The 57,671-nt window shown below is 43.9% G+C and carries 45 protein-coding genes, 1 tRNA gene and 1 rRNA gene (2 of these 47 running past the window's edge); 18 read left to right on the forward strand and 29 right to left on the reverse strand.

Annotated features, from left to right (window positions below; translation table 11 throughout):
* From FKX85_RS21100 to FKX85_RS21120, 5 genes are all read right to left on the reverse strand, one after another.
* A 16S ribosomal RNA gene (locus FKX85_RS21100) occupies nt 1-426 on the reverse strand; it reaches 1,097 nt to the left of the window's first position.
* A gap of 638 nt (nt 427-1,064) precedes the next feature.
* The gene (locus FKX85_RS21105; RefSeq protein WP_141616606.1) at nt 1,065-2,336 is read right to left on the reverse strand and encodes an adenylosuccinate synthase; all 1,272 of its coding nucleotides are present in this window, start codon (nt 2,334-2,336) and stop codon (nt 1,065-1,067) included.
* Between the two features lie 126 nt (nt 2,337-2,462).
* Nucleotides 2,463-2,807: an STAS domain-containing protein gene (locus tag FKX85_RS21110; RefSeq protein WP_141616607.1), complete on the reverse strand. Its 345-nt coding sequence runs from the start codon at nt 2,805-2,807 to the stop codon at nt 2,463-2,465.
* A gap of 117 nt (nt 2,808-2,924) precedes the next feature.
* A complete protein-coding gene (locus FKX85_RS21115; RefSeq protein WP_141616608.1) occupies nt 2,925-3,392 on the reverse strand; it encodes a Fur family transcriptional regulator in 468 nt (155 codons plus the stop codon).
* A 71-nt stretch (nt 3,393-3,463) separates the two neighbouring features.
* Nucleotides 3,464-5,686 (reverse strand): RelA/SpoT family protein, encoded by a 2,223-nt coding sequence (locus tag FKX85_RS21120; protein ID WP_141616609.1) that lies wholly within the window; start codon nt 5,684-5,686, stop codon nt 3,464-3,466.
* 286 nt (nt 5,687-5,972) lie between these two features.
* Here FKX85_RS21120 and FKX85_RS21125 point away from each other — a divergent pair.
* From FKX85_RS21125 to clpX, 4 genes are all read left to right on the forward strand, one after another.
* Nucleotides 5,973-6,054: transfer RNA gene (locus FKX85_RS21125), tRNA-Leu, on the forward strand.
* 129 nt (nt 6,055-6,183) lie between these two features.
* Nucleotides 6,184-7,512: a trigger factor gene (gene tig, locus FKX85_RS21130; RefSeq protein WP_141616610.1), complete on the forward strand. Its 1,329-nt coding sequence runs from the start codon at nt 6,184-6,186 to the stop codon at nt 7,510-7,512.
* A gap of 79 nt (nt 7,513-7,591) precedes the next feature.
* Complete coding sequence (locus tag FKX85_RS21135; RefSeq protein ID WP_141616611.1) at nt 7,592-8,260, forward strand: ATP-dependent Clp protease proteolytic subunit; 669 nt, start codon at nt 7,592-7,594, stop codon at nt 8,258-8,260.
* Between the two features lie 5 nt (nt 8,261-8,265).
* Nucleotides 8,266-9,489 (forward strand): ATP-dependent Clp protease ATP-binding subunit ClpX, encoded by a 1,224-nt coding sequence (clpX, locus tag FKX85_RS21140; protein WP_141616612.1) that lies wholly within the window; start codon nt 8,266-8,268, stop codon nt 9,487-9,489.
* A 55-nt stretch (nt 9,490-9,544) separates the two neighbouring features.
* On the opposite strand, the gene lpxB is transcribed toward clpX, so the two are convergent.
* The 8 genes from lpxB to lepA form a co-directional block, all read right to left on the reverse strand.
* Complete coding sequence (gene lpxB / locus FKX85_RS21145) at nt 9,545-10,660, reverse strand: lipid-A-disaccharide synthase (RefSeq protein ID WP_141616613.1); 1,116 nt, start codon at nt 10,658-10,660, stop codon at nt 9,545-9,547.
* Nucleotides 10,661-10,780: 120 nt separating this feature from the next.
* Nucleotides 10,781-11,200, reverse strand: a complete 420-nt coding sequence (locus FKX85_RS21150) for a 6-pyruvoyl trahydropterin synthase family protein (RefSeq protein WP_141616614.1) — start codon at nt 11,198-11,200, stop codon at nt 10,781-10,783.
* A gap of 151 nt (nt 11,201-11,351) precedes the next feature.
* Nucleotides 11,352-12,791 (reverse strand): RagB/SusD family nutrient uptake outer membrane protein, encoded by a 1,440-nt coding sequence (locus FKX85_RS21155; RefSeq protein WP_141616615.1) that lies wholly within the window; start codon nt 12,789-12,791, stop codon nt 11,352-11,354.
* Nucleotides 12,792-12,803: 12 nt separating this feature from the next.
* Nucleotides 12,804-15,791, reverse strand: coding sequence for a SusC/RagA family TonB-linked outer membrane protein (locus tag FKX85_RS21160; protein WP_141616616.1), 2,988 nt, complete (start codon nt 15,789-15,791; stop codon nt 12,804-12,806).
* A 590-nt stretch (nt 15,792-16,381) separates the two neighbouring features.
* Entirely contained in the window at nt 16,382-18,292 is a 1,911-nt protein-coding gene (locus FKX85_RS21165) for an OmpA family protein (RefSeq protein ID WP_141616617.1), read from the reverse strand.
* Nucleotides 18,293-18,297: 5 nt separating this feature from the next.
* Nucleotides 18,298-18,924, reverse strand: coding sequence for a 7-carboxy-7-deazaguanine synthase QueE (locus FKX85_RS21170; RefSeq protein WP_141616618.1), 627 nt, complete (start codon nt 18,922-18,924; stop codon nt 18,298-18,300).
* Between the two features lie 169 nt (nt 18,925-19,093).
* Complete coding sequence (locus FKX85_RS21175) at nt 19,094-19,978, reverse strand: bifunctional 5,10-methylenetetrahydrofolate dehydrogenase/5,10-methenyltetrahydrofolate cyclohydrolase (RefSeq protein ID WP_141616619.1); 885 nt, start codon at nt 19,976-19,978, stop codon at nt 19,094-19,096.
* 492 nt (nt 19,979-20,470) lie between these two features.
* A complete protein-coding gene (lepA, locus tag FKX85_RS21180; RefSeq protein WP_141616873.1) occupies nt 20,471-22,264 on the reverse strand; it encodes a translation elongation factor 4 in 1,794 nt (597 codons plus the stop codon).
* A 238-nt stretch (nt 22,265-22,502) separates the two neighbouring features.
* Between lepA and FKX85_RS21185 the strand changes: the two genes are divergently transcribed.
* The gene (locus tag FKX85_RS21185; RefSeq protein WP_141616620.1) at nt 22,503-23,030 is read left to right on the forward strand and encodes a DUF4924 family protein; all 528 of its coding nucleotides are present in this window, start codon (nt 22,503-22,505) and stop codon (nt 23,028-23,030) included.
* A 28-nt stretch (nt 23,031-23,058) separates the two neighbouring features.
* Here the strand turns inward: FKX85_RS21185 and FKX85_RS21190 are convergent, their stop codons facing one another.
* Nucleotides 23,059-24,990: an AAA domain-containing protein gene (locus FKX85_RS21190; RefSeq protein WP_141616621.1), complete on the reverse strand. Its 1,932-nt coding sequence runs from the start codon at nt 24,988-24,990 to the stop codon at nt 23,059-23,061.
* A gap of 72 nt (nt 24,991-25,062) precedes the next feature.
* Here FKX85_RS21190 and FKX85_RS21195 point away from each other — a divergent pair, with 72 nt between their 5' ends.
* Together FKX85_RS21195 and FKX85_RS21200 are read left to right on the forward strand one after the other, a co-directional pair.
* Nucleotides 25,063-25,668, forward strand: a complete 606-nt coding sequence (locus FKX85_RS21195) for an acyl carrier protein phosphodiesterase (protein ID WP_141616622.1) — start codon at nt 25,063-25,065, stop codon at nt 25,666-25,668.
* Nucleotides 25,655-26,104, forward strand: a complete 450-nt coding sequence (locus tag FKX85_RS21200) for a hypothetical protein (protein ID WP_141616623.1) — start codon at nt 25,655-25,657, stop codon at nt 26,102-26,104. Before FKX85_RS21195 ends, FKX85_RS21200 begins: the two co-directional genes overlap by 14 nt.
* Before the next feature lie 150 nt (nt 26,105-26,254).
* Here the strand turns inward: FKX85_RS21200 and FKX85_RS21205 are convergent, their stop codons facing one another.
* From FKX85_RS21205 to murI, 3 genes are all read right to left on the reverse strand, one after another.
* Nucleotides 26,255-27,307: a M42 family metallopeptidase gene (locus FKX85_RS21205; protein ID WP_141616624.1), complete on the reverse strand. Its 1,053-nt coding sequence runs from the start codon at nt 27,305-27,307 to the stop codon at nt 26,255-26,257.
* Between the two features lie 113 nt (nt 27,308-27,420).
* A complete protein-coding gene (locus tag FKX85_RS21210) occupies nt 27,421-29,304 on the reverse strand; it encodes an amidophosphoribosyltransferase (RefSeq protein ID WP_141616625.1) in 1,884 nt (627 codons plus the stop codon).
* Nucleotides 29,305-29,566: 262 nt separating this feature from the next.
* Nucleotides 29,567-30,373, reverse strand: a complete 807-nt coding sequence (gene murI / locus FKX85_RS21215) for a glutamate racemase (RefSeq protein WP_141616626.1) — start codon at nt 30,371-30,373, stop codon at nt 29,567-29,569.
* 350 nt (nt 30,374-30,723) lie between these two features.
* Here murI and FKX85_RS21220 point away from each other — a divergent pair, with 350 nt between their 5' ends.
* Together FKX85_RS21220 and FKX85_RS21225 are read left to right on the forward strand one after the other, a co-directional pair.
* On the forward strand, nt 30,724-31,107 hold the full coding sequence (locus FKX85_RS21220; RefSeq protein ID WP_141616627.1) for a hypothetical protein: 384 nt from the start codon (nt 30,724-30,726) through the stop codon (nt 31,105-31,107).
* Nucleotides 31,108-31,471: 364 nt separating this feature from the next.
* A complete protein-coding gene (locus tag FKX85_RS21225; RefSeq protein WP_141616628.1) occupies nt 31,472-32,854 on the forward strand; it encodes a sigma-54-dependent transcriptional regulator in 1,383 nt (460 codons plus the stop codon).
* A gap of 18 nt (nt 32,855-32,872) precedes the next feature.
* Here FKX85_RS21225 and FKX85_RS21230 read toward each other — a convergent pair whose 3' ends face one another.
* From FKX85_RS21230 to FKX85_RS21255, 6 genes are all read right to left on the reverse strand, one after another.
* Nucleotides 32,873-35,419, reverse strand: coding sequence for a hybrid sensor histidine kinase/response regulator (locus tag FKX85_RS21230; protein ID WP_141616629.1), 2,547 nt, complete (start codon nt 35,417-35,419; stop codon nt 32,873-32,875).
* A gap of 44 nt (nt 35,420-35,463) precedes the next feature.
* Nucleotides 35,464-36,105, reverse strand: coding sequence for a hypothetical protein (locus FKX85_RS21235; RefSeq protein ID WP_141616630.1), 642 nt, complete (start codon nt 36,103-36,105; stop codon nt 35,464-35,466).
* Nucleotides 36,106-36,235: 130 nt separating this feature from the next.
* Nucleotides 36,236-37,606, reverse strand: a complete 1,371-nt coding sequence (locus FKX85_RS21240; protein ID WP_141616631.1) for a cystathionine beta-synthase — start codon at nt 37,604-37,606, stop codon at nt 36,236-36,238.
* Nucleotides 37,607-37,874: 268 nt separating this feature from the next.
* Nucleotides 37,875-38,798: an aspartate carbamoyltransferase catalytic subunit gene (locus FKX85_RS21245; RefSeq protein WP_141616632.1), complete on the reverse strand. Its 924-nt coding sequence runs from the start codon at nt 38,796-38,798 to the stop codon at nt 37,875-37,877.
* A 2-nt stretch (nt 38,799-38,800) separates the two neighbouring features.
* Nucleotides 38,801-39,352, reverse strand: a complete 552-nt coding sequence (gene pyrR, locus FKX85_RS21250) for a bifunctional pyr operon transcriptional regulator/uracil phosphoribosyltransferase PyrR (protein WP_141616633.1) — start codon at nt 39,350-39,352, stop codon at nt 38,801-38,803.
* A gap of 126 nt (nt 39,353-39,478) precedes the next feature.
* On the reverse strand, nt 39,479-41,089 hold the full coding sequence (locus FKX85_RS21255; RefSeq protein ID WP_229239721.1) for a transcriptional regulator: 1,611 nt from the start codon (nt 41,087-41,089) through the stop codon (nt 39,479-39,481).
* A 113-nt stretch (nt 41,090-41,202) separates the two neighbouring features.
* On the opposite strand from FKX85_RS21255, the gene FKX85_RS21260 reads away from it, so the two are divergent.
* On the forward strand, nt 41,203-42,909 hold the full coding sequence (locus FKX85_RS21260; protein WP_141616635.1) for a DNA polymerase/3'-5' exonuclease PolX: 1,707 nt from the start codon (nt 41,203-41,205) through the stop codon (nt 42,907-42,909).
* An 8-nt stretch (nt 42,910-42,917) separates the two neighbouring features.
* The gene (locus FKX85_RS21265) at nt 42,918-43,205 is read left to right on the forward strand and encodes a hypothetical protein (RefSeq protein ID WP_141616636.1); all 288 of its coding nucleotides are present in this window, start codon (nt 42,918-42,920) and stop codon (nt 43,203-43,205) included.
* A 70-nt stretch (nt 43,206-43,275) separates the two neighbouring features.
* Here the strand turns inward: FKX85_RS21265 and FKX85_RS21270 are convergent, their stop codons facing one another.
* Nucleotides 43,276-43,467, reverse strand: coding sequence for a cold-shock protein (locus tag FKX85_RS21270; protein WP_141616637.1), 192 nt, complete (start codon nt 43,465-43,467; stop codon nt 43,276-43,278).
* An 85-nt stretch (nt 43,468-43,552) separates the two neighbouring features.
* Between FKX85_RS21270 and FKX85_RS21275 the strand changes: the two genes are divergently transcribed.
* A complete protein-coding gene (locus tag FKX85_RS21275; protein WP_141616638.1) occupies nt 43,553-44,038 on the forward strand; it encodes a SixA phosphatase family protein in 486 nt (161 codons plus the stop codon).
* A gap of 51 nt (nt 44,039-44,089) precedes the next feature.
* On the opposite strand, the gene FKX85_RS21280 is transcribed toward FKX85_RS21275, so the two are convergent.
* The 5 genes from FKX85_RS21280 to FKX85_RS21300 all read right to left on the reverse strand — a co-directional run bounded on the left by FKX85_RS21280 (nt 44,090) and on the right by FKX85_RS21300 (nt 51,803).
* Nucleotides 44,090-44,815, reverse strand: coding sequence for an SDR family NAD(P)-dependent oxidoreductase (locus FKX85_RS21280; protein WP_141616639.1), 726 nt, complete (start codon nt 44,813-44,815; stop codon nt 44,090-44,092).
* Between the two features lie 187 nt (nt 44,816-45,002).
* Nucleotides 45,003-46,409 carry an ATP-dependent protease ATPase subunit HslU gene (gene hslU, locus FKX85_RS21285; protein ID WP_141616640.1) on the reverse strand — a complete coding sequence of 469 codons (1,407 nt, stop codon included), beginning with the start codon at nt 46,407-46,409 and terminating at the stop codon, nt 45,003-45,005.
* Between the two features lie 190 nt (nt 46,410-46,599).
* Complete coding sequence (gene lon / locus FKX85_RS21290) at nt 46,600-49,083, reverse strand: endopeptidase La (protein ID WP_141616641.1); 2,484 nt, start codon at nt 49,081-49,083, stop codon at nt 46,600-46,602.
* Between the two features lie 230 nt (nt 49,084-49,313).
* Nucleotides 49,314-50,633: an RIP metalloprotease RseP gene (gene rseP / locus FKX85_RS21295; protein WP_141616642.1), complete on the reverse strand. Its 1,320-nt coding sequence runs from the start codon at nt 50,631-50,633 to the stop codon at nt 49,314-49,316.
* Nucleotides 50,634-50,636: 3 nt separating this feature from the next.
* On the reverse strand, nt 50,637-51,803 hold the full coding sequence (locus FKX85_RS21300) for a 1-deoxy-D-xylulose-5-phosphate reductoisomerase (protein ID WP_141616643.1): 1,167 nt from the start codon (nt 51,801-51,803) through the stop codon (nt 50,637-50,639).
* Nucleotides 51,804-52,114: 311 nt separating this feature from the next.
* On the opposite strand from FKX85_RS21300, the gene FKX85_RS21305 reads away from it, so the two are divergent.
* The 6 genes from FKX85_RS21305 to FKX85_RS21330 form a co-directional block, all read left to right on the forward strand.
* Complete coding sequence (locus FKX85_RS21305; protein WP_141616644.1) at nt 52,115-53,575, forward strand: S1C family serine protease; 1,461 nt, start codon at nt 52,115-52,117, stop codon at nt 53,573-53,575.
* A 94-nt stretch (nt 53,576-53,669) separates the two neighbouring features.
* Complete coding sequence (locus tag FKX85_RS21310) at nt 53,670-54,086, forward strand: nucleotidyltransferase substrate binding protein (RefSeq protein WP_141616645.1); 417 nt, start codon at nt 53,670-53,672, stop codon at nt 54,084-54,086.
* A 102-nt stretch (nt 54,087-54,188) separates the two neighbouring features.
* Nucleotides 54,189-55,442 (forward strand): LVIVD repeat-containing protein, encoded by a 1,254-nt coding sequence (locus FKX85_RS21315; protein ID WP_141616646.1) that lies wholly within the window; start codon nt 54,189-54,191, stop codon nt 55,440-55,442.
* A 27-nt stretch (nt 55,443-55,469) separates the two neighbouring features.
* Nucleotides 55,470-56,072 carry a hypothetical protein gene (locus FKX85_RS21320; protein WP_141616647.1) on the forward strand — a complete coding sequence of 201 codons (603 nt, stop codon included), beginning with the start codon at nt 55,470-55,472 and terminating at the stop codon, nt 56,070-56,072.
* Nucleotides 56,073-56,183: 111 nt separating this feature from the next.
* On the forward strand, nt 56,184-57,323 hold the full coding sequence (locus FKX85_RS21325; RefSeq protein WP_141616648.1) for an ABC transporter substrate-binding protein: 1,140 nt from the start codon (nt 56,184-56,186) through the stop codon (nt 57,321-57,323).
* 9 nt (nt 57,324-57,332) lie between these two features.
* A protein-coding gene (locus FKX85_RS21330) for an iron chelate uptake ABC transporter family permease subunit (protein ID WP_394344993.1) crosses the window boundary here: on the forward strand, nt 57,333-57,671 show its beginning. 714 nt of this gene lie beyond the right edge of the window; only the first 339 of its 1,053 coding nucleotides appear in the window; the start codon lies at nt 57,333-57,335; its stop codon lies beyond the right edge, outside the window.

Below are 57,671 nucleotides of genomic sequence, written 5' to 3' on the forward strand. Positions count from 1 at the left end.
CAACCCGTAAGGCCGTCTTCCTGCACGCGGCATGGCTGGTTCAGGCTCCCGCCCATTGACCAATATTCCCTACTGCTGCCTCCCGTAGGAGTCTGGCCCGTATCTCAGTGCCAGTGTGGGGGACCTTCCTCTCAGAACCCCTAAGGATCATCGCCTTGGTGCGCCGTTACCGCGCCAACTAGCTAATCCTACGCATGCCCATCTTCCACCGATGAATCTTTAATATAAATACCATGCGGTATACATATGCCATGGGGTATTAATCCGGGTTTCCCCGGGCTATCCCCCTGTGGAAGGTAGGTTGCATACGCGTTACGCACCCGTGCGCCACTCTCTGCCGTCCCGAAGGACAACATACCGTTCGACTTGCATGTATTAGGCCTGCCGCTAGCGTTCATCCTGAGCCAGGATCAAACTCTCCATTGTAAAGTATTTGTTGACGAAGTTGCCTGCATTACAATGCAGGCACTTCCCTTGTTCCTTACCGGATTACCCTTCTTTTTTTGTCGTTTCGTCTTACACTACTTCAATGAACTTCTCCCGCTGCCTTCAGCAACGGTCTGATGCATATACCATATGCCCGCTCTATGTTTACTCCCTTTCGCCCTGCAAAGGTAACGAAAAGAATTTCCTTTCGGAAAATGTTTACAGCGTTTTATTTTTAAAAGTTTTTCCAGCTATTGAACAACTTTTATTCTGTCTGCCGCCGCGCCTTTCGCACATCGGGAGGACAAAGGTAAAAGCTTTTTTCCTTTTGGCCAAAAACTATCTTCTCTTTTTTTTCAATCCGTCCAGGGATCCCTCTTTATCATCCGCCACAACCTATCACAACCCTTGAACTTTATCCCCCTGTCCGTCCAACAGGATCACAAAGGTACGAATTGGTTTCTCATTAGCAAGAAACAAGAAAAGATAAGTTACTAAAAATAAGTAAAACCATTGTAAATCAACGATATATTTTTTTTAAAGTATTTCAACCAGCCTTGTGTAAACAAAAAAATCCTGCTAAAACTAAAACGCTTCAGCAGGATCATAAACTTTCTTTCTTACAACAAATAAGTTATTTACTTCATGATGGTTTGTTTCCTGTCCGGACCTACAGAAACCATCTTGATCGGTACATTCAACGATTCCTCCAAGAACGAAACGTAACCTTTCAATTCTTCGGGAAACTCATCATAAGAACTCACATCACTAAGATCTTTGTTCCAGCCTTTACACTCCTTATAAACAGGCTCCAGCTTCACATCATTAATTTCGAACGGCAACTGGTCGATGACAGTACCATCAGCTAATTTATAATGGGTACACACCTTAATGATTTCAAAGATATTTAAAACATCTGCCTTCATCATGTATAGCTGGGTCACCCCATTTATCATGATCGAATAGCGTAAGGCCGGTAAATCTATCCAGCCGCACCTTCGTGGCCTACCGGTAGTGGAACCAAACTCATTGCCTTCTTTACGCATCCGCTCGCCATCCTGGTCAAACAGCTCGGTAGGGAATGGTCCGCTGCCCACCCTGGTACAGTATGCCTTGAAGATACCGAATACCTCTCCGATACAATAAGGTGCCACACCAAGTCCTGTACAGGCCCCTGCCGTCATAGTGCTACTACTGGTAACAAATGGATAGCTACCAAAATCAATATCCAATAATGAACCTTGGGCTCCTTCCGCCAGCACTTTATCTCCCGCTGCTATCGCCTCATTTACATCGTATTCACTATTGATAAGGTTGAGGGTTTTGAAAAAATCCACCGCTTCAAAAAAAGATTCCTCCAATTTAGAAAGCTCAGATATATCAAAATCATAAAATGCCAAAACAGCTTTATGCTTTTCCACCAAGGCGCCATACTTCTCACGAAAATCCGGGCTGAGAATATCCCCTACCCTTAGGGCTACCCGACCTATCTTATCTTGGTAAGTTGGCCCGATGCCTTTTAGTGTAGAGCCTATTTTTTTGTCTCCTTTGGATTTTTCGTAAGCAGCATCCAGTAGCTTGTGCGTCGGGATGATGATGGTGGCTTTTTTTGAAATGAATAAATTTTGCTGGTAGGCAATATTAAACTTCTTCAGCCCTTCGATTTCCTTTTTCAATACCACAGGATCCAGCACGACACCATTCCCAATGATATTCTTGAGGTTTTCCCTGAATATGCCACTTGGGATTTGATGAAGCACATGTTTGATCCCATCAAATTCCAGTGTATGACCTGCATTAGGACCTCCTTGAAACCTGGCAACCATATTATATTTAGGCGCGAGGAAATCAACTACTTTGCCTTTGCCTTCATCCCCCCATTGTAGGCCTAAAAGAACGTCCATTTTCATTGTATAGTAAGTATATGTCTATTTTAGATTTGTCAAATTCCGCGTGAAGTTTGCAATAACAAAAAAAAATAGCAACTCAATGCTACTTTTTTTATGCAAGTCCATCCAAAACGGCCCATTTGACACTTATTTTATTGCTGACCTGGCTGCTTCCAAAGAATCAAAAACGGTGAAAATATTATTGAGTTTGGTAATGACCAATAATTTCTTCACGTGTTCTGATGGCGAAGCTAAATACACCTCTCCTCCTACATTTCTCATTTTGGTAAGCATGGTGATCAGCACACCGATGCCACTACTGCTAATGTACCGCACCTCTTTCAAGTCGATAAGGCAGTTTTCTACTTTTTCTTGTATAGCATCAGAAATGATCTCTACTAATTTTGGCCCGGCCTCATCACCTATCAGGTCTCCTTGCAGGGACAGGATGATATTCTTGGCTTCTCTCTGAGCGCTATAGCTTAATTTCATATGATTCGAATTGATTTTTAACGGTCAATGCATCCCTTTGCTTACCAACGGAAAGAAAACCGATCGTGTTGTATTGGCTAGACGTATTGTGGTGTCACAAGTGCTACTTGACGAATTTTAAACAGCTAATTTATTTTCACAATCTTCCTTATTGCAATTCCCGTATAAAATTAAGGAATGGTGGAGAATATCGAAATTCAAAATCTCACCCACCGTATTTTGGATATTCTGAATCCTGGGATCACAAAACTCCATCACTTTATGACACTCGGTACAGATCAAATGATCATGCTGTTTGTATCCATAAGATTTTTCGTACTGCGCAAGATTTTGCCCAAATTGATGTTTGGTGACCAAATCACACTCCACCAACAGGTCAAGGGTATTATAAACGGTGGCTCTACTTACCCGGTAATTCTTGTTTTTCATACTGATGTAAAGCGATTCTACATCAAAATGCCCATCGCGCCCATATATCTCTTCCAAGATAGCATAGCGCTCAGGTGTTTTCCTTAGCTTTTTATTTTCCAGATAAGCAGTAAATATTTTTTTTACCTCTTCAAACAGCTTTTCGTTCAAGGCCATCTTTTATTGTGCTTTGTTTCTACAAATATACGCTTCTTATTTAGAAAAGATTCAAATAAGCACGCACTTATTTAGTCAAACCGGGTAACTTTGATCACCCCTTGGACTTCCATGAGGTTATGGATCAAATTATCCAAATGGTTTGTGCTGTGTACATACAGTTTGATGGACCCTTCAAAAAGCCCACTATCCGAATCGACCGTAATAGAACGCATATTCACCTTTAACTCACTGGAAATCACCCGTGTAAGATCATTTATCAATCCCACCCTATCGGTACCTACGATCTTCAATCCCGCCAAAAAGGCAATCTCTTGTTGGCTGGTCCACCGGGCCTTGATGACCCGGTTCCCATGATTGGAGAGCAATTCGAGGGCATTGGGACACGATGTCCGGTGGATCTTTATCCCCTCATTCACCGTAACGAAACCAAAGACATCATCACCAGGGATTGGATTGCAACATTTTGCCAAAATATAATCCACCACATCCATATCCTCCCCTATCAACAGCTGATCATGATCAGGGCCCTTGAGGTTTTTGATTTCTTTGGTAAAGGAAGACTCATCGGTCACATGCTGCAATGGACTCTTGACTTTCTTCTTTTTGATTTGTTTAAACTCCTTAAAACTCTTGATGGATGTAGGATCTATGATACCTTTTCCGACCTTAAAATAAAATTCGGTTGCCGTTTTGGTCTCAAAAAATGCCCGCAGCTGCTCCACCACCACAGAGGAAAAGTCCATCTTCATCTGTTTCAGCTTGCGCTGTACGATTTCCTTTCCATCCATGATCAGGCTTTTCTTCTCTTCCTTCAGGGCGTCCTTGATCTTTGCTTTTGCCCTTGAGGTGATGACAGACTTCAGCCAATCCTCGGAAGGTTTTTGTTTCTTGGACGTGAGAATTTCGACCTGATCGCCATTTTTAAGCTTGTGATTGATCGGCACGAGTCGCTGATTGATCTTGGCACCGATACATTTTTCACCTACTTCAGAATGGATTTCAAAGGCAAAATCAAGTGCTGTAGCTCCATAAGGCAAGACCTTCAGATCTCCCTTGGGAGTAAAGACAAACACCTCATCCTGGAAGAGGTTTCCCCGAAAGTCATCCATAAACTCAATGGCCGAGCCGTCATTGGATTCTAACAAGGTCCTAACCTGAGTGATCCATTTATCCAAGCCAGAACCGCTCTTGGAAGGACTGAGGTCCTTTTCTTTGTATTTCCAGTGTGCTGCATAGCCCCGCTCGGCGATATCATCCATCCTGGAAGTACGGATCTGCACTTCCACCCATTGGCCCGTATTGCTCATCACGGTGGTGTGCAGGGACTCATAACCGTTGGCACGGGGAGTGCTGATCCAATCACGCAGCCGGTCTGGATTTGGCCGGTAAAAGTCCGTAACTGCGGAGTATACCTGCCAGCAATCCGCCTTCTCGTTTTCATCTTCGGAGTCAATGATCACACGAATGGCAAACAAATCATACACTTCCTCAAAAGGTATGTTTTGTTTTTTCATTTTATTGTAAATGGAATAAACAGATTTTGGTCTGCCCTTGATCACAAACTTAAACCCCTGGGCAGTCAGCTCCCTTTCTATGGGTGCTGTAAAGCTCTTGATGAATTTATTCCTGGACAATCTTGTTTCTTTGATCTTACCGACAACAAACTGGTAGGTCTCCGTGTCGGTATATTTCAGGTAAAGATCCTCTAGTTCGGACTTGATACTGTACAGTCCCAACCGGTGGGCCAATGGGGCATAGAGGTACATCGTCTCTGAGGCAATCTTCAGCTGCTTATGCCGCGGCATACTTTGCAATGTCCGCATATTGTTCAGCCTGTCGGCCAACTTAATCAAGATCACCCTGACATCATCGGAGAGGGTCAGGAGCATTTTCCGGAAGTTTTCTGCCTGCTGGGAACTACCGTATTCAAAAACTCCGGATATCTTGGTAAGTCCATCTATGATCTTGGTGACCTTAGGGCCAAATTCCCGCTCTATATCCTCTAGCTCCCATTCGGTATCTTCTACCACATCGTGCAGGAGTGCCGCCACAATACTGGTCGTCCCCAGCCCAATTTCCTCTACACATACCAGCGCCACCTCAAGTGGATGATAGATATACGGCTCACCGGATTTCCTGCGCATTTCTTTGTGCGCATCACTTGATACATTAAAAGCCTTCTTGATCACCTTGGCATCACCATCCTTTAGAAGTGGCTTTGCCAATTTCAAAATCTTCCGATACCGCTTAAGTATCTCTTTTCTTTCTACCTCCAGATCTACGTTAATCATATTCTTTGTATGAAGTTATCCAACACTTCCGATTAGCTATTTGAAGTTATTTAGGTTATGCATATTTAATCACTAATTTGAACTTTTTTTCCCAAAGCCCCACCCCCCTTCATCTTGTTTATTCGTATTAATCGAAGTGGAAAATAAATATTCCTGACAATGAGCACATTATAAATTTTACGAATTTTTTGTTAATTTTTTACAGGGCATCTATTGCGCATTAAATTTTCCTTATTACCTTTGCATCCACATTACGGAAGCAACACGGCTTCCAACCATTCAAAAAGCGGATGTGGCGAAATTGGTAGACGCACTAGACTTAGGATCTAGCGCCGCGAGGCATGGGGGTTCGAGTCCCTCCATCCGCACTATTCAACCAGCCCTCAATCCCGAAGCAATACCCTCGACTATCACAAACTATGGTTTGGAAGTCAGACAGGGAAAAGGCGTCGAGGTTGAGGGTTTTCAGTTTATAGCAAAATTTAATCAATATAGCCTTGGAAATCAAATTAGACAAGCAATCCGCCAATCAAGCTTCTATTAAAATTAACTTAAATGAAGCAGATTATCAACCAAAAGTTGATGCCAAAATAAAGGACTACGCCAAGAAGGCCAATATTAAAGGATTCAGACCTGGCAAAGCCCCTATAGGCATGGTGAAAAAGATGTACGGAACGTCTGTCTTGGTTGAAGAAATCAACGACATCCTTTCTAAATCTTTAAGTGATTATATCAAAGAGCAGTCTTTCAAACTTTTGGGAGAGCCCCTTCCAGCAGTAGAAGATGCTGATGCTATTGACTGGAAAAACCAAAAGGAATTTGAGTTTGAATATAAAATAGGTTTTGTAGAGAATGTTAACATAACCCTTGACAAATCTATCAAAGCTACCGATTACAAGCTGAAAGTTGACAAAAAAGCCATAGATGATGCCATAGCCAACCTTCGCAGCCAATACGGCAAAATGACAAACCCGGAGGTAAGCCAAGAAAACGACTTCCTGTACGGTGACCTGAAAGCAGCAGATGGCTCTTTTGACCAAGCGCTTTCCCTTCCGCTATCGAAATTTGACGGCAGATCAGTGAAGAAATTCATCGGTGTGGAAAAAGGCGCTGAGATCGAATTTGACCCTTCCAAAGCGATCAAGTCTGACCTTGCCGAAGTTTTGGGCATAAGTGAAGAAGAAGCTGAAAAAGTTTCCGGAAACTATACTTTCACGGTACAGAATATCAACCGCACTGAAGATGCGGACATGGATCAGGAATTCTTCGATAAAGTATTCGGCCCTGACCAAATAAAAACCGAAGAGGAGTTTGTCGCCAAAATAGAAGAAATCCTAGGCGACAACTATAACAAAGAAACCAAGGTCTTCACCGAAGAGAAAATCAAGGAGGTCCTTACCGAAAAGGCAAACATCGAACTTCCCGAAGCATTCCTGAAGGAGTGGTTGATCAAAGCCAATGAAGGCAAAGTATCCCAGGAAGATGTAGAAAAGGAATTTCCGATCTACGCAAAACAACTGAGCTGGTCATTGATTTCCAATAAACTGGCCGAAGAAAACGAAATCAAAGCCGAGCATGAAGATGTGATCGCCAAGACCCAGGAAATGGTCAGAGAACAACTGGCCGCATCAGGACTGGGCGCTCAGATGGAAGACAACATGGACATGTTTGTCAACAATTACCTCCAAGGTAACGAAGGACAGAACTACATGCAGATGCTAACGGCCGCGCAAAACGATAAAGTACTTGATCTGGTGAAAGAAAAAATCACCCTTAAAGAGGAAAAAATCGATGTTGAGCAGTTTAAGGAATTAGTACAAAACTAATTTTAAGAATAAATCGTTATTAAAAAGTCCTTTTCTAAGGGCTTTTTTTATTTTTGTACTAATTCAAAAAAACGACAACATGATTAACAAAGACGAATTCAGAAAATACGCCATCCACAGCCAAGGAGTGAGCGGCACTGCATTTGACCAATATGCCCAACATATAGAAAACATGACAAGGTCGGTAATCGAAGAACGACCTACCAATTTCCGGGAAATCGACGTATTTTCCCGATTGATCATGGACCGCATCATTTTCTTGGGCACCCAGGTGGATGACCATATTGCTAACATCATCACCGCCCAACTGCTGTTTCTGGAATCAGTAGACAGTAAGAAGGACATCCTGCTGTACATCAATAGTCCAGGAGGATCTGTGTACGCCGGACTTGGTATCTACGACACAATGCAGTATATTAATCCTGAAGTAGGTACAATCTGCACAGGATTGGCAGCTTCTATGGGTGCCGTGCTATTGGCCGGAGGTGCTGCAGGAAAAAGAGCTGCCCTTCCCCACTCGAGAGTAATGATCCACCAACCATTGGGAGGAGCGCAAGGACAAGCTTCCGATATTGAAATTACTGCTAAGCAAATTTTGATATTGAAGCAGGAGCTTTTTGAGATCCTGGCACACCACTCGGGAAAAGACATCAAGGAAATCGAGCAAAACTCTGACAGGGATTACTGGATGAGAGCCCCAGAAGCGAAGGAATACGGCTTAATTGACGAAGTATTGACTAGAAAATAATAATCATGCCGCAAGTTACTTGCTCCTTTTGTGGGAGAAATAAGAAGGATGTAGACCTTATGGTCTCAGGAATTTCAGCACATATCTGTAATTTCTGCATCGACCAGGCCTATCAGATTCTTGGTGAAGAGGAAAAAACGAAAAAACAGGAAAAGAAGCCTAAGTTTAAGCTCCGAAAACCTAAAGAGCTGACCGAATACCTCAATAATTATGTAATCGGCCAAGACGAAGCAAAAAAGGTATTGTCCGTAGCGGTCTATAACCATTACAAGCGGCTTCTTCAAAAGGATAACAAGGATGATATTACGATAGAAAAGTCTAATATTATCATGGTAGGAGATACAGGTACAGGAAAGACCTATTTGGCCAAAACATTGGCCAAGATCCTGGAAGTCCCCTTCTGTATTGCTGATGCAACTGTTTTGACAGAAGCAGGCTATGTGGGCGAAGATGTGGAAAGCATCCTTACCCGCCTCCTTCAGTCTGCTGACTATAATTTGGAAGCTGCTGAAAGAGGCATCGTCTACATTGATGAGATCGATAAAATAGCCCGAAAATCAGACAATCCATCCATCACTCGTGATGTCAGCGGTGAAGGGGTACAGCAGGCCATGTTGAAGCTTCTGGAAGGCACTACGGTCAATGTCCCCCCTCAGGGAGGCAGAAAGCATCCTGACCAGAAAATGATCGCCGTAAACACGGAAAACATTCTGTTTATTTGCGGAGGTGCCTTTGACGGAATTTCCAGACATATTGCCAACAGACTAAATACGCAACCACTAGGTTTCAGCAAAAAGACTGAAAGCGACTTGGTAGACCGTAACAATCTGCTACAATATGTTACTGCTCCTGACCTGAAGTCCTTTGGACTAATTCCTGAGCTGATCGGTCGTCTTCCAGTGCTTACCCATTTGGATCCATTGGACAAAGAGACATTGAAAAGCATCCTTACCGAGCCCAAAAATGCACTCACTAAGCAATATGTGAAGCTAATGGACATGGAAGGGGTGAAACTGGAATTTGAGGAAAGCGGTATTGACTACATCGTCGAAAAAGCAGTGGAGTACAACCTGGGTGCGCGTGGGTTAAGGTCTATCTGTGAGGCCATCATCACAGATGCCATGTACGAACTCCCCTCGGACACAGAGACAAAAGAGCTCGTGGTCAATAGAAAATATGCCCAAAGGCAATTTGACAAATCGAAATTCAAAAAGCTACAAGTAGCATAAATGTTAAAAGGCTCAGGTTTAAATCTGAGCCTTTTTTGATTCCTTCTTTATTGTATTATATATTGGAACCAGCTAAGGTTTCATATATTAGCTTGGCTGTTTTTTCAGAAGCTTTTTCCTCGCCTATTTTTTCCCTGACCAATTTATATCCTTCCAAAACAGCTGCTTTACGTCGGCTGCCTCCCAGCAACCCTTGGAGCTCTTTGAAAAGCACCTCCTTATTATACTCCCCTTGGATCAATTCTTTGACCACTTCTTTCTCTGCAATCAAGTTCACCAGAGAAATAAACGGAACCTTGATCAGGCGCTTGGCAATGGCATAGCTAATACTACTGGTCTTGTACACTACCACCTGCGGGACATTAAACAGCGCTGTCTCAAGGGTAGCAGTCCCTGATGTGACCACCGCGGCATTAGCATAATAAAGCAGGTCATAGGTCTGGCCAAAAACAACCTTTATTCCATGGTCTTTAGCCATATCATAGACCTCTTGCGGGAGGTTGTTTACACCTGCTATGATAAACTGGACACCTGGAAAATCAGGAATGATCTTGACCATGTTCTCCAGCATATTCTCCACTTCTTGTTTTCTACTTCCCGGCAGCAGTGCCACAATAGGTTTATAGCTGATCTCATGCTTTTGATGAAAAAAATCATGGGGGGAAAATTTTTTGATTTCGTCTAGCAGGGGATTGCCTACATAATTTACTTCCCAGTCAAATTTCTTAAAAAACGCGGGCTCAAACGGCAGAATGGAATACAAATGATCTACATATTTCTTCAGCTTAAAAGCTCTCTTCTGGTTCCAAGCCCATACTTTTGGAGGAATATAATAATGGACTGGAATACCTTGATCATGTGCAAACTTGGCAATTTTCATGTTAAACCCACCATAGTCCACCAATACCAATGCATCCGGCTTATAGGCTAAGATATCTTTTTTGACCAAGCCGAGGTATTTTAAGACCTTGCGAAAGCCAAAAAGCACCTCCAAAAAGCCCATCAAGGCAATTTCATCATAATGGGCTACTACAGAAAGCCCCTCTTCCTTGCTATAATCTCCTCCCATCCCACGGAAATCAACCTTATTGTCAATTTGTTTTAGCGCGTGGAGCAGGTTGGACAAGTGCATGTCCCCTGATCGCTCACCTGCTATGACATAATATTTCATTGGTACGGAGGATTTTGGGTTGGAAGGTGGTAATATTTTAAGGTTATGCTGTTGGAAAGTTTTAAGTGTGGAAGGCTAAAAGGCATTAAAGCACCAACAAACAAGACAATGATCGTCCACTCACTCTCCGTAGTAATCCACAAAATTACGAGGGGTTTCATAGAGCTTCAGCTTGTAGAGTCCACCATGAGGGGTTATTTTATTCACCGCTGGCTGCAGGATTTTCCAAAACTCCATCACCAGGTTTTCGCAACTGGCCATCTTCCCCTGCATAAAATCCACGTCCACGTTCAGGTTTTTGTGATCTACCTTGTCGATGACAAGCGTTCTGATCAAGGTACTCAATGCCTTGAGGTCCACCACAAAACCCGTATCCTCATCAGGAAGCCCTTTTACGGTCACAATAAGCTCAAAATTATGCCCATGCCAATTGGCATTGGCACATGGCCCAAACACCTCTTTGTTCCTCTCTTCTGTCCAGTTGGGATTCCATAATTTATGAGCGGCATTAAAATGCTCTTTTCTAGAAACGTGTATCATGACTACTTTCAGATTTGAGGGCAAAGATACAAAAAACTCGCATTATTAAATGACAACACTTTGGCTGATTTAATCGCACTCATTTTAAAACAAGAAAGCCACCAACAAAATGTCCAGTGGCTTTCTATTCTAATTAAATTCGAAATAAATTCTATAAAGGATTTGGCTCCAGCTCAGGGTTAATGTTCAATTGCGATTGAGGAATTGGCCAAATTGCTTTTGGATCACCAGCCATAACGCCTACACCTGCATTTTCTACAGCCACACTAGGAGGAGTCACAGTCCTTAAAGGTTTTCCTGTCCTCAACAAATCCATCCTTCTATGCCCTTCGAAACATAACTCTTTACGCCTTTGATCATATATTGCTTCAAGCAATTCCTCAGCATTAGAAAAGTCCACCACTGTCCAGAGAGTTGTCAAACCCGCTCTATTCCTTACATCATTCACCAAGCTAATAGCTTCTTCGTCAACTGATTGATTTAGCTCCACTAAAGCTTCAGCTCTATTTAGCATAACCTCTGCTATCCTTATCGCATGATAATCACTCGAATTATCATTACCATTATCATACTTGAGTGTATATACCGCCGGATTTCCATTAAAATTGACATCCTCTACCTTAAACGTTCCTCTTATATCATCCGGCTCTTCAGCAAATAATGCTTCCAAGTTTGGAGAAAACTCTCCATCTCCTCTGCCCCCTTGGTCTCGCCCTGTGTAATAACCATCCCAAGAACCACTACTTGTTTCTGCATCGCTATCACTTTGCGGATCTGTTGCATTATTTTCAATAGAAAAGATAATTTCATCGTTAACGGTATTGTAAAAACTAAGGTCACTATTTAGCGAAAACCCACCTTCACTAATCACCAATTCCGCTGAGTTAGCAGCATTTTCCCAATCCTCCATGTACAAATACAATCTAGACAATAAGGCTGTAGCTGAATAAGAAGAAGCAAATCCTTGCTCTGCAGAGGGTGGTAAATTCTGTTCTGCAAACATTAAATCACTTTCTATTTGTGCATACACCTCTACTAAGGTATTTCGTGGCAAATTCAACACCTCCCCGGTAAATGGTTCCAAATACAAAGGAACTGATAGATTTTCTCCATTATTAACAAAATATGGCTGCGAATACAAGTTTGCCAATAAAAAGTATACCATTCCTCTAATATATCTTGCTCCAGCAATCAATTCGGCTTTCTCTTCATCTGTAGCATCCTCAATTTCAGGAACGTTGGCGATAATCGCATTTGCCCCTAAGATTACTTGATAACCATCTCTCCAAACTTCATCCACCGTACTATTTGCCGGTTGTACGGAGAAATTGTTAAAGTCCTGCAATGAAGGAAAGGATCCTGTAAAGTTTGCATTATCCGTGATAAAATCAGATATAAATTGGGGCTGACTTCCAAAAACGTGTAAGTCTTGCATTAAATCATAACAACCGATCAATACGCCTTCGGCATTAGTATAACTTGCAAAGGCTACATCTTCTGACAATGATTGCTGTGGCTTAATATCTTCTAGCCGGTCTGCACAGCCTGTAAGCAGCAGCGCGCAGGATAAAATTCTATATATTGTCTTCATTATTTCTCTATTTTAAAATCCTAATGATACACCAAAGGTTATTTGTCTTGGATTAGGAGAAGTAAAGAAACTTTCTCCTGACATATTTCCAGCTTCTGTACCCGAAGTATTTACTTCTGGATCAGAGCCATTATCGAAAGCATCACTTGCAAAGGTCGCAAGGTTTTGTCCCATCACATAAACTCTAGCTGATCTCACCGCTTTTGTACGTTGGAGCAGACTCACAGGGAGTTGATAGGATAAAGTTATGTTCTTCAAACGAATATAACTTGCATCAAAAAGATGCCTAGTAGACTCATTATCCCAAAAGGACAACGTAGAACTTGAGTAAGCCGGAGCAAACGCATCTCTATTATCTGTTGTCCATGAGTCAAGTACCCTTGTAGTATTATTAAATGAACCACTGGCCGCTATATTTTCTGAAAACTCATTATCTGCTAAATAGACGTGTCCCCCACTTACAAAATTAAAGAAAACCCTCAAAGAAAGCCCTTTGTATGAAAACGTATTAGTAAAACCTCCTGTAGCTTTTGGTAAAGAAGAACCAGCGTAAATATACGGAGCAGCGGTATAATCTGTTGTAGCCTCTCCATCCGCTCCTCTCCATTCTGCATCACCCGTTTCCGGATTTATACCCACGTACTCTTTCAAGAAGAATTCATTTGCTGTTCTTCCGACGGTCGCCCGCGCCTCATCGGTAAACGAACCAATTGGAACATACAGATTACCATCTGGATCTACTTGAGCCGACTCCGGTAGTTTTGTTACCTCATTTTTCAAAAAACCTACATTAAAAGAGGCTGTCCACCTAAATTCACTTTCAGTAAAAATATCACCGGATAGGGAAAGATCTACCCCATTGTTTCTCATCGAACCAAAATTCTGGGTCCTACTTGCAAATCCCGTGGTGTAAGGCAAAGGAACATCCAATAAAATACCTTCGGTGCTTTTATTCCAGTAACTAAAGTCAAACCTTAGTCTATTGGAGAAAAGTTCCGCATTTAAGTTGACATCAAACTGATGGGTAGTCTCCCATGTTAAGTTAGGGTTTGAAGGCTGAGAATAGTAAAGCCCTGGAGAACCGTTATAATTCACACCATTGTATAATCCCAGTGCACCAAAATTCGATATTCTGTCATTACCACTTGAGCCATAGCTCGAGGATAGCTTAAGAAAATCCACAACGCCCCCTTTAGGAAAGAAATCCTCTGAGCTTATTAACCAAGAAGCAGAAACCGCCGCAAAAGTCCCATATCTTTTGTCCTCACCAAATCTAGAAGATCCATCTCGTCGGACACTACCTTCCACGATGTATCTATCGGAATAATTATAGTTTAATCTACCGAAAAAAGAGGCTATAGCCCATTCTGTACCTGTATTGGAGGCTGTTACAGGCTCAGACCCGGAACCTGTATTTGGGAGGTCATCTGAAATATACCCATTTGCTTCAGTAAGGATGGCATCCCTATCAGAAGTTTCAAAGCTTTGCCCAACCAATGCATCAATGGTGTGTGCCCCAAATGTCTTTACATAGTTAAGTGTATTTGTTGTTAACCACTTACTATCTTGATTAATCTCTTTCGAACCATATCCCCCAGGGGTAATGATATCACCAGATCTATACTCCTCTTCTACTTGCACATAATCCATACCCCAGTCTGTTCTAAAAGCTAAATCTTCCAAAATATTGTATTCAGCAAATACATTTCCAGTACTTCTTCTAGAGGTCAAGACATAACGAATGTCCCTATCTAAGAGGAGTGGATTATTGAAGCCTGCCTGCTGCAGGTTGCCTTCGGCATCATAAGGTTGCCCGAATGGAGTGTTTAGATAACTAACTGTCCATGGAGAATAAGTATCATTTTCAGCTCCAACCCTGTCATTTACTAAAGATGAGGTAGCAAAATTAACTCCTACCCTCAATTTATCAGAAGCTTCATGGGTCAAGTTTAACCTACCATTCAATTTATCCACCTCATTACCGATCACATACGCCCTACTATTAAAATAGGTCCCTCCTACATAGAACGTTGTTTTATCACTTCCACCGCTGGCATTTAAAGAATATGAATTTAATGCTCCCGTTTGACTTACAATATCCCTCCAATTAGTCCCGCTTTCTGGAAAAGTAGCAGGATCAGCACCAAGATCAGCTCTAAGTTTTGAATATTGATCAAAATTCAAAACCTCCTTCTCTACAGATGCCTCATTTACACCTGTATAATAGTCAAAATTAATTTGAGTCTTTTCTCCTAATTTTCCACTTTTTGTAGTGATTATAATTACCCCATTGGCACCTCTTGAACCGTACAATGCTGTTGCAGCAGCATCCTTAAGAACTGTCATGCTTTCTATATCATTAGGATTCAAATCCATTAATGGGTTCAGTGCTGTCCCCCCTCCTCCAGAGGAATATGATGTAGATCCAGATGCATCATTTAGGGGGACACCGTCGATAACAAACAATGGGCTATTTCCAGATGTAAATGAAGTAATACCCCTTACCCGAACAACCTGAGAAGACCCAATTAACCCAGAAGACGAAGTTGCCTGGACTCCTGCAGCTTGTCCCTGGAGAGCTTCTTGGGGGGATATCACTGGAAAATTCTCAAAAGCATCGGAATCTACCGTTTCTATTTGTTGTGTATTAAGTTTTTCGGACTGCATACCATATGCCTGTACCACTATTTCGCTTAATTGCTTCGCATCTGCCTGCAAGGTTACATTTATAATAGATTTACTTCCTATTTCAATTTCTTGGCTGATCATTCCCATAAATGAAAAAACCAAGACATTACCACCTTCTGGTACTTCAATGGAATATTCTCCATCCAAATCTGTAGCGGCCCCAACAGTAGTTCCTTTTACTAAAACAGAAACGCCGGGCAACTCCCCGCCGTCCTCGCCGGAGGTAACAGTCCCGGTGACTGTCCGGCTTTGGCCGAATGCCACAGCACTCGCCAATAAAATTGCTAATCCTAGCAGTAAAATTTTCTTCATAATTGGTTGATTTTGATTTAACAATGTCAAGATAAACGTTAGCATCTAATAATCCAATAGTAGATCAATTTATTATAAAAGACACTTATTTTTCCAACAAGTATTAAATACCACAAAAAAACAACCCATATTTTTGATTAAAAACAATTACAAAAACAAAACAATAGCCCAAATATCATGACAAAACCCATAAATGAATAAACCATATTTGGGCTCAAGTATTATTAACAAATTTTAACTAAAAAACAGCAATTTGTATTATAAAGCTGTTCATTTGAAAATAAAAAGGACAACCTTCTAATTACTTTTTAACAAGCCCCTTTTAAAAAGTAGCAAACACATATATATAGGATAATTTTTACGTGTAAATTCATTTGGTTATTAATAAGGCTATATCATATAAGAAAATCACTCTTTCCTTTATTTTTTTGCTAAAAAATCGGTTAGATTGAGTATTCCGAGCCTAAAAAAGCTAGCGCATTGGCTCCGGTATAAAATTGATTTTAACAAGGTCGGATCCCATTTACTGGTTGGACAAAGCTAGAAAAGGCCGTAACTACCTCCCGGACAGACAGGTCTGCAGTGACATCTTAATCGACCACAATCTCAATCCTACGGTTTTTGGACCTTCCTAAAGCCGTACCATTTGACATGAGTGGCCTTTTATCGCCATATCCGAAGACGGTCAATCGCGCTTCGTCTATGCCTTGGTTTAGTAAATAGGCCTGGACACTGGCTGCTCTACGAAGGCTTAAGTCCTGGTTATAATCTGCATTCCCCACGTTGTCGGTATGTCCCTCAATAACAATGTGGACATCGGGATTCTCGTCCAAAAATTTCTTAAGCCTTAGCAGGGAGCTTTTGGAAGAAGGCTTCAAATCTGCCTTGTCAAAATCAAAGAAAACATTTTCAAACAAAAACTCTTCACCGCTCGCCACCGGCTTAAGGCCAATATCCATATCTTTAATATCCTTCAGGCTGTCCTTTTCCACATTATATATCCGCGGCAAGAAACCTTTCTTCTCCACATAGAGGCCCGAAGAGGCCTTGTCCGGATAGATCATCATAAACCTGCCAGCATCACCTTCAGATCTAAATTCATACATGGTGCTGTCGTTCTCCAAATCCACCAGTGAAAGGGTCGCCACGATGGGCTCACCTGTTTTTTCATTTCGTACTCTTCCACCCGTTACGATCAACCGCTCGCCCAAATCAATCTCGTCTGGAAAGGCAAAACGGTAGAGGTACGACCTGTCGAGTGCCCCCTCCTTCAAGCTATTTTCTGTGTAATAGGCATAGTCCTGCTGGGCAGTAATGAACAACGCCAGTTGGTCCAAATGATCGTTGATGGGATAGCCAAGGTTAACAGGTTGCTGAAACGCTCCCTGAACAATCTTTGAATTGAACAAATCCATACCTCCAAATCCCATATGCCCATTGGAAGCAAAAAATAGCAGCTCATTGTTAAAATAGATAAAGGGAGAAACCTCATCAAATTTCGTATTGATAGCTTCACCTACATTTATTGGCTCTGCCCACGAATTGTCCCTTTCCCTTACCGTATAGTAAATGTCATTTCCTCCCATTCCTCCTCTTCGGTTTGAGGAGAAGAACAGGATACTTCCGTCTGCAGAAAGGGAAGGCTGGGAATCCCAATACCTAGAGTTTACTTTCTCTCCCATATTGACAGGATCCTGCCATTTTCCGCCCACTTTATATGCGATATATAAATCACAACTCCCATAAGAGTCCGGTGCATCACAGCTGGTGTAGATCAAAATATTCCCATCGGCCGAAATGGTACAGGTACCTTCATTGTGAACGGTATTGATCGATTGGGCGAGCGCTTCAGGCCTACTCCATTGACCTTCCTTCCACATAGAGGTAAAAATATCCTCATGCTCGGTCGGCTCCAGTCCATCACGTTTGGTAAACAGTAACTGCTTGCTGTCTGCTGTCAATACCGGAAAATACTGGAGCTGGAATTGGTTCAGCGGGCTTTCCAACCTTTCCTTGTGAATCACTTTTTCCGCTGCCAGTTCCCTTTTTATAAAATCCATCTTTTTCTCCATGGATTGGAATGCAGAAGAGGATTTCACTTTACTGGAAAAAAGCCCCTGACTGTTATAAAATTTCTTTATTGCCGCGTCAAAATCTCCTGACTTCAAATAAATATTGGTAACCAACCAACTAAAGTCCGCCATAAAACCACTGTTTCCTTGGCTTTTTAATTCCCCGGCACTCGCTATTTGAAGGGCTTCCCTCGCGCTTCCCTTCTTGAGCAAAAGCTGGGACCACTTCTTATAAGCCTCTAGAAACCCCTCGTCTTTATTCACAGCATCAGCATATTTCTCCAGTGCTTCATCATACCTTCTGCGCATGGACAGATCCTCTCCTTCTTGATAGAGCTTGATCGCCCTTCTGTTTTCGCTGGTATAACTTTGGCCAAGCGCTTGAGAACTGATAAAAATAAAAAAGAAGACTATTTGGGCTACTCTCATTTAATTTATGGGATATCCATAAATTTATGAGTTTGTAGCGAAATATTCCAATCAGGATGATTTTTTATGTAATCGATGATCTCTCCGGTGAATTTATCGGACTTGCTCCATTCGGGCTGGAGCAGTTTTTTGCAGCTTGGCTGGACTTTCTTTGCATGCTTTTCAGCAAAGTCAAAATCACTTTTATGAAAAACGATCACTTTGATCTCATCTGCCTTTTCAAAAATACTGGGATGGGGTTCCTTGAACTTCTTGGGTGAAAAACAGACCCAATCAAACTGACCTGAAAAAGGATGGGCTCCACTGGTCTCTATATTGGTCGTAAAACCCTTTTCCTTTAAAAGCGCCGTAAGCGGCCCAAGTTCATACATCAGCGGTTCCCCGCCGGTAATCACCACCAATCTTCCAGGGTACTGAAGTGCTCCGTCTACTATTTCTTCCACAGAAAGTACCGGCCATTTAGCCGCTTCCCAGGATTCCTTCACGTCACACCAAACGCATCCTACATCACATCCGCCCAGACGAATAAAATACGCTGGATGACCAGTAAATGTACCTTCTCCCTGGATGGTATAAAATGCTTCCATCAAAGGAAGCATAAGTCCTTTTTCTACCGCTTGTTTGATTTCCATGATTTAATTTTTGATGGAGCGGGTGATTGAACCGCTGTGAAATTGAATATAACTTAAGTAGGGAATAGACACTACCAATATTCCGCATCAGGAACATGTGTACCACTTTCCTCTTTTACACTAACCAAACCCTCCATTTCTGTCTTGGGTTCCCTGTCTTGGATTATATTTACTTATACACCTTTTTTTCTGCCGAAAGCAGGGTGTTGTATAGCAATGAGGCAATTGTCATTGGCCCTACACCACCAGGAACCGGTGTTATGGCAGATGACTTTGCTGAAACTTCGTCAAACTTCACATCACCGATAAGCCTAAAACCATTCTTCTTGGAGGAATCTTCGATCCGGTGGATCCCCACATCAACTACCACTGCTCCCTCTTTCACCATATCTGCCGTCACAAATTCCGGCTTCCCAATGGCCACAATCAGAATATCAGCAGTTTTGGCAATTTCTTTTAAATTTTTGGTCCTGCTGTGCGTTAAGGTCACCGTGCTATTGCCGGGATAATCATTCCTGGCCATCAGGATGCTCATTGGAGAACCTACAATATGGCTCCTTCCGATCACCACGCAGTGTTTCCCCGAAGTCTCAATCTCATAGCGCTTTAGCAGCTCGATGATCCCATAGGGGGTGGCTGCCACGTAAGTAGGCCAGTTCAACGCCATCCGACCAACGTTGGCCGGAGTAAATCCGTCCACATCCTTTTCAGGTTTGATCTTCGCCGTTACCTTTTCCACAGAAATATGCTTCGGAAGGGGCAACTGGACAATCAGTCCATCGATATCCGGGTTTTCATTGATCTCTTCCACTGCTTTGAGCAGCTCTTCTTCAGACACATTATCCTCCAGCTTCACCAAAGTCGACTCAAACCCCACAAATTCACAGGCCTTTACCTTGGCCCCCACATAAGTTTGGCTGGCTCCATCATTGCCCACCAAAACCGCTGCCAAATGAGGTACCTTCCCCCCTGCTGTTTTGATTTCCTTTACGCGGGCTGCTATTTCATTTTTGATATCAGCTGATGTCTTCTTTCCGTCTATTATTGTAGGCATGATCTATTAAAGTTGGAAGTGAGAGGTACGAAGTACGAAATCTTCTGTTGGCTACTCACATTTTGATATTTTGTTACGCTTTACTTTATTTACTGATGCTACCATGATCGACAACAATTCATTTCCTTCACGGTGCAATTATTCAATACCATGTGTTAAATCCCTATTGATTTCCATCAATAGTTCCAAGAAATAGAGACTTTCGTCCACTTCTTCTTCCACTATTTTTTAATAAAATCAGCTGTGGATTTGGCTCGCTGAGAAGCTCTATAATTAGTTCCTACAGAACTATAGCATCTTATTAACTGCTATGCATTGTACTCTCTGGTTTAGGAAGCTTAGAACAAAAAACCAAATTTGCACAGCATATTTTTTGTTCTAAGAATAAGATTGTTTTTCATATCAAAAAGCGTTTGTTCAACATATGAACCTAACACTTTCCAACATAAAAACAATCTCCAATGCAGAGGTTCGTACCTCGTACTTCTATCTTTAGTCCAGCTTTAGCACCGCCATAAACGCTTCCTGCGGCACCTCTACATTGCCTACCTGGCGCATACGCTTCTTGCCCTTTTTCTGCTTGTCCAGCAATTTACGCTTACGCGAAATATCCCCACCATAACACTTGGCCAAGACATTTTTACGCATGGCCTTTACTGTTTCCCTGGCGATGATCTTCGTCCCTATCGCTGCCTGAATTGCTATTTCAAACATCTGTCTAGGCACCAATTCCTTCAATTTCTCACAGAGTCTTTTTCCCCACTCATAGGCTTTGTCCCTATGGACCACTGCTGACAACGCATCCACCACTTCACCATTGAGCATCACGTCCAGGCGAACCATTTTTGAAGGCTTGTTTTCCCTAAGGTCATAATCCAAAGAGGCATACCCCCTGGAAATGGTCTTTAACTTATCAAAGAAATCAAAAACAATCTCAGCCAAAGGCATATCAAAGGTCAGCTCCACCCTGTCCGCAGTCAGGTAGACTTGGTTTTTGATTTGTCCTCGCTTCTCCATACACAATTGGATTACTGGTCCGACATAATCGGACTTGGTAATGATCGATGCATGGACATAAGGCTCTTCAATATGTTTGAAAAGGTTTGGATCCGGCATATCCGATGGGGCATTGATCAGCTTGATAGTATCATCGTTCATCAATGCCTTAAATTGCACCGAAGGGACAGTGGTGATCACCGTCATGCCAAACTCACGCTCCAAGCGCTCCTGGATGATCTCCATGTGCAACATCCCCAAAAAACCGCAACGGAAACCAAAGCCCAGGGCTGCCGAGGTTTCAGGTTCCCAAACCAAGGCAGCGTCATTTAGCTGAAGCTTCTCCATCGATGCCCTCAACTCCTCAAATTCCGTAGTCTCTACGGGATAAATCCCCGCAAAAACCATAGGTTTGACATTTTCAAATCCTTTGATGGCTGTGGTACAAGGACGCTTGATATGCGTAATGGTATCCCCTACCTTGACTTCTTTGGCCACCTTGATACCAGAAATCAGGTAACCTACATTTCCTGCACTGATGGTTTTCTGTGGGTGTTGGACAATACCAAGCACACCGATTTCATCGGCATCGTATTCCCTGCCTGTGTTGACAAACTTAATCTTATCGCCTTTATTAATGGTTCCGTTAAACACACGAAAAAGCACCTCCACACCCCTGAAGGGATTATAAACCGAGTCGAAGATCATGGCCTGCAACGGTTCATCCGCATTCCCTTTTGGCGCAGATATCTTTTCAACTACCGCATTCAGGATATCTTCGATTCCTGTGCCTTCTTTGCCAGAGGCCAAAATAATATCCTCCCGATCACAGCCTATCAGGTCAATCACCTCATCAGCGACTACCTCAGGCTCAGCACCGGGAAGGTCGATTTTATTCAGCACCGGGATAATCTCCAGATCATGCTCCATTGCAAGGTAAAGATTGGAAATTGTCTGGGCTTCCACCCCTTGGGATGCATCCACGATCAACAAAGCCCCTTCACAGGCCGCAATGGAACGGGAAACCTCATAGGAGAAATCCACGTGTCCAGGGGTGTCTATAAGGTTCAGGGTATACTCCTCTCCTTGATAGGTATATTTCATTTGGATCGCATGAGACTTAATGGTAATTCCCCGCTCACGCTCGAGATCCATATTATCCAACAATTGATCCTGCATCTCCCTTTCAGTCACCGTATTGGTAAACTGGAGAAGACGATCCGCCAACGTACTCTTCCCATGATCAATATGGGCGATGATACAGAAGTTTCTTATTTTTTGCATATCCATTCTGTCGGCAAAAATAGTAAATAGTCTTTGCAAAACCGCAACTTGCACGCCATTAGAATGAAGTAATCCTCCAGGCAGCCAACCCAAGTCACCAAATAAAGCATTCTAATGCCCTAAATACTGCCCCAAACCTCTATTTCATCATATATCCAACAACACTTCATATCAAGAAGAAACCTTCACAAGGAATTCTATCTCCCCATTTGTATCTTTGCCTTTCCAAAAAGGTTATGCATGCATGAAAAAACTGGCAGAAAAGAAAAAAAGGCAAAATATCGGTGAATACATCGTCTACATGTACCAAATGGAAGATTTGCTTCGCTCTTACCAATTCAACATGGATGAAGTCCACCAATATGTGATTGCCCATTACCCGGTCCCCCCTGAAGAAAAGAAAGAAATTACCGATTGGTTTGAAGCCCTATCAGAAAAAATGCAGCAAGAAAACATCCAGGAAACCGGGCATCTGGAGGCCACCCAGCAAGAAGTGAGGAAATTGGCAGAGATCCATTGGGATTTATTAAAATCGGACAGGGAATACTTTGCCATTTACCATGAGGCAAAGCCCCATATCATCGAATCCATCATCGCAGCCGAGGGGCAGGACATTGGCCATGAAATCCAAATCTGCATCAATGGGGTTTACGGGCTATTATTATGCCGGCTGACGGGCAAAAAGCTTACCACTGAACAGGAGAAGGCTGCACAAGCTTTTGGCAAGGTATTGAGCTACCTCAACCTGGCATATATGGAATATCCCAATTAAAAAGGTGCGGCCTCCTTAGCGAGATCCCCTAGAATTCCATATACTCGTAAATACTCTTATAAAGTCCGTTTTCAGCGACAAAGTCCAAAAACTGCTGGTAAAAGGGATGGCTGCTTAAAGTGCCGCTGTCCCCAATGACAATCAATTTTCTTTTGGCCCTGGTAAGAGCAACATTCATCCTTCTGGTATCTGCCAAAAAGCCAATTTCTCCTTGTTCATTTGACCGCACCAAGCTGATCAAGACCACATCCCGCTCCTGGCCTTGAAAACCATCTATGGTACCGATCGTAACCACATCAGACAGCTCCCTCAGCCCTTCAAATACTGCGCCCTCTTCCATCAACTCGGTCAACTTCTTTACCTGGGCTTTATAGGGGGAAATCACCCCAATGGTAAATTGCTGTTCCTGAAAGCACCCTACACCAATTCGTTCTACCAACTTTTCCAGTAGCCCCAAGCCAAAGCGTGCTTCTTCGGCATTCAGTTTACTTAACGAATCCTTTTCGAGGTGTTCCCCAAAGCCGCTGCCTGCCGTATCGATAAACTCCATTACCGGTTCCGCTCTGCTCAAGCAGTGGGCATCGGTCAATGCCGCCGCCTCCAATTGCCCTTGATAGAAATATTCACTTGAAAACCGCATGATCAGCTCGGGCATCCGGTACTGCACCTTAAGCATCCAGCTGGCTTCAGGCTGACGGTCGATTACTTTTTCGAACAAGGTTTCGCTCAACCCTTCCTTACTTGCTTCATATGATTTTATGGTTGGCGGAAGCTGGCAGTGATCGCCGGCCATCACTACTTTTTTTGCCTTCATGACCGGAATCCAAGTGGCTGGCTCCAGGCCTTGCGCTGCCTCATCGATAAATACTACCGGAAACTCCATTCCTTTTAAGGCAGTATGATTGGCCCCCACCAGCGTGGTGGCTATCACCTGGTTTTGCTGAAAGACATCATATAAAATATAATCTTCCAAATGCCTGGCGGCCTCTTTTACCTTTGATGCCTCAGCAAATAGCTGCTTACGCTGCTGGCGTTCCGCAGCCCCAAAATTTCGTTTATATTTTCTTCCCAACTTGCGGTACTCCTCCGCTGACTTACGTAATTTCTTTAAATCCTTAAAACTACTGTGCTGTGCTATTTTGGCATCCAGTGTCTGTTCCAAAATCTGATCGTCGACCCTTGCAGGATGCCCTATGCGCAAGGTCGATATTCTTTTTGCCAAGAGCTTTTCTACCAGCAAGTCCACTGCAGCATTACTGGGAGCGCAGACCATCACTTGAGGGTGTCGTTGTAGCGTCTCATTGATCGCTTGCACCATCGTAGTGGTCTTGCCAGTACCGGGAGGGCCATGCACCAAGGCCACGTCTTGGGCTGCCAGCACCTTTTGAACTGCTTCAACCTGACTGTGATTTAGATGGGAAGTCGCAAAAACCAAGGGCAATCCAGCCGTAAACGAAGCGGCTTCCTGCCCCAAAAGGACATCCCTTAGCTGCCCCAATCTTCCTGCACCTGCCTTGATCACCTGCTGCATCGCATACTCCATTTCGCGATAACTTGCCTCATCAAAATGCAGGTCAACCCCTAATTTGCCATCCTGCAACCAATCCGGCCACTCATGCCCCATCAAGGTAATGACCATGGTATTCTTCTTAACCAAATTGACCACGCCATTTGTTCGTAATGGCGCACCGTCCGAAAAATTTGAAAACAAAGAAACCGTCTTTCCGGATTGAAAGCCATGTGAAAGACGGCTATCCCCCCTTTCTATCTCTACGATCAACCGGTCTCCCAACCCTACTTTGGTCTTCACCACCTGCACGGGGTACCAGCAAATCCCATCCTTCTGCTTATCGGCAATCGAAGCACTGAGTGTTTTGAGCCGGTACTGCTCCAGGTCTTCTTTCCACTCTTTTTTTAAAAGTTGTAAAGTTATTTTTAATTCTTCCTGTATTCTCGACATCAATGGTTATTTTTAATATTCAAAACTAATGTAATTAAACCGGGTTTTCAGGCATTCAAACGTTTTTCAATATTGAACTTTTTAGCACACGCATATCTATCATTTGACCACCCCAAGGTTCTGCTCGGGAACTTTATAGGTGATTTTGTACGCGGCAACCTGGAGGAACAGTTTGAACCGGGGATCGCCCTGGGCGTCCATCTTCACCGGGAAATAGACCATTTCACAGACACTCATCCGGTGGTGAAGGAGGCACAGGAGATGTTAAAGCCTATCTACAAGCGCTATTCGCTGGTGATTACTGATGTTTTTTTTGATTATTTCTTGAGCAAATACTGGAATGAATACGACGACAGAAGCATTCAGGAATTTTCGCAGCAAGTCTATGCCATCATAGACAAAAACAAAGAAAAACTCCCTAAAAGCTTTTTGCAGCTCTTTCACCACATGAAAACAGGAAACTGGCTAGTGGTATATGGGACCATTGACGGTATGAAAGCCACCTTGACTGCCATCTCCAAACTTACTACTTTTGATTCCAAAATGGGATCAGCCCATCTGTTTCTCCAACAGCACGAGACAGCGCTGAAGGGATATTTTGACCGCTTCTTCCCTGATTTGATCACTTTCTCCAGGCATAAAATGGAGGAACTAATGAAAGATTATGATTCATTGTAAACCAAAACGATCCACCTATATATCATTAGGGATAGTAGTCGCCATCCTCTTTGCCGGCTTGAGCTATATCCTTCATGATTTTAGCACCGTCAGGACGTATGGATTGGCATTTTACCTGATCAGTGCCAGTATCCTCACAGTGGTACTCCTCATGCTATTGGTAAAAATGATGGCCGGATACCGTTTTGTTACTGCCGGCAAAGGCAAAATAATCGTAAGGCTACCACTCAGGGGAATGAAAAAAGACTATCCCTTGGCGGACATCCTGGTGTGGCAGGAAGAGATTGTGCATGCCAATAAAAAAGAATTCAGGCAATTGACCATCGTTTTTGATGACAAAAACTCCATCAGCCTCAGCAACCACGAACATGTCAACTACATTGAGCTCTACCAATACCTGATCAAAAAAGTCCCAAAGAAAAAAATCAAGCCCTAAATAGCGCGCATGATCTATCCTTCGATTTCATACGGCAATATTGAAGGATCATTTCAGGAATAAGGCCGGGACTTATTAAAGGCATGGTCCAAGCCTGAAGACTTGGACCATATTTAGCCTTTCTTTATACTTGACACTGTTGCTTTTACTTTAATGTTTCCAGTCGTACTGGTCTATGTTTTCCAGACAGGCATTGAGCAACTTGATGCTTGCTGCGATATCTTTTTTGTTAGCCATTTCGATGACTTGGTGCATGTGCCTGGTAGGAATGGAAATAGCCCCCGCGATAGCTCCTTGCTTCCCCATTCGCTGCACCCCTGCGGTGTCTGTACCACCGGCCGTAAGGATCTCAGGCTGCCATTTGATTTGATTGCTTTCGGCAGTTTTTTTCATAAAGTCCACCATTCTATAATCACAGATGGTCATGGCATCCATTATTTTAACAGCAGTCCCCTTTCCGAGCTCGGTCACCTTCTCATGTGGTGAAGCGCCCGGCACATCAAATGCAATGGTCGTATCCAGGGCGATCCCAAAATCCGGATTGACCCCATGGGCAGCCACATTTGCTCCGCGAAGCCCTACCTCCTCTTGGACGGTAAAGGCAGCATAAACATCATAAGGAGGGTTTTTAATGGTTTTTAGCGCTTCTATCAGGATAAAAACAGCTACCCGGTTATCGATGGACTTACAATTCACACAGTCCCCCATCTCTATCAGTTCGCGGTCTCTGGTCACCGAATCCCCCACCTGGACGTACTTCTCTACCTCATCCTTGCTCATTCCCAGGTCAATAAAATAGTCGGTAGTTTTGGGAAGTTTGTTCCTTTCGTCGGGCGTCATGACATGGATCGGCTTGCTGCCCATCACCCCGACTAAGTCCTTCTTGCCATGCACAATCACCCTTTGGGCAGTCAGGGTCTTCGGATCAAAACCGCCCAGGGTATGGAATCTCAAAAAGCCATTTTCATCTATGTGTGTGATGATAAACCCAATCTCATCCATGTGAGCGGCCACCATCACCCTCTTCCCATCAGGATTTTTACTCCCTTTTTTGACGGCGATGACATTGCCTAAGTTATCTACCTTTACCTCATCTACCAACGGGGTCACTTCCTGAATGACCAAGTCCCTGATTCTTTTTTCAAAACCAGGCGCACCGGCAATTTCACAAACTTGCTTTAACAGTCCAGTATTGATACTCATATTTTTTACAGTTTAATTTTTTAAGTGTTTTTCTTTGGCAGGCCCTTTGGCAGGCCTGAAAATACAAAAAGGCCATCATAATGACGGCCTTTTCTTCTATATTTTAGCTTTGCCTAGTAGGCCCTTACGACCTTTCCTTCCATAAAGTTGACAAAGGATTTGTTCACCACTTTCATGCCCCCTTCCGTGGGAAAATCACCGGTAAAGTACCAGTCCCCCAGGTGCTCAGGACAGGACTTATTGAGGTTTTCTACTGTTTGGTAGATTACCTTGACTTCAGCATTTATCTGATCCATGGTGATGATATCGGCTATTTTGTCCGAAATCTGCTGAGGGGTAAACTTCCCATACACTTCTTTGACGAAGTTTTCTTCGGCATCAGGATTGGCCACACACTTGTCATACACTTCATCCAAAATGTACTGCTGCCCGGTTTCTTCCAACAGCTTTAAGGCCGCCCTGAAGGCAATGAACTCACGCATCTTGGACATATCGATCCCATAGCAATCAGGATAGCGGATCTGGGGTGCTGAAGACACAACGATGATTCGCTTGGGCTTCAACTTATCCAAAGTTGTCAGAATACTCTTCTCCAAGGTCGTTCCCCTCACAATACTGTCATCCAGTACAACAATAGTGTCTACACCGGAGCGGATTACCTCATAGGTAGTATCATAGACATTGGCCACCATGACATCGCGGTCATTGTCATTGGTAATAAACGTCCTGAGCTTGACATCCTTGTTCACCAACTTCTCCACTCTCGGCCTAAAGCTCAGCAAATCCTCGATATTTTCCAGATGAGGCTTTCCTTCCAATAAGATTTCCCTCCTCTTGGCACTGAGGTAATCTTCAAGCCCTTCGATGAGCCCGAGAAAAGCAGTCTCGGCAGTATTGGGGATGTAGGAAAACACGGTATTTTTTAGATCAAAATCAATCGCCTTGAGAATCTGGGGAATCAGGGCTTTTCCGAGTTGTTTTCTTTCCCTGTAAATATCCGGGTCGGTACCCCTTGAAAAATATATTCGTTCGAATGAACAGGATTTTTTCTCCAGTGCGGAAATGATTTCATGCTCTCCATAGGTGCCGTCTTTATTGACGATCAACGCATGCCCTGGTTTGATTTCTTGAATAGCATTGTAATCGATGTTAAAAGCAGACTTAATGGCCGGTTTTTCTGAAGCAATGACCACAATTTCATCATCGGCATAGTAATAGGCTGGCCGGATTCCGGATGGATCCCTTACTACAAAACTGGCTCCATTCCCGATGATTCCTGCCATGGCATAACCACCGTCAAAATCCCTGCAGGATCTTCTCAGGATCCTTGCCACATCCAGTTCCCGCTCAATTACTTCTGTGATCTCATTATTGGAATATTCTCCTTTGTATTTATTGAAAATCCGTTGATTTTCCTCGTCTACGAAGTGCCCGATTTTCTCCATCACCGTCACGGTATCTGTCTTTTCTTTCGGGTGCTGCCCTAGCTCCACCAACTTCCCAAACAGTTCCTCCACATTGGTCATGTTGAAGTTTCCTGCCATCACCAAATTCCTACTCCTCCAGTTGTTCTGTCTCAAGAAAGGATGACATGTTTCGATACTGTTTTCCCCGTGAGTACCGTACCTCAAATGCCCTAACCATACTTCACCGGAAAAGGCTACATTGTCCTTGATCCAGTCTGCATTATTCAATCCTTCTTCGCCTCCCTGCTTCTTTGCTTTTCGAAACTTCTTGGCCACTTTTCCGAAAAGGTAGTTGACCGCTTGCGGATCCACAGACCTGTACCGGCTAATGTACCGGGTGCCGGGCTTGCTGTTTATTTTAATGTTTGCAATTCCTGCACCATCTTGGCCCCTGTTGATTTGTTTCTGCATCAGCACATAGAGCCTGTTTGCAGCATACATGGGTGTACCATATTTATCAATATAGTATTGAAGGGGCTTGCGGAGCCTGACCATGGCTATGCCGCATTCGTGTTTGATTTGATCACTCATCGGGTATTTGCAAGTAGTATTTTAAGCAACAAAGTTAAACCTTTTTTATCACTTTCTCCCAAATGTCTCGGGGCTTTAATAACGCTTTTTAAAAAAGAAAAATTCCATTTTGCAAAATTTGTCTTTAAAAACAGTTTGCAATAAAAAATAATATTTCACACAAACAGGCATCACCTAGAAATAAGCCTACAATCAAAAGACTAACCTAAAAATAATTATCTCTTAACCTATTTTTTTAAAATAGTACATAAGACCAGTAGTATTACTCCCAAAGCGGGTACTTCTCCAAGTTTACTTCCCGACCAAAAAACAATTTTGTGGTGTTTTCGAATGAGGAGGTATAATCAGAAACCAAAAAACGATCCTTATCTTTTGCCCCTTGGTTAAGCAACCCTGCCATGGCCAGGTATTTCCTGGTGGCTTCGGCAATCATCTCCGAGCTGTCGATCACTTTAACCCTTCCTTCGTAAAGCTCATCTATCTGTGGTTTGATCAGCGGATAGTGGGTACAACCCAAAATCAGCGCATCGATGGCGCTCAGCTCTTCATCATCCAGGTAGGACTTGATGATCTCTTTACTGATGCGGTTGCTGTGAAATCCTTCTTCTATCATTGGCGCTAAAAGGGGCGTGGCCAGTGCAGAAAAAGACACCCCCTTGTCCAAACCTTCAAGTTTTTGGCGATAGACACCGGAATTAACCGTTTGTTTGGTACCGATCAGTCCAACATGCTTTCCAGGCAGCTTAAGTCCGACGTAATTCACCACAGGCTCGATGACATCAAAGACAGCTGCTCGCGAAGCCACATAGGCCTTCACCAATTCGTAGGCAGCCGTAGAAGCTGAATTGCAAGCTATTAAAACCATTTTGCAATTGGCCTTCAGCAATACATCGGCAATCTTTACGGCATAAGCCTGGATAGCTGCGGTACTTTTATCCCCATACGGCAAATGGGCCGTATCACCAAAATACACCAATTGTTCGTCAGGCAGTAATTTCTTCACTGCCCTTGCGACAGTCAAACCGCCAATTCCGCTATCAAAAATCCCTATGGGAGCACTTGCCTGCATAAAATCAAAACACTAGGAAACCAATACCAATTTTTCACAAAGCTATAAAAAAAGATCCCTCAAGCGCACGTGCCTGAGGGAAAATTGCAAGCAAAAAGTTATAGATTTATAATTATCGATACTAAGATAAAAGAATTACAGAACAATTGCAATCCCACACCTTTTCGAAAATCTACATTTTGGGTATTAACACCTCACCACATCGCCAAATAACGGCACAAATAACCTAAAAACATGGCTTTCAGCACATTTGAAGGGGAATGGTCTGATTTTGGCTCCTAATGTAAAAGCGCTTTGTATCTCCGGATTACCTGAATCAGGGCCGATTAAAGCACTAACCATATGAAACCATGAAATTGTCATCGCTTACATATCTCTTGTTCGTCCTGCTTGCTTTGGGATGTGCCGAACCTTCCACTTCCCCAAAACCCGCCACCTCAGTGGCGGAAGAAAACTGCCTGCCTCATGGCTTGGTGGATACCCAAATTGTCGAGTATAAAAATTTGCCAAGTCCCATCATCAAAACGCTAAATCAAAATAGTGTCTTTGCAGAAATGAAATTGATCAAGGCCACCAAAGTCTCCAATAGTAATGGTGCCTTCTACAGCTTAGCTTTTGAGGATGAAGAGAAATTTATTATAAGGGCCAAGTTCAACGGGGCCGGTCAGCTGATCCCGTATGACAGCCAACCGATCGAAGTCGCTCAACCCCTCATGAAACAACCCAAAAAGTAATTGACTATTTCTATTGAAAAAAAATACCCAATTCGACAGATATAAAATTAAAATTATTATTACATCAATAAAAAAAATTTTACCTCTATTTTCTTTAAAAAAAACAAATTTTACGCTATAAAAAGCAATATTTTCCATAAGTAGATAGCTGGATATTATTTCGTAAAAAAAGCCATATTTTTTTATTAAAAGCTTATAAAAATATTAATTACTTTAGCAGATATAAACTTCTCCAATAGAAATCACACAATTCATTGCCTTGGAGATTTACTGACGCTACACTCACCAACAAGCGCGAAAAAAGGCAATCTTTAATTTATGGCACAGTTTCAGCTGTGCTTACCTTTTATAGAATAGTTGACTTATGGCAAATGCAAAGATACTTCTGATTGAAGATGATTTGACCTATTCCAAAATCATCAAGAATTTTCTGGAAAAACATGATTATGAAGTGGATCAAACCGCCAAGATCAATGAAGCGTTTTTGATGCTGGACAAAAAATCCTACGACCTGATCATTACCGATTACAGGTTGCCGGACGGGACGGGAATGGAAGTACTGGAAAACATCGTCCATAATAAAATGAACACCAGGGTCATCCTGATCACCAACTACTCAGACATCAGAACAGCAGTTCGCTCCATGAAGCTGGGAGCGATCGAGTACATCACCAAGCCGATCAATCCCGACGAACTGCTCACCACCGTAAATGAAGCGCTCAAGTCCCCCCCTAGCAGAGGGGTACCGGAAGACCAAGCCCCCAAAGCTGCGAAAACGGTGAAAAGCACATCAAAAACCCAAGTAAATGATACTTACGTAGTCGGTAAAAGTCCAGAATCCTTACAGCTGGAGCAGTACATCTCACTGGTAGCACCTACGGAAATGAGTGTGGTAGTCCTGGGCGAAAGCGGTACGGGAAAGGAATTCATTTCTAAACGTATCCATGAAAAATCAAAACGCTCCGGCGGCCCATTTGTAGCTATAGACTGCGGGTCATTATCAAAGGAGCTAGCGGGAAGTGAATTGTTTGGCCACGTAAAAGGTGCCTTTACCGGCGCCCTTGACAATAAAACAGGCCATTTCGAAATGGCCAATGGCGGCACCATATTTCTGGATGAGATCGGTAACTTGAGTTATGAAGTACAGATTAAATTGCTCCGTGCTATCCAAGAACGGAAAATCCGTAAAATCGGAGGCGCCAAAGATATCCCTATAGATGTTAGAATCATCGTAGCCACCAACGAAGACCTGTCCAATGCCGCCAAAAAAGGGGAATTCCGGGAAGATCTATACCACCGACTGAACGAATTCAGCCTCAAGTCCACACCATTACGTGAAAGGGGCGAGGACTTGTTTCACTATGCTGCAATCTTCCTTCAGGATGCTAACCAATCCCTGGGAAAGGACATCCTCGGATTCAGCGATGATGTCAAAGATATCTTCAAGACATACAGCTGGCCAGGCAACTTGCGGGAACTTAAAAATATCATCAAACGGGCAGTGCTCCTGACCGTAGATGACTATATCCATAAGGAATCCCTCCCTGTGGACCTGTTATTGCCGGAAAACTCAAGTTCTCAAAACAGCAATACCAATGACTTAAAATCTTCCTTTGAAGTACAGGAAAAAGCCATGATCATCAAAACGCTCAATGAGGTAAAACATAATAAATCAAAAGCTGCCAAAATCCTTAATATCGACCGTAAAACGCTCTATAATAAAATCGAAAAATACGGCATAGATTAAAAAAGCAAGCACTACCTATCAAGAAACCTTTGTGAACAACTGAAAATCAGCCAAGATCTGATCCAATACTTCAAGGGTTTCTTTTTTTATTTTTTCAACCATAACCCGCGCATTGGTGGTATTGCCTTCCTTCAGGTCATACTCCAGGCCTCGCGCCAACGTACTTGACTTGATCTTCAACTGTCCTAACCGGCTACCAAGTTTATGTGCTATCTCCAGTAATTGCTCCCAGTCCTGACGCGCACAAGTCTGCCCCAGCTCAACGAGATCGGCGCTGGTACTCGAACAAAAATCGATCAGTACCTCCTTGAGCATCTCCTCATCATTCATGCAGAACTTGGACATGTCCTCTACCGAATACGGTTTGGTCTGTTTAAGGGCATCTTGCTCATTCATCGGGTTTTTAACATTATGGGAAATAGTTTCCAGCTGGAGCACTTTGCCGATCATTTTGACCAAATCAACCTCCTTAAATGGCTTGAGGACAATTGCATCAAACCCTGCATCTGAAAGCTGATCCTTTTCCTTGGCAAACACATTGGCTGTGATCGCAATGGAAGGCAGGTCCTTGTATCCATATTCTCCCCTTACCAACCGTAATGTATCATAACCTGTCACTTCAGGCATCTGCACATCCAACAGGGCCAGATCCAAAGGAACTTGCTCAAATTCGTCCCTGACCTTTATCCCTCCAAGATAGTCATAAACCTTCGCTCCATTACTTTCAAGTAGAAGCTTGGCAAATTTCAACCCCACTGAATCGTCGTCTACCAACAAAACGTTCAGTCCATTCAGGTCATACCAACTGCTCACTTCTTCCACTTTTACCGCTGCTTCAGTTGGTTTCACCGGAATTTCCACCTTAAACTCCGTACCTTCTCCTGGGCTGCTCTCCAGTGCTATCTTACCTTTCAGCAAATCAAGCATCCGCTTGACAATGGCCAAACCAAGGCCGGTCCCGCCGTATCTCCGATTGATCGAGCCATCGCCTTGGTTAAATTCCTTGAAAATATTCTCCTTAAATTCTGCTGACATCCCGATGCCGGTATCCTTGACATTGACCAATAAAAATCCCTTCTCGTAGGCTACTTTCACCGCCACCATCCCCTCTTCGGTAAATTTCAGCGCGTTACTAATCAAATTATTAAGAATCTGCCTGATCCTGAGTTCATCCCCCGAAAACCACTTTTCCTCCGCAATATCTATTGTCCACACAAAATCTATTTGCTTCTCTTTGGCCTTCAATTCGAAGGAATTCTTTATTGCACTAAAAAGTTTTTGGGCATTAAACGGCTCCTTCTCTATGGTGATCTTCCCTGCCTCCAATTTGGAAAGATCCAATATATCATCGACGATGCCAGAAAGGGTTTCAGCAGCAAATCCTACCATGTTAACATAGTCTTCCTGATCCTTGGTCATGGAAGTCTTGCGGATGGCTTCGTTGTAGCCTTGGATAGCATGAAGGGGGTTTCTGATTTCATGGCTCATATTGGCCAGAAAGTTCTGTTTGGCCTTGGCCAATTTATCAGACCTTACCTTGGCGCGCTCGAGCTCGAAACGCTTGCTCTCATCTTTATTGATTTCAGTGATGATACTGTAGATAAAAGCTGATGATCCCACTATCCCCACAAAAATAATTACGCCCAGCAATATGGCCACATCAAATGCCAGATCGTAAAGGGAAGCATTTTTCTGCTCCACTTCGGCCAATGCATCATATTGGAGGTTAGAAATGACCGTCTGTGTATCTTCGATCAGTGCCCGGTTCTTTTCGTTAAGCTCTTTTTCAAGCTGGGCCAGATTGGACCGGAGATGCTGCTCTTCATAATTGATATTTACCAAAAACTGTTTTACCGCATATAAAACCGAATCAGAATAACTGGTATTGGCCTCATTAACGGTATCCTGCTCATCTACTTTTGGCCTGAACTGCTGGAACATATCACGCAGATTTTCCACTTCTGCTTCTGTCATGAGGTTTCCATCCTTAAATTTCTCTTCAGCACTGACCTTCTTTTGCGCCGGAGAGTCCAGCCTACCTTTGGCCCTTCGTATTTTATGATCAAAACGAATCTTGCCTAAATTCTGTAACCGGTTGATCTCTTCCTGGCGCTTTATCTTTGTCTCCAGATTTTTGAGTGCTTCACGGCTGAAGTTTCTATTGATCAGGTTATGCTTTACCTCCCGAAGCCCATTATATACCACCACAAGCTCATTGATGTTATAGTTAATTTGCTTTAGATGGTTGAGTTCAGCCGTGTCATTGGCAAATTGCTCAAGATAATTCAGCTTTTTTTCGATCTTGTCCAGGTAATTGACCGCCACAGAAGTATCATTCTCCGTTTCGAAATTCCCCTTTACCTTATCCAACTGGTAAACATCGGCAAGGAGGGCGTTGAGCTCTTGTATACGATCACTGGGCTCTGAAAGTGTCTCCACGGTACCCAATAGCCGGTTAAGACTGAAATAAGTAACCGCTCCCACACTCAGCACCAGCATAATGGCAAGCATAAATCCAATGATTACCTTTTTCCTTGCTTTATGAGTTGTTTCTGTTGATTTCACAATATCCTGAATTTCAGCAAAGTTTCATACAAAAACAATACCAGCTAAACTTCCTCGGCTTCTTCGGCCAACGCTCCCTCTGTAACTGTCTCGAAAGTACAATATGCTGTGAAGAATGATAACGGAATGGTGACAAATACTCCCACAAAAATCATTGCACCAAGGACATTGAGGACAATTAACGAAATGACCAGTAGGAAAAATTTCCACCAGTTTTTGGTCACCACCCTCCTACTGTATTCCAGTGAATCCCAGAAATCCAATCCGGCAAAAATATGCAGCAAAATGGCCATGGAATATCCTACCATCAGGTAAACACCCGGGACAATGAATAATATTAACCCCACAGAAACCAGAACCTGTCCAATCAACCATATCAAAATAACGGGAATGTAGTAGGAGAAGCCTTGGAAGAAATCTGTATATGCCACATTTTCATCAGCCTTCAGTTTATTGGCCACCAGAAAGAATCCGGAAAATAAGGGACCAGCCAAAAACACACTAAAGAGCAATGCATATTCCTTCAGGTAAAGAAGAAATATCAGTTCCAACGAAATCACAAAGCCCGTATAGCCAATCGAAAAAACGGGCTGCTGCTTAAACAGCGCCCATCCTTCGAGAAAAACTGTCTGAATATCAAAATCATAGCCTCTTTCAATGAGCCTATTAAGCTGTAACTTTGTCATAGGTGATAGGAAATAGATCAAGTATTAAAGCGCAAATCTCTAACAAAAAATTAAATATCACCATTTTATGCCAATTAATCGCCAGATTTTCCCCAGCACTTTTCTGGCTTGATAAAGATCTCAAAACGGCCTATGATTTGGTAATAGCTCCCAGGATATCATGCTTGGTAATAATATGTATCTGGTGCAAATCATCCCTGACCAGTACTGCCTTATCCTTATCCACCATCGATGACAACACATCCAGTGTACTGTCCATTGCCACAAATTTCATTGAATCTTCCATCACATCCTCTACGGGGGCATCTTTTAACGTTGGTTGTTGGATGATCTTTGTTAACAACTTGGTATCGGTAAGGCTCCCTATAACATTTCCATCCTCCACTACCGGTATCTGGGAAACAGACCTTTCGTTCATCAAATGGATCGCTGCCTTTACCTTCTCTCCTTTTTTGGCCACCACCAGTTCATACGTTCCATTTCTACTGGAAATAATATCCCGTGCCGTTCCAAAGGTATTATCCTCCAAGAAGCCGTGATTTTTCATCCAATCATCATTATAAACCTTGCCAAGGTATCTGGTACCGTGGTCTGGGAGAATGATCACCATCGTATCGTCTTCCTTTAGGTTTTGGCGGGCATACTCCAAGGCTCCGTGCACTGCCGAACCACAAGACCAACCTACAAAGAGTCCTTCCTCTCTGGAAAGCCTTCGGGTCATTACCGCCGAATCCTTATCGGTCACCTTCACGAAGTGGTCAATCATCGAAAAGTCGACATTGGCCGGCAAAATATCCTCTCCTATCCCTTCTGTGAGGTAAGGATAAATTTCGTTTTCATCAAACTCCCCGGTTTCCTTGTATTTCTTGAACACAGAACCATAGGTATCGATCCCTACCGAAACGATGGAGGGGTTTTGCTCTTTGAGGTATTTGGCGGTACCGCTCATCGTCCCTCCAGTGCCTACCCCAGCAGCAAAATGTGTGATTTTCCCTTCAGTGTCTTTCCAAATTTCCGGCCCAGTAGTTTCATAGTGAGCCTTCCAATTGGAAAGATTATCGTATTGATTGGGATAAAATGAATTGGGAATATCATTGTTGAGCTTCTTGGCAACAGAATAATAAGAGCGTGGATCATCCGGGGCTACATTGGTAGGACAAACGACCACCTCTGCTCCCATGGCTTTAAGTACATCTATTTTTTCTTTGGACTGCTTATCTGCCATGGTAAAAATGCACTTATACCCCCTGGCAATTCCCACCAATGCCAACCCCATACCGGTATTGCCACTCGTTCCTTCTATGATCGTACCTCCTGGTTTTAGTATGCCTGCTTTTTCGGCATCATCGATCATTTTAATCGCCATCCTGTCTTTAACAGAGTTGCCTGGATTGAAATATTCCACCTTCACATAAACCTTCCCCTTAATGCCTTTATTGAGCTTATTGAGCTTTACCAAAGGCGTATCGCCAATGGTGTCGATGATCGAATTGTATATCATTTTTTACTATGGTTATTTCTTTAGGACAATTTACAAATATTTTTCAGTTGAGACGATGATACAGTACTTTCTTACACCAACTTACGGGCATGGTACCCTTCCCTAAAACAAGGCCTCAAAGTTACTTGGACAAACACCCGTTACCCTCAAAAATCCCTTCGGACGTGTACTTAATTTTAGAATAGCTAATCGTCCATTTAAGTTCCATGTACAAAAAAAGCGACCAGTAAACTGGTCGCTTTTATGTTAACTGTTTTTTTTCCCAACATCACTTCACTCCTGCCAGCAGGTACAGCACAGCCATCCGCACAGCCACCCCATTCTCTACCTGATTTAGGATAATGGAATGTTCACTATCGGCAACATCTGAGTTGAGTTCTACCCCTCTATTGATGGGGCCTGGGTGCATGATGACGATTTCCTTATTTAACTGATCGAGAAGTTTCTTATCCACGCCGTAGTAAAGGGAATATTCGCGCAGGGAAGGGAAATATTTAATTTGCTGTCTTTCCAGCTGAATTCGCAGCACATTGGCCACATCGCACCACTCCAGGGCTTTTTTCACATCAAGCTCCACCTTCACGCCAAGACTGGAAATGTATTTTGGCAATAAGGTTATTGGTCCACAGACCATTACTTCTGCTCCTAATTTCTGTAGACAGAAAATATTGGAAAGTGCTACCCTTGAATGAAGGATATCACCTATGATGGCTACTTTTTTCCCTGCCACATCCCCCAATTTCTCACGGATGGAAAAAGCATCCAACAAGGCTTGGGTCGGATGTTCATGGGTACCATCCCCCGCATTGACAATATTGGCATCGATATTCTGTGAAAGAAAATGGGGAGCTCCTGGGCTACTATGGCGCATCACCACCATGTCTACCTTCATGGACAGGATGTTGTTCACCGTATCCACTAAGGTTTCCCCCTTCTTCACCGAGCTATTGCTGGAAGAAAAATTGATCACATCTGCTGAAAGCCGCTTCTCTGCCAATTCAAACGACAGCCTTGTTCGCGTAGAGTTTTCGAAAAACACATTGGCAATGGTGATATCACGTAGCGAAGGCACTTTTTTGATCGGTCTGTTAATAACCTCTTTGAAGTTATCCGCAGTTTCGAAAATCAGTTGGATATCCTGTTCATTCAGTCCTTTGATACCCAATAAATGTTTGGTACTTAGCTGTTGCATCCTTAGCTTTTAACTTCTTTTTCGGTTATCCAAATCGCATCCTTCTCAAATCCATTCAACGCCCACTCCACACTGACATACTGGCTTTCCAAGGTATTGACCTCTCTACCACAATAATCCGGTTTTATGGGATAATCACGTGTATATTTTCTATCTATGAGCACCATCAGTTCGACCTTTCTGGGTCTCCCAAAAGCGATCATGGCATCCATGGCGGCACGGGCAGACCGCCCCTTGAAAAGCACATCGTCCACCAACACCACATTCTTGTTTTCTATTAAAAAATCAATCTTTGTCTCATTGGCCTTTAGCGGGATATTTCTCCTGCGGAAATCATCTCTGTGAAAGGTAGCATCCAAATAACCGGACGGAACCTTTACCCCGCTGATTTCCTCTAACCGCTTCTCCAACCGATCCAACACCATCACGCCCCTGGGCTGCAATCCCAGGAGTACCGTATTGTCAAAGTCATCGTGATTTTCAATCAATTGGTAGCAGAACCGGTCCAGAATGATCGAAATTTGTTTTTGGTCTAAGACGAGTCTTTTTTGCATAACTGTGATTTGAGCACAAATATAGAAATAAATTATCAGCCTCGGCCGCTTCGAGGAGAGAAATCCAGGACAATGAACCTCCCATATCCATTGCCCTCTAATGGGCTAAACCCTCCTTCCTCATCCTTATTGCTCTTGAACATCTTCATGCATAAGGCTGGCATCCGCCCGGACCTTGGTCATAAAAAATACTTCTCTGATTTCTTCTTTCCCTGATTCATCCAAATACCTCACCCGCTGCTTGCCGGAGAGCAAAAAATAGTTGCTGTACCACCAGCTAAGCGAAAGACTTTCTCCTTGGGTGTCTTTGATCCGTTCATCTTCATTGATCAGGGCCAGGTCGATGGTTTCATTTTTCAGTTCGATCTCCCCATTATGAAGGTAGCTCAATTGCAGCTTTTCGTCTTCCAAGTAGAGATAATATAGGTTACTCCCATCAAAACTGACTTCTCCAAATTTACCGGGACTAGTAGTGGTAACATCCTTCAGGGACAGGGAATTATCCCACAGCAGCTTGCCCTCTCCATCCAGCAACAGAAACTGGGCAGCCATAAATTTATACTCATTATTGGACATCACGTCCGTACCGGGATAATACCACGGATATCCGCCAGGAACCACTCTGTTTCGCATACTCAGTGGGGCATAACGGTAAAAGTCACTGCTGTACATCATATCCCTAGGTGAAAATCTCCCCGAACTCGTCAGGTAGTAATCATTGTAGACCAAAAAATAATTTTTACCGGCCACTATTTCCCGGGTCACCAGGGTATTGGGAAGCACTAGATCCCTTTCCTTTTCTATATTCCTGGCCAGCTTTCTCTCCCTTCTCGCTTTTTGCTTTTCAGGGAGGTAATTATAAAAATGCTGAAAATCCGCCAAGGTCAAAAATTTATTTTCGTACTCACCAAACTCATTGATCCTTGAAAAATATACACCCATATTGGGATCACGTTTTCGTTGCCCGTAAGGACCTATAAGCACTTGGCTGTAATCATCCATAGGGGTAAGAATTCCCTCGACGATCTCCAGATCCGGTCGGTTTTCCGGCTCTACTTTTACTTCTCGGAGCTTATTACCCTCCAAATCAAACGTCATGATGGAAAGGCTCCTTTTCTTATAACGGTCCCGCTTGCTCACCAGCACATCAAACACCTTCAACTCCGGATCTTTCCTAAGCTGGAGGATACTCACTTCATTGGCATATACTCCCTGGACTGTAAGAACGCTGCCCGTTTCGGTATCCAACAGCTGAATGGCAGGGCGATAATCCATCACCCCCATCAAGATGGCCTTTTTGTCCATGATCAAAAACTCCTGAAGCTCCATTTCCAGGATATTGTCCAGCTTCACTTCCCTCACTTGGTGATTCCTCAGGTCTACCTCATAGACAATCTTCTCATTGGAATAGCTTTCCCCTTTCTGGAAAAGCGTGTAAAGGTATTCATCGTCCAGATCAAACCCGATCAGGTCAAAATAATCTTCCACAGGCACCTCATATACCTGCGAACCACGGAGGTCCCTGTCGGTAAAAAAATACTGGAGTCGCTGCTCTACACTGAATCCTTTTTTGGCTTTTGCCCGAAATGCAATGGTGCCCTCCCTGGTGGGCAAAACAAGATAATCGTGATCATCCCACTCTGATGGAACTTCTGCCCGGCTGACAAACTGCACCTGGGCACCGAGATAAACAGGCAAAACCGCCAGCAAAAAAAATAACCCTGAGATTTTATTCATTTCTATCCTCATCTTTCTAACTTGATTGTACCTTAAGATAAGGCTAAGTATTTTATTTTAAAACAATAATTACGGACATTTGTCCCTGTTACAAACCCAAACCGACAGAAGCTTTGGACAATAAAAACATCACCAAAATCCTTAAACTCACCTCTCAGCTGATGGAACTCCATGAGGTGAACGCCTTTAAGATAAGAAGTTATACTTCTGCCATCTATTCCATAGACCAAGGTAATATAAGCCTCGAAAAGCTGGACAGGGAAGCATTGCAGAAAATCAACGGCATTGGCAAAAGCATTGCCGAGGTCATTGTACAGTTACAGGAAACGGGCACACACGAATATTTGGAGGAACTGCTTAAGGACACGCCCAAAGGACTTTTGGAGGTTTTGGAAATCAAGGGACTGGGACCGAAAAAAATCAAAGTACTCTGGAAGGAGCTGAACATCACTTCTGTACACGAACTGCTCGAAGCCTGTCAGGCTGGAGAAGTGGCCAAAATAAAAGGTTTCGGCCAAAAGACACAGGAAAGCATCATCCAATCACTCGAATTCATGGCCTCCAACCAAGGCAAATGGCACTATGCAAACGTGGAAGGGCCCGTAGAAGCGCTCCATAAAGAACTGGTGTCATTTTTTGGCGAAGATGCTGTTTCCCTCACCGGGGCATATGCCCGTAAGAACGAAATCATCGAACAGGTGGAATGGCTCATCAAAAGTGAAGAACGTAAAGACGTCCTCGGAAAGCTCTCATCGCTGGACGCCCTCCACCAGGACAAAAAATCCTCAAGTCCCTTCACTTGGAGGGGAAAGCTTGGGGAGCGGGACTTAAGTGTAGTATTCTTTATCACTTCCCCTTCCACTTTTGTAAATGAACAATTGCTGCGCAGCTCAAGCCGCGCCCATTTGCTATCACCAATGGATGATGGAAAGCCACTAGGCAGCTTTTTCAAAGCTGGCAATTTTGATAGCCAGGAAGCGGCCTATAAAGATGCAGGGCTGGCATATGTCCTTCCTGAACTGCGAGAAGGACAGTTTGAAATCCCCCTTGCCAAAGAAAATAAGCTCCCTACCTTACTGGAAGAAAAAGACCTCAAAGGAATCCTGCACAATCACTCCACCTACAGTGACGGCAAACATACCTTAAAGGAAATGGCACAATATTGCCAAGAACTGGGCTATGAGTACCTGGGCATCTCCGACCACAGCAGAACAGCCATGTATGCTGGCGGACTGGATATCGATAAGGTGGCCCAGCAGCAAGAAGAAATCAACAGCCTCAACAAAGAAATGGCCCCCTTTAAGATTTTCAGTGGCATCGAAAGCGACATCCTTGTGGATGGTAGCCTTGATTACCCTGAAGAGGTGCTTGCTTCGTTTGACTTTATCGTTTCATCAATCCACAGCGGCCTGAGCATGACCCGAAAAAAAGCCACTGCCAGACTGATCAAAGCCATTGAGAATCCCTATACGACCATACTGGGACATCCCACCGGGCGTTTGCTGCTCAGAAGAGAAGGCTACCCTATAGACCATAAGGCCATCATCGATGCTTGTGCCGAGAACAATGTCGTCATCGAAATCAACGCCAACCCCTGGCGATTGGACCTGGACTGGAGGTGGGTCCATTATGCCATGGAAAAAGAAGTCATGCTCTCGATAAACCCTGATGCCCATGAAAAAAGTGGCTACTTTCATATGAAATACGGGGTGCTGACAGGCAGGAAAGGAGGACTGACCAAAGGGATGACACTAAATGCCATGAGCGGAGAAGAAATCGGTAAATACTTCGCTAAAAGAAAAGAAAAAATCAATAAATAACCACTTCTATGAGTTGGATGGATAAAGACCCCAGCACGCTACTTCAGCGATGTTTCGTCATTGGATTGATAGGCATCATCTTGTGTATCATCCCCCTGGTCAATATGGCCATGGCCGTTTTTGACCCGGCCAAGCTGGTCTTCCTCAACGGCTTTGGATTACTGGCGCAGTTAGTTGCTTTAAGCATTGCTGTTTATGTTATACGCATGAGAAAGATCGCCGAAGGCCCAAAGGACAAAGCAAAAAGCCTGATCATCGTACTGGCAGTGGCCGTGGTATTTTTTATACTACAATAGCGGCTAGTGACAAAAAGAAAAGGGAGCCTCCGAACAAGACTCCCTTCTCATTTAAAAAATGACTGAAATACTATGATTTTCTCACATTTATAGCGTTCAATCCTTTTTTTCCTTCTTTTACATCATAAGACACCTTGTCGTTTTGGACTACTTTTTCTACCAATCCTGTGGCATGGACAAAGACGTCACTCTGAGATTCGTCATCAATAATGAAACCGAATCCTTTGGCTTCATTATAAAATTTCACTTTTCCGGTAAGCATAATAATTAATTGTTAGTGGTTAAATGAACCAACAAACTATAAAATTCCACCTAAAAATCAAACTGATTTTTCGTATCTTTTAACCATGAAAAGTTTGATTATTTATAGACATGCCAAGTCATCATGGGACGATCCTTATATGAATGATCACCAAAGACCCCTTGCCATAAGGGGACTGAGAGACGCTCCACGAATGGCCCAAAGGCTAAAAAAACGAGGAATTTCACCGGATTATTTCATCTCTTCTGATGCTGAAAGAGCAAAGGTCACCGCATACATCACTGCAGAGAACCTGCACTTTCCCAAAAATAACGTTGAGCTCACTGCTGTCCTTTATCACGCCTCTGCCAGCTCTATTCTAAAGACCGTCCAGAATATCCCAAATGACAAACATGCCGCCCTGGTGTTTGGTCATAACCCTGGCTTCAATGAGCTCATCGAAACACTAGGGGGTGAAATCGACAACCTCCCCACCTGCGGACAGTTTGGGTTTATATTCGAGGTGGATGATTGGGAAGCCATTGGCCCCGAAAATGCTACTGTCTGGTTTGTGGATTACCCAAAAAAATAAATGGATGTTCTCAGTGCTACTTTGCCTTAAGTCTCTGGAAATCAATAACGCCTAAAACTTCCTTACATCCTGCAAGACATCGACAAATTCCTCCTCATGCTCCAGTAAATGCATCACCTTTTTGGCCACTGCATCTGGAGAGGTCAGTTCTTGGTTTTCCTTAAAGGACTTGAACTTATTTAAATTACTAAAATCCTCCTCTTTAGCAGATCTGATATCGGCTTGCATGGGGGTGTCGACAATACCAGGAGACAGGGCATAATAACGAATACCGTAGCCCTTAAGGTCACTTTCTTCTTGTGCCACGCCGGTCAGCCGGTTTAGTGCTGCTTTGGAACTGCAATAACCAGACCAGCCATCCATATTTTTCTCTGCGGCTCCTGAAGAGATGTTCACAACAGTTTTTTTCAACGCTCCACTGGCAAACCTATGGACAAATGCATTCATCAATATCGCCGGAGCGACGACATTGACGGCATGGATTTTGGCTATACCCGCTGGATCCAAACGGCCAATGGGTGCAATCTCCCCTATCCAGCCTGCATTGTTGATCATTACGGCTTTTTCATAATTTCCCTCTGGAAAGAGTTCTTCTAACTTACTGGACAACTCCTCCGAATTGGCAAGGTCAAGCGTAAGGTGCTTAAAATTGCCTGCACCTTTCATCGGCGAACGGGAAACCCCTACCACCATATTTTCCGCATCCGCCAAGAGCACCTCCAAAAGTGCTTTGCCTACTCCTTTGCTACATCCAGTTAAGATGAATAGATTTTTCATTCCTAGGGGTATTTTCAAAATGGAGATTGTCCCAAAAGAATTCGTCATGGCCACAAAGAGATGCCTATGGCAAGCGCGCGATGAAGCTCAGAAGCAGCTACCTACCGTATATTTTACAGTGAACGTACGCTGAGATCACTTCGCCTTGCTCGTGATAACGGAATTTATGAGACAACCTCCATTCTATTTACAGAATATATTGTGATAAATCCTTGTTTTGTGCCAGCGAACTCAATCGCTCACCGACCATCTCCTTGGTCACCATGATCTTGGCATTGGCCTCGATGGTGTCCGGTACGTCAAATAAGAAGTCATTGAGCAAATGGCTCATCACCGTATGTAACCTCCTGGCGCCAATATTCTCCACCTCTTCATTGATCTTAAAGGCGACCCGTGCAATTTCCTCAATGGCATCATCGGTATATTCCAGCGACACATCTTCGGCTTCAAAAAGGGCTTGATATTGCTTGGTCAATGCATTTTTAGGTTCTCTTAGGATTCGGCTGAAATCCTCTTGTGTCAAACTGTCCAATTCTACCCGGATCGGAAAACGTCCTTGCAATTCAGGAATCAGATCGGACGGCTTGCTGACATGAAAAGCACCTGCCGCTATAAACAGCACGTGGTCAGTATGTACCAATCCATACTTGGTATTGACGGCACTACCCTCCACTATTGGAAGCAAATCCCGCTGCACGCCTTCTCTACTGACATCAGGGCCACTTCCGCTCTTACCGCTCTTGGCCACCTTGTCGATCTCATCGATAAAAATGATGCCGTTATTCTCTGCCAAATGGATGGCCTCATCTTTCACTTCATCGAAGTCGATCAATTTGGAAGCCTCTTCTTCCATCAATATTTTTCTGGCTTCGGCGATGGTTACCTTACGCTTCTTGGTCTTTTTGGGCATCATCCCATTGAGCATGTCCTGAAGTCCTGCCATGCTGGCGTCATCCATCATGCCATTACCGATCATGCCCACTCCTACGTTATTTGACTGTTTGACATTGATCTCTACTTTTCGCTCCTCCAGCTCTCCATTTCTGAGCTTTTCCCTGAACCTTTCCCGGGTCTTTTCATTGAGCTCTTGCTCAGAGGCCTTTTCAGGATCAAAATCCCCATTGCTTGAAGTTGTTGTGGTGCGGCTGGTGCTGAATCCTGGTGATTTCACCGGTGGAATCAAAATATCCAACAGGACATCTTCCACATTTTCGGCGGCCTTTTCCTTAACTTCTTCATTTTTGGATTCTTTTACCAAATTGATGGATTGCTCGACCAAGTCCCTGACCATGCTCTCCACATCTCTCCCTACGTAACCTACCTCTGTGAACTTGGATGCTTCCACCTTGGTGAATGGAGCATTGGCCACTTTGGCCAGCCTACGGGCGATCTCGGTCTTCCCCACACCTGTAGAACCGATCATCAGGATATTATTGGGAACGATATCCTTCTGCAGGTCACTTTTGACCATCATCCTTCTGATCCGGTTTCGCAGGGCTATGGCCACATTTCTCTTGGCATCCCGCTGACCGATGATGTATTTGTCCAGTTCGTGGACTATTTGTTTTGGTGTCAAATGATTAATTTCTTTCATAAATTGTCTTGGTCAAGAAATCAGGTTTTGATTTCATGGTTAACATTTATTTTGTTTACCGCACTACCTCATAAAACATTTAGGTCAAGGTATAGTTCAAACGAACAGGCACTTCGGTTCATTGTCAATCTATCGGCAACTAAAAGTAAATCGGCGGGAACTGATGAGTTGTCCCGCCGAAAGGTTATTATCAGGCTTGTACTGATTTATGGTTTTCATCGAAGGTGAATTTCACCGGGTTTTCCACTTTTTGGTTTAGCAGCGCCAGGTCCAGCACTTCATTTACATTGTCCACAAAATGGAAATTCACCCCTTTCACATAACGCTCGTGTATTTCTTCAATGTCTTTTTGATTACGCTTGCAAAGGATTATATCCTTAATCCCTGCCCTTTTGGCGGCAAGGATTTTTTCCTTAATTCCTCCCACGGGCATCACTTTGCCACGAAGGGTGATCTCACCGGTCATGGCGAGTTTGGCTTTCACTTTTCGCTGCGTGTACAGAGAAGCCAAGGCGGTCAGCATGGTGATACCAGCTGACGGGCCGTCCTTAGGCACTGCACCAGCTGGTACGTGGACGTGCAGGTCATACTGGTCAAATACCCTACTGTCAATATTCAACTGATCGGCCTTGGACCTTAGATAGGACATGGCGGTCATTGCTGATTCCTTCATCACATCTCCCAACTGCCCGGACAGCGTAAGTTTACCCTTTCCTTTGCTAAGCGAAGATTCCACAAAAAGAATCTCCCCGCCCACGGAGGTCCAGGCCAGACCGGTCACTACGCCGGCTACACTGTTGTCCTGGTACATTTCCTTGTCAAACATCTCGCCACCAAGAATCTTTCTTACCATCTCGGCCGTAATCCTTTTCTGGTAATCCTCTTCCATCGCAATGGACTTGGCCACATTTCTGATTACCGTACCGACCTGTCGTTCAAGGCTACGTACACCGGATTCCCGGGTATACCCTTCGATGATTTTAACAATAGCTGCCTTGTCAAAACTGATATCCCTGGCCTTCAGCCCATGCTCTTTACGCTGCTTTGGTATCAAGTGTTTTTTGGCAATTTCCACCTTTTCTTCCATGGTATAGCCGGTTACTTCGATCACCTCCATTCGGTCCCGGAGGGCCGGCTGAATGCTTTCCAGCGAATTGGCAGTAGCGATGAACAGTACCTTGGAAAGGTCATATTCCACTTCAAGGTAATTGTCCACAAAAGCATTGTTCTGCTCGGGATCCAGCACCTCCAAAAATGCGGAGGAAGGGTCACCCCTGAAGTCTGCGCTTAATTTATCTATTTCATCCAACACATAGACAGGATTGGATGTCTGTACTTTTTTCATGTTTTGGATCACCTTACCGGGCATGGCTCCCACATAGGTTTTCCGGTGGCCACGGATCTCAGCCTCATCGTGCATCCCCCCAAGGGACATCCTGATGTATTTCCTTCCCAAGGCTTTTGCCACAGACTTGCCCAAAGAAGTCTTACCCACCCCAGGAGGGCCATACAAACAAAGGATCGGGCCTTTAAGGTCATTTTTAAGCTTGAGCACGGCCAGGTATTCGATGATCCTCTCCTTTACTTTTTCCAGGCCATGGTGGTCCTTGTCCAAAATCTCCTTGGCCCGCTTCAGGTCAAAATTATCCGTGGTAAATTCATTCCATGGCAAATCCACCATCAATTCCGCATAGTTCAATGCTATAGGATACTCTGCTGCCGAAGGGTTGACGCGGAGGATCTTGTCCAGCTCTTTTTCAAAGTGCTTGGCCACCTCTTCCGGCCAATTTTTCCTTCTACCCTTCAGGCGAAGTTCTTCTACTTCCTTTTCGGGGCCTTCCTCACCCAGTTCGGTCTGAAGCACTTTCATCTGCTGGCGCAGGAAATAATCCCGCTGTTGCTGGTCAATATCAGTATGGACCTTTTTGTGAATCTCGCTCTTCAGCTCAAGCATCTGGATATCCTTCATCATAAACTCCAGCAGCAATGTCGCCCTGTCCAGGCCGTCGTTGATCTCAAGCAGCTTCTGCTTGGCCTCTACCGGGGCATTGATGTTTGAGGAAAGAAAATGGGTCAGAAATGCCGTATTGTCTATGTTATCCAAGGCTACCTGAGCCTCTCTTGGGATTTCAGGGTTGAGCTGAAGGATTTTGGCAGCCGCCTCCTTCAGCGACTCTTCAAGGGCTGTAATCTGCTTGTTGCCTTCGGGGAAGGTTTCATCCAGATAATCTACCTTAGCTTGAAAATAAGGTTCTTCTGTAATCGTCTCACGGATCTTAAAACGCTTCTTTCCCTGAATGATAATCGTCGTATTGCCATCGGGCAAGACGATCATTTTAATGATTTTGGCAATGGTACCGACATGGTAGATATCATCCCATCCCGGATCATCGTTGTTCGGATTGGTCTGTGCACAGACTCCGATCATCTTATCACCTTTGTGGGCTTTTTTTACCAACTTGATAGATCGCTCCCTGCCCACCGTAATGGGGATCACTACCCCTGGAAACAGCACGGTGTTCCGCACCGATAGGATAGGAATATCTTCAGCATAATTTTCAAGTTGCGCCTGCTCATCTTCCTCATCATCTGTGATCAGCTGAATCAAATCCCCTTCGCCTGCAAAATCACCCACGATCAAAGATTGATATAAGGAACTGTCATTTTTCTTCATATATACAGAATGACTGTTATTTTGTCATAGTTAAATTTACAATATAAGAATGACCTTTCTACTTTTAAAGGCCTATCTATTCAACTCAATGGACATGCCAATAAAAAAAAAGGTACAAATTGGCAGGTTACCATATTACCAGAAGGACAATACCCCGGCAGCAATACAACACAAAAAAGGGCAAAAATGATTTTGCCCTTTTTGTACTTTCACGCCTAAAGGAAAATCTATCAACTTCCTGTAAATAGTTTTAAAATATCATTTCCTATTGCAAACACCATCAAGGCCAACAACAACACCATGCCGACCTTTTGGGCGTTTTCGAGGAATTTTTCGGAAGGACTCCTTCCGGAAATCATTTCATAAAGCAAGAATACCACATGGCCACCGTCCAGGGCAGGAATCGGCAGAAGGTTCATAAAGGCCAGGATCATGGAGATCAATCCGGTAATGCTCCAGAACTTCACCCAGTCCCAGCGGCTTCCATAAATCTTTGCCATGCCGATCGGACCACTGACATTTCTGGTGGACACTTCACCGGTAAACATCTTACCCAGGGCCCTGGCATTGACGATCACCACACTGAAGGCTTTTTCTGTTCCTTTAAAAATGGATTCATTAAGGCTATATTTCTTTTTGACCGGCTCGATAAGGTGATTTACATGAATGCCTATTATGCCATCATCAGGAACAGTGATGTTTCCTTCCATCCTTCTTCCATTGCGCTCATAGGCCAACGAAATAGGCTCGCCTGCAAGTCCCTCCAGTTTTCGGTGAAAATCATTAAAATACCTCACACGCTCTCCATTAAGGGCCACTATTTTATCGCCATTCTGAAGCCCCAATTGGGCGGCTGGTGTGCCTTCCATGGTCTCATCCACGGTAAACGGCAGCCCAATGTCAATAAAATTGGACATGGCTTCCTGACTGGAAAAAGAGTTGATAAAGCCTCTTGGGATATCAATCTGAATGATTTCACCATCCCGCTCCACGGTATAATAACCATTTTCGCTCAGCAACACATCTCCACTTGACAAATCGGAAAGACTTTGGTAAGTATGACCATTGACATCCAGTACCTTATCACCATCCTGAAAGCCGATCTGCTTACCGATATCGTAGGCCACGATGCCATGTTCGATCACTTGGTCCCTTGAGAAATAGGTCTCTCCACGATCATAGGTCAGTGCGATAAAAATCAGCACCCCTGTGATCACATTGACGATAATACCTCCCAACATCACAATCAGACGCTGCCAAGCTGGCTTCGCCCTGAATTCCCAAGGCTGGGGTTCGGAAGAAAGCTGTTCGGTATCCATGGACTCATCGACCATCCCTGAAATCTTCACAAAACCACCTAAAGGAATGGCGCCCAGTGAATATTCGGTTTCCCCATATTTAAACCCAATGATTTTGGGAGGAAATCCTATAGAAAACTTCTCCACACGCATCCCGAACATTTTGGCAGCCAGCATGTGGCCTCCTTCGTGCAAGCCCACCAAAATAGATAGTCCCAGCAAAAGCTGGCCTACCATAATCAAAGTATCCATATATTATTTATTAATCTTTATTAGTTCTTCTGTTTTTGCTCTTGCCATCTTGTCGGTAGCGACAAAGTCCTCCAATTTTGGCGACTGCACATAGTCTACAGTGGCCATTGTTTCGGCAATGATATCCGGCATTTCCAGAAATCCTACCTGATCTCGCAAAAATGCGGCCACAACTATTTCGTTTGCCGCATTGAGGACACATGGTGCATTCCCTCCCTTCTCCAATGCATCAAAAGCCAACTGGAGGTTCTTAAAAGTTTCCAAATCGGGTTTTTCAAAATCCAGCGAAGGATATTGCATGAAGTCAAACCGTGGAAATTCGGACACTAACCTGTCCGGATATGTCAGTGCGAATTGAATAGGAATACGCATATCCGGCAGTCCAAGTTGCGCCTTGATACTTCCATCCTCAAATTGTACTAACGAATGGATGATGGATTGCGGATGTACCACCACCTCAATTTGTGCTGGGCGGACACCAAAAAGCCATTTTGCCTCGATCACTTCCAGCCCTTTGTTCATCAATGAAGCCGAGTCAACGGTGATCTTGGCTCCCATGTCCCAGTTGGGATGTTTAAGAGCCTGTTCTTTGGTGACACTTTCCAGGAACACTCGGTCTTTTCCTCTAAAGGGGCCGCCGGAAGCGGTCAGAATCAATTTTTCAATGGGATTATGGAATTCACCTACCAAACATTGGAAAATTGCCGAATGCTCTGAATCCACAGGATAAATGTTCACTCCCTTTTCCTTTGCCAGGTTAGTGATAAGCTCCCCTGCCACGACCAGGGTTTCCTTGTTGGCCAAAGCAATTTGCTTTCCAGCATTGATCGCACTGATAGTCGGCAGCAGTCCTGAATACCCCACCAAAGCCGTCAGTACTACATCAATGGTTTCCATCTCCACGACCTGTACCAATGCCTGCTCACCGGCATACACCTTGATTAAGTGCGGTTCCAGGGCATCCTTTAACTTCCGATAATGCGACTCGTTGGCAATGACCACGGCATTGGGCTGGAACTCCAGGGCTTGCTGGATCAATAAGTCCACATTATTTTGGGCCGTCAGGACTTCCACTTCAAAATGCTCCGCATGGCTTTTGATCACTTCCAGTGCCTGTGTGCCAATGCTGCCTGTAGAACCCAATAGGGCCACGCGTTTTTTACTTGACATTGATGTCTTGTTTCTCCTCTATCTCAATAAGCTGACAAATTTACAAGCTTCAAAGACTTTTCCTTGGTTTTTTGCCACTTTTTCAGCCTTATTGCTTTTGGCACTTATTTGGCCAGTGCCCATAAGTAAAACCATCTGTCAGCAGAAAAGTTATCTATGGTACTCACCAAAGTGATTTTGCCAATTATAAACAACCATTAGTGCGCTGTTTTCCCTACCAAAATGGGGCTTATCGGATTTATTAAAAATTGTTAAACGCGTGACCAGAAACAGGATTTAACCGTAAATTGATTAAAAAAAACACATAACTCATGCAAAAAAGCCTAACTACTTTCATTTTAGCCTTCGTGGCAGGATTGCTTGGCGCTTGGGCATATCAGCAGCTTTTTTTACCTGATCTCCTTCTTGCCGGGCACCAAGGGAGCAATGCGGAAATCACCTCCCATCAAGTCAATAACTTTACAGAATCAACCAATGCTCCACCAAGCAGGGCGGTCGGCAATACGCCAGTTTCTTTTGTAGAAGCCTCAGAGCGGAGCACCGAATCAGTGGTGTTTATCAAAAACTTCTCTGGAACCGATTACCGAAGGTACAGCATGTTTGATTATTTCTTTGGCCCACAGGGAGGCAGCCCCCAGCGGGTAAGCACAGGCTCGGGGGTAATCTTCAGCGAAGACGGCTATATCATCACCAATAACCATGTGGTGGAAGATGCCGAAACCCTGGAAGTCATCCATCATAAAAAAACCTACAAGGCCAAACTCATAGGTACCGATCCTAACACCGACATTGCGGTGCTGAAGATCGATGCAGCGGGACTTCCTGCCATCAAAAAAGGCAGCAGCCGTGACCTCCAGATCGGAGAGTGGGTGATCGCTGTGGGCAATCCCTTTAACCTCACCTCCACGGTCACTGCAGGAATAGTCTCCGCTAAAGAGCGACAGATCAATATTCTCGGCGGTGACTTTCCTTTGGAGTCCTTTATCCAAACTGATGCGGCCATTAACCCGGGAAATTCCGGCGGGGCACTCGTCAATGTCAAGGGAGAGCTTGTAGGCATTAACACAGCCATACTCTCCAGAACAGGCACTTATACCGGCTATGGCTTTGCTGTCCCTGTGGATATCGCCGCCAAAATCGCCAATGACCTCATCAATTTTGGGGAAGTACAAAAAGCAATCCCCGGGGTGGGCACAGAAGAGATCACGCCGGAAATTGCAGAAAAAATGAGCATTGAATCGCTGGACGGCGTAATCGTCAACCATATCATCCGAAATGGAGCCGCAGAAAAAGCCGGCATAAAGATCGGGGACGTCATTATAGGAATCGACGACACCGATATTAAGGGGAAAGGCAGTTTTGAAGAAGTCCTTTCTTACCATTACCCAGGGGATCAAGTGACCCTACATTACCTGCGTGACAATCAGCAGAAGAGTGCCCGCATTACCCTCCAAAACCTCCATGGAGGAACGGGGATCATTGAAAAGGAATTTTACTCTTCGGCACTCCTGGGCGCAAAACTCGAAGCGGTCAACACCGTGGACAAAGACCGTTATGAAATAGATTACGGGGTAAAGATCATGGCACTTACTCGTGGCTACCTCAGTGAACTGGGATTAGGGAACGGCTTTATCCTAACAATGGTAAATGGAGAGCCGGCCGAGGAACCGGAAGAAATCGGCACTTTTCTGGAAGAGTACAGCGGAAGGCTCGTCTTAGAAGGGATCACCCCACGAGGCAGGGTATTCAGACAATCTTACAGCGTAAGATAACCTTAATTTAGACAGAAATTAAATTTGGAAAGCACCGGAAAAATCGGTGCTTTCTTTGTTAGATTTTTGTAGATTTAGGAAAAGGACACCCACTATGAAAATACAACCCTTATCCTGCGAACAATGCTTTAAGAACTTTCAGGAATCACTTACTGAATTGCAAGAAGTTATTGAGGAAATCAACCTAAAAGGCGTCAGTCAAAAAAATGAACAGCACTTGCACCGGTCGTTTGAGCTTACGCATGAACTGGCACTGAAAGCCATGATGGAGTTTTTCAATAAACAGGGCCGCCCGCCCTATACCGGCTCCAGGGATGTCACTTTGGATGCCTTCAATGAAGAACTCATCGATGATGGAAAAGGCTGGCTGGACATGATCATTTGCCGCATCAAAGCAACTCCTGTCTATACGGAAGATGTACAGAACAAGGTCACACAGAACATTCTGAAAAACTACATCCACCTGTTCGAAAATTTCGAAAACAAGATGAAAGGAGCACTGAATCTTTAAACATCTCCAACTATTTCCCAATTTTTTTTCAATTACCTGTAGCACATTTTTAATGTGCCACGTCTAGGGGAAAACGGATTTTTAACCTAACATACTTTAGCCATGAAAAAGCCTTTACCCTCAACGGCAGTTCTGCTTCGCATCCTGCTCATCTTCGTAATTGCCATTGGCTTTAACTCCTGCCAAGACCAGGTGGAAAGCACCTATACCTATCAAGCAAAAATTCCTGTATCCCTCAAGACAGAAGTGTTCAGGGACATCTATGTCGGCCCAGTGAGCCCTCGAGACATCCAAAAAAAAGGGAAGATCTATATTTTCGATGACTTCTTATTTATCAGTGAGCCCAATAAAGGCATCCATGTCATCGACAACACCAGCCCTGCCAATCCCAAAAACATCAGCTTTATAGAAGTTCCCGGGGCAGCTGATTTGGCCATTAACGACAATATCCTTTACGCGGACAGCTATATTGACCTGTTATCATTCGATATAAGTGATCCACGTGACATATCATTGGCCAACCGCGAAGAAGATGTCTTCACCAATTATTACATCAATCAGGAAGCGGGCACGTTCACCTACCTCAAAGACACGGTCATCACCTCAAAAGACCCCATCAGAAGGTGGAACGGCACGGGCATATGGCTGGAAAGCGCAAATTTCTCCAATGTGGATGCTGGAGGTGGACAAGGAAATTATGGTCAGGGAGGCAGCATGGCCAGGTTTACCCTCGCCAATGGCCACTTGTACACCGTAGATGACAACGACCTCCGGCTCTTTGACATCAGCGAAAAAGCCGATCCGGAGTTTGTCAAACAAATTCAGTTGGGCTGGGGAATTGAAACCATTTTTCCTTTTAAGGACAAACTTTTTATTGGCTCCACCACGGGCATGCACATTTACGATATATCAGTTCCTGCAAACCCTCAGCAGCTATCGGTCTATTCGCACATCACCAGCTGTGACCCCGTCGTCGCTAATGATGATTATGCGTTCGTAACACTAAGGTCCGGTAATTTCTGCCAACAAGGCGTAAACTTACTGGAAGTCCTGGATATCACTGACCCATCACTCCCCAAGCTGCTAAAATCCTATCCAATGGACAATCCCCACGGTCTGGGATTGGCAGGAGAGTACCTTTATGTCTGCGAAGGGGAATATGGGCTAAAAAGCTTTAATGTCTCCGACGTCCTTAAAATCGATCAAAACCAATTGGAACACCTACAGGGACTAAATGCCTTTGACCTTATTCCAGGTCCTAAATCACTTATTGTCATCGGAAACAAGGTCATCACACAGTACGACTACAGCATCCCAAACAAGCTCAAACAGCTAAGTACCATCACGATCGAATAAAAACCATTAGCATTTAACCTGCAAAACATGAAATTTACTTTTAAAGCTATTAGTTGGATTGTTTTAACTTTGGTGATAATTCTTTTTTTTAAAGGAAGTGGCTGTGCGCAGTCACTTCCTTTTACCAATCACACCGAAATAGGCATACTCCAAAACAATCAGGCTATCGGCCCGCACACCTCCTTTACTTTTCAGACGTTTAACGGCGTCAAGGCCAACCGCTGGTTGAGCCTGGGCTTTACCACGGGAGTGGACACCTACGAGCAAACCGAGATTATTCCCTTTGCCCTTGGAGCGAGAGGAGAACTTTCCTCGGACACCAAATTTTCCACCTTGTTTGGACTTGATATGGGCTTAGGAACTGCGCTTTTCGAAAAGGATACTGATACGGAATGGACCGAAGGAGGATTCCTCATCAATCCAATCATTGGACTATTGATGAAGACAGGAGGAAAAACAAAACTGAGCCTTTCCTTAGGATACAAAAGGCAGGTTATTTCCGAATACACGGGTGTGCTTGACCCCACAAACACAACTGGTGAAGATGGGCTTCCCCAAGGATATCAATCCGTTAACCAGGACAAATTCACCTTCAACAGGGCATCTGTTAGACTGGGAGTATTTTTCTAATTAGTTGGCAGATAAAAAGTCGTAGGTTATTTTTGAAGGATAATTTGAGATAATTTAAGCCATGACCATTTAAGCAATGGAATTGGACTACACCTACACGTTATACATCCCATGATAAAACACCCCTTTTTCTTGGCATTTGCCCTGCTATTGACAGGGGCATGTTCCGGTCCCAAGAATGAAAAAAGCAGCCCTGAACTCCAAGAAATCAAGCTTGAATATGCCGTTGGCTTCAACCTTTATCAGGGAGATGGTTATAAAGTAATCGAAGTCACCAAGGGCTTTCCCGGCAACCACCAGCCTTTTAGCTACCTGGTAAAAGAAGACGCCTCCATTGAAACCCCCAGAGGAAACTATGATGCTATCATTAAGGCCAATGTCCAAGAAATCATCCTGACCTCCACCACCCAGATCCCCCATTTGGTCGCATTGGACATTCCCACACGTCTGGTGGCATTCCCAAACCTTGACCTGATTTCCTCTTCACCACTCCGGGAACGTATCGATGAAGGGCTGGTGGAAGAACTGGGCAGCGGTGCCAAATACAACATCGAAAAAATCATTGACCTATCACCTGACTTGCTGATGATCTCCACGCTAGGGGACAATGTCAAGGACCTACAATTACTCGCCAAAGCCGACATTCCTACCGTCATCAATGGCGACTATGTCGAACAGCACCCCTTGGGCAGGGCAGAATGGATCAAGTTTACCGGAGCACTGACAGGCACCTTCGAACAAGCTTCAGCCTATTTTGATCAAATAAAAAACAACTACCTCACCCTTAAAGGAGATGTTCAGGACGCCTCTTTTACTACTATCCCCACCGTTTTGAGCGGAAACATGTACCGGGACATTTGGTATGCTCCCGCTGGCAATAACTGGGGGGCCATTTTTCTGGAAGACGCTGGTGCCGACTACATCTTTAAGGACCAGGAAAGCACGGGAAGTCTCCAACTCAGCTACGAAGTAGTCCTGGACAAAGGGCTGAATGCAGATATTTGGATCAGCACTGCTGAATTTGGCACCTTGCAGCAAATGGCAGCTGCCGATTCCCGCTACGCGCAGTTTAAGGCTTTCGAAACAGGTGATATCTATACATTTGCCAATACAAGGGGTGCCACCGGCGGCCTGGAATATTTTGAATTGGGCTATACCCGCCCGGACATCATACTCAAAGATTTGATAAAAATCTTCCATCCTAGTCTGATCCCCGATTACAAGCCTTATTTTTACCAAAAGCTAAATTAAACATGGCCTTTGGATAAAAACCCCCTTCATATCGCCCTGAAAATAGTACTGTCGACCGGATTGCTTATGGTGCTCTTCCTGGTCAATATCAGCATGGGATCCGTGCATATCCCCCTTGGCGACGTATTGGATGGCCTGGCAGGCGGTGATATGGCCAAGGCAAGTTGGCAGACCATCCTCTTCCAATATAGGGTACCAAAAGCCTTCACCGCCCTAATCGCTGGCGTGGGACTCTCCGTCAGTGGCCTTCAAATGCAGTCCTTTTTCAGGAATCCTTTGGCGGGTCCTTATGTCCTGGGCATCAGTTCTGGTGCCGGATTGGGCGTGGCCCTGTTGATCTTGGGCGGA

The organism is Echinicola soli (assembly GCF_006575665.1).
In the GTDB taxonomy this organism is placed as follows: Bacteria; Bacteroidota; Bacteroidia; order Cytophagales; family Cyclobacteriaceae; genus Echinicola; species Echinicola soli.

Excerpts from the sequence above, each read along its gene's own strand:
- FKX85_RS21305 (WP_141616644.1), top strand. The coding sequence starts at position 52,115 with ATGCAAAAAAGCCTAACTACTTTCATTTTAGCCTTCGTGGCAGGATTG.
- FKX85_RS21310 (WP_141616645.1), top strand. The coding sequence starts at position 53,670 with ATGAAAATACAACCCTTATCCTGCGAACAATGCTTTAAGAACTTTCAG.
- FKX85_RS21115 (WP_141616608.1), bottom strand. The coding sequence starts at position 3,392 with ATGGCCTTGAACGAAAAGCTGTTTGAAGAGGTAAAAAAAATATTTACT.
- FKX85_RS21240 (WP_141616631.1), bottom strand. The coding sequence starts at position 37,606 with ATGATATACAATTCGATCATCGACACCATTGGCGATACGCCTTTGGTA.
- lepA (WP_141616873.1), bottom strand. The coding sequence starts at position 22,264 with ATGGATATGCAAAAAATAAGAAACTTCTGTATCATCGCCCATATTGAT.
- FKX85_RS21245 (WP_141616632.1), bottom strand. The coding sequence starts at position 38,798 with ATGCAACAGCTAAGTACCAAACATTTATTGGGTATCAAAGGACTGAAT.
- FKX85_RS21160 (WP_141616616.1), bottom strand. The coding sequence starts at position 15,791 with ATGAAGAAAATTTTACTGCTAGGATTAGCAATTTTATTGGCGAGTGCT.
- FKX85_RS21280 (WP_141616639.1), bottom strand. The coding sequence starts at position 44,815 with ATGAAAAATCTATTCATCTTAACTGGATGTAGCAAAGGAGTAGGCAAA.
- FKX85_RS21210 (WP_141616625.1), bottom strand. The coding sequence starts at position 29,304 with ATGAGTGATCAAATCAAACACGAATGCGGCATAGCCATGGTCAGGCTC.
- rseP (WP_141616642.1), bottom strand. The coding sequence starts at position 50,633 with ATGGATACTTTGATTATGGTAGGCCAGCTTTTGCTGGGACTATCTATT.
- FKX85_RS21150 (WP_141616614.1), bottom strand. The coding sequence starts at position 11,200 with ATGATACACGTTTCTAGAAAAGAGCATTTTAATGCCGCTCATAAATTA.
- FKX85_RS21105 (WP_141616606.1), bottom strand. The coding sequence starts at position 2,336 with ATGAAAATGGACGTTCTTTTAGGCCTACAATGGGGGGATGAAGGCAAA.
- FKX85_RS21320 (WP_141616647.1), top strand. The coding sequence starts at position 55,470 with ATGAAATTTACTTTTAAAGCTATTAGTTGGATTGTTTTAACTTTGGTG.
- FKX85_RS21165 (WP_141616617.1), bottom strand. The coding sequence starts at position 18,292 with ATGAGAGTAGCCCAAATAGTCTTCTTTTTTATTTTTATCAGTTCTCAA.
- FKX85_RS21170 (WP_141616618.1), bottom strand. The coding sequence starts at position 18,924 with ATGGAAATCAAACAAGCGGTAGAAAAAGGACTTATGCTTCCTTTGATG.
- FKX85_RS21325 (WP_141616648.1), top strand. The coding sequence starts at position 56,184 with ATGATAAAACACCCCTTTTTCTTGGCATTTGCCCTGCTATTGACAGGG.
- FKX85_RS21275 (WP_141616638.1), top strand. The coding sequence starts at position 43,553 with ATGAAAAGTTTGATTATTTATAGACATGCCAAGTCATCATGGGACGAT.
- pyrR (WP_141616633.1), bottom strand. The coding sequence starts at position 39,352 with ATGCAAAAAAGACTCGTCTTAGACCAAAAACAAATTTCGATCATTCTG.
- FKX85_RS21190 (WP_141616621.1), bottom strand. The coding sequence starts at position 24,990 with ATGTCGAGAATACAGGAAGAATTAAAAATAACTTTACAACTTTTAAAA.
- FKX85_RS21120 (WP_141616609.1), bottom strand. The coding sequence starts at position 5,686 with ATGATTAACGTAGATCTGGAGGTAGAAAGAAAAGAGATACTTAAGCGG.
- lpxB (WP_141616613.1), bottom strand. The coding sequence starts at position 10,660 with ATGAAATATTATGTCATAGCAGGTGAGCGATCAGGGGACATGCACTTG.
- FKX85_RS21185 (WP_141616620.1), top strand. The coding sequence starts at position 22,503 with ATGAAAAAACTGGCAGAAAAGAAAAAAAGGCAAAATATCGGTGAATAC.
- hslU (WP_141616640.1), bottom strand. The coding sequence starts at position 46,409 with ATGAAAGAAATTAATCATTTGACACCAAAACAAATAGTCCACGAACTG.
- clpX (WP_141616612.1), top strand. The coding sequence starts at position 8,266 with ATGCCGCAAGTTACTTGCTCCTTTTGTGGGAGAAATAAGAAGGATGTA.
- FKX85_RS21255 (WP_229239721.1), bottom strand. The coding sequence starts at position 41,089 with ATGAATAAAATCTCAGGGTTATTTTTTTTGCTGGCGGTTTTGCCTGTT.
- FKX85_RS21175 (WP_141616619.1), bottom strand. The coding sequence starts at position 19,978 with ATGCCTACAATAATAGACGGAAAGAAGACATCAGCTGATATCAAAAAT.
- FKX85_RS21225 (WP_141616628.1), top strand. The coding sequence starts at position 31,472 with ATGGCAAATGCAAAGATACTTCTGATTGAAGATGATTTGACCTATTCC.
- FKX85_RS21205 (WP_141616624.1), bottom strand. The coding sequence starts at position 27,307 with ATGAGTATCAATACTGGACTGTTAAAGCAAGTTTGTGAAATTGCCGGT.
- FKX85_RS21110 (WP_141616607.1), bottom strand. The coding sequence starts at position 2,807 with ATGAAATTAAGCTATAGCGCTCAGAGAGAAGCCAAGAATATCATCCTG.
- FKX85_RS21315 (WP_141616646.1), top strand. The coding sequence starts at position 54,189 with ATGAAAAAGCCTTTACCCTCAACGGCAGTTCTGCTTCGCATCCTGCTC.
- FKX85_RS21200 (WP_141616623.1), top strand. The coding sequence starts at position 25,655 with ATGATTCATTGTAAACCAAAACGATCCACCTATATATCATTAGGGATA.
- murI (WP_141616626.1), bottom strand. The coding sequence starts at position 30,373 with ATGCAGGCAAGTGCTCCCATAGGGATTTTTGATAGCGGAATTGGCGGT.
- FKX85_RS21270 (WP_141616637.1), bottom strand. The coding sequence starts at position 43,467 with ATGCTTACCGGAAAAGTGAAATTTTATAATGAAGCCAAAGGATTCGGT.
- FKX85_RS21155 (WP_141616615.1), bottom strand. The coding sequence starts at position 12,791 with ATGAAGACAATATATAGAATTTTATCCTGCGCGCTGCTGCTTACAGGC.
- FKX85_RS21220 (WP_141616627.1), top strand. The coding sequence starts at position 30,724 with ATGAAATTGTCATCGCTTACATATCTCTTGTTCGTCCTGCTTGCTTTG.
- FKX85_RS21300 (WP_141616643.1), bottom strand. The coding sequence starts at position 51,803 with ATGTCAAGTAAAAAACGCGTGGCCCTATTGGGTTCTACAGGCAGCATT.
- FKX85_RS21135 (WP_141616611.1), top strand. The coding sequence starts at position 7,592 with ATGATTAACAAAGACGAATTCAGAAAATACGCCATCCACAGCCAAGGA.
- FKX85_RS21265 (WP_141616636.1), top strand. The coding sequence starts at position 42,918 with ATGAGTTGGATGGATAAAGACCCCAGCACGCTACTTCAGCGATGTTTC.
- FKX85_RS21235 (WP_141616630.1), bottom strand. The coding sequence starts at position 36,105 with ATGACAAAGTTACAGCTTAATAGGCTCATTGAAAGAGGCTATGATTTT.
- lon (WP_141616641.1), bottom strand. The coding sequence starts at position 49,083 with ATGAAGAAAAATGACAGTTCCTTATATCAATCTTTGATCGTGGGTGAT.